This is a genomic window from Streptococcus sp. HMSC061D10 (genome assembly GCF_001808865.1).
Taxonomy (GTDB): Bacteria; Bacillota; Bacilli; order Lactobacillales; family Streptococcaceae; genus Streptococcus.
This window is the reverse complement of record NZ_KV794997.1, coordinates 1-57,671: the sequence shown is the minus strand read 5'-3', so window position 1 is coordinate 57,671 and position 57,671 is coordinate 1. Positions and strand designations below refer to the sequence as shown.

The following is a 57,671-nucleotide window of genomic DNA, read 5'->3' as shown; positions in this document are numbered from 1 at the left end:
GGAGTGGTTGTCTTAGATGATATTTTCCAAGGAGGAGATATTGCTAGGGATATCATGGAAGTCCGTCGAGGACAAAGAACCATCTATCGTGGCTTGCAACGACTCTTTGATGCGACTTTGGACAATCCAGGCTTAACTGCTACTTTGGTTCCTCTTGGAGACGGAATTCTCATGCTGAGAAAAAATCAAGCAGAAGTAGAACTGCCTGATATTGATTGATTTCAGATATTTTTAAGACAATTTGGTAAAATAGATAAGGTAAACCTTTATTTAGTGAACAAAAGGAGTAAACATGAAGAAAAAACTAATGGCAGGAGCCATCACATTGTTGTCAGTAGCCACTTTGGCTGCTTGTTCAAACAGTTCTGAAGGGACTGACTTGATTAGCATGAAGGGCGATGTTATTACTGAGCATCAATTCTTTGAAGAAGTTAAAAACAATGCGACTGCACAACAAGTCTTGCTAAATATGACCATTCAAAAAGTTTTTGAAAAACAATATGGTTCAGAAGTTAGCGATAAAGAAGTAGAGGATGCCGTTGCAGAAGAACAAAAGAAATACGGTGATAGCTATCAAACGATTCTCGCCCGTTCAGGTATGACTGCTGAAAGCCGTAAAGCACAAATTCGTACAAGTAAATTAGTTGAGTATGCTGTTAAGAAAGCCGCTGAAGCTGAACTAACAGATGAAAACTATAAAAAAGCATTTGAAGAGTATACTCCAGAAGTAACGGCTCAAATTATTAAACTTGACAGTGAAGATAAGGCTAAGGAAGTTCTTGCCAAAGCAAAAGAATCTGGAGCTGACTTTGCACAACTTGCAAAAGACAATTCTACAGACGAAAAGACTAAAGAAAATGGTGGAGAAATTACCTTTGACTCTGCATCAACAGAATTGCCAGACGTGGTTAAAAAAGCTGCTTTTGCGCTTGATGTTAACGGAATTTCAGATGTTATCACTGCTCCAGGAACTCAAGCTTATACAAGTAGTTTCTACATTGTGAAACTAACTAAGAAGTCAGAAAAATCTTCAAACTTGGATGACTACAAAGAAAAACTTAAAACAATCATTTTGACTCAAAAACAAAATGATGCAACCTTTGTTCAAGGTGTTATTAGTAAAGAATTGCAAGATGCCAATATTAAAGTTAAAGATCAGGCCTTCCAAAATATCTTTACACAATACATCAAAGGCGAAACAACTTCTGACAGCAGCAGTAGCGCCTCAAACTAAGATAGTAATGAACTACCTTCCTTTGTCTGGGAGGTAGTTTTTGATTTTCTGAAATAAGAACATTAAAGTTTAACGAATTCAAGTAACTTTCAACTATTTGTAGATTGAGTAAAGATGTTACTCAAGAATTTTTAATCATGAGCCTGTCTTGGGTAAAATTCGAATGTTTATACTGTAAGAGTTTTTTTCTAGGCTAAAAAATGGTATAATAGCTTATAAAACTAGAAATAATATGGGAAAATAAGATAATTTTTCCGATAGATAGGTGACATATGAAAATAAGTAAAAGACACCTGCTGAATTATTCCATTTTGATTCCTTATTTACTGTTATCCGTTCTAGGATTGATAGTAGTTTATTCGACAACTAGTGCAACTCTTATCCAAGAGGGAAAAAGTACCCTGCAACTGGTTCGAAATCAAGGAATTTTCTGGATAGCCAGTTTGTTTTTAATTGCCTTGATTTATAAATTGAAATTGGGATTTCTGCGAAATGAGCGATTAATTTTCATCGTCATGTTTGTTGAGCTGATACTCCTAGCTCTAGCGCGTTTAATTGGGATTCCTGTCAATGGGGCCTATGGCTGGATCAAGGTTGGTCCAATAACGATTCAACCAGCAGAGTATTTAAAAATTATCATTGTCTGGTATCTAGCACAGCGTTTTTCAAAACAACAGGATGAGATAGCTGTTTACGACTTCCAAGTTTTAACCCTTAATCAGTGGATTCCTCGAGCATTTAATGATTGGCGTTTTGTTCTACTGGTTATGATTGGTAGTTTGGCGATTTTCCCAGACCTAGGAAATGCTACTATCTTGATTTTAGTATCCTTGCTCATGTATACTATCAGTGGAATAGCTTATCGATGGTTCACAACTATTCTGGGCTTACTAGCTGGTGTCTCTATGATTTCCTTAACAGCCATTCGGATAATCGGTGTTGAGAAATTCTCTCAAATTCCTGTATTTGGTTATGTTGCCAAGCGGTTCAGTGCTTTTTTCAACCCCTTTAATGACCTTGCTGGAGCTGGACACCAGTTGGCCAATTCCTACTATGCCATGGTTAATGGAGGATGGTTTGGTCTGGGATTAGGAAATTCTATTGAAAAACGTGGTTATCTACCAGAAGCCCATACAGACTTTGTCTTTTCGATTGTCATCGAAGAGTTTGGATTTGTAGGAGCAAGTCTTATTCTCGCTCTCCTATTCTTCTTAATTCTCCGAATCATTTTGGTAGGAATTCGCGCAAGGGATTCTTTCAACTCAATGGTAGCAATAGGTATTGGGGGCATGATTCTGATACAGGTATTTGTTAACATTGGAGGTATATCAGGCTTGATTCCTTCAACAGGAGTAACCTTCCCTTTCCTTTCGCAAGGGGGGAATAGTCTCTTGGTTCTTTCTGTAGCCATAGCATTTGTATTAAATATTGATGCCAGTGAAAAGCGTGCGCGACTTTTTAGCGAATACGACGCACAGTTTTAAGACATAGATAACAAGGAGAAAAAAATGTCTCTTCAAAAGTTAGAAAATTATAGTAACAAAACGGTCGTACAAGAGGAAGTTCAAATCTTGACGGATATGCTGGAAGATATCACGAAAAATATGCTTCCTGCTGAAACCTTTGATAAGATCATGCACTTGAAGGAACTTTCTTCAAAACTTGACTATCAAGGGCTAGATAAAGTAGTAACAGGTCTTTCAAATGATGAAATGGTCTACATTTCTAGATACTTCTCTATCTTGCCACTTTTAATTAACATCTCAGAAGACGTAGACTTGGCTTTCGAGATTAATCACCTAAATAATGTCGATCAAGACTATCTCGGTAAATTGTCAACAACGATCAAAATGGTGGCTGAAAAAGAAAACGCTGCTGAGATTCTTGAACACTTGAACGTGGTACCAGTTTTGACAGCCCATCCAACTCAGGTTCAACGTAAGAGTATGTTGGATTTGACCACTCATATCCATAATCTTTTACGTAAATATCGTGATGTGAGAATGGGACTCATTAACAAGGAAAAATGGCATAATGATCTTCGTCGCTACATTGAGATTATCATGCAGACGGATATGATTCGTGAGAAGAAACTAAAAGTAACCAACGAAATCACCAATGTGATGGAGTACTACAATAGTTCCTTCCTACAGGCTGTCCCTAACTTGATGCTAGAGTACAAACGTCTAGCAAAAGAGCAAGGAATTGATCTTAGACAAGCCAAACCAATTACTATGGGAATGTGGATTGGTGGAGACCGTGATGGAAATCCATTTGTAACAGCTGAGACACTTATGCGTTCTGCCACCATTCAAAGTGAAGTGGTTTTGAACTATTATATCAGTAAGATTTCTAGTCTTTATCGTACCTTCTCTCTTTCAACGAATTTATCAAAAACAAGCAAAGCTGTTGAAGAAATGGCTGCTCAGTCTGGAGATACTTCCGTCTTTCGTGAAAAAGAACCCTATCGTCGTGCCTTTCATTTGATTCAGTCCAAATTGATTCAAACTCTCTTGAATATAAAAGAATGGTCTGTGGTTGGTTCGTCAGCTGATGAACGCCATCCTGTTGAACGTCTTCTTGGTACTCAAGGGCATCAACAAGGAGTGATTACTGACTATATTAGCAATCGACTTTCAGGAGCTATTCAAGAGCTGGCTGAAGATCGCCCACCATTTTACGAAACAGTTGAAGAGTTCAAAAAAGATCTATATACTATTAAGGATTCATTACTTGAAAACAAGGCAGAGTCCTTGCTTACAGGTGAATTTGCAGAACTTTTAGAAGCTGTAGAAGTCTTTGGTTTCTTCTTGGCTTCCATCGACATGCGTCAAGACTCAAGTGTTCACGAGGCCTGTGTGGCAGAATTGTTGGCATCTGCTGGAATCAATGACCACTATAGTGATTTGTCAGAAGATGAAAAGTGTGACTTGCTTTTACATGAATTGTTAGAAGATCCTCGAATCTTGTCTGCAACTCATGCTGAGAAGTCTGAACTGCTTGAAAAAGAATTGGCTATTTTCCAAACAGCACGCGAATTAAAAGATCGTTTAGGAGAAGATGTCATTCGTCAAACGATTATCTCTCATGCAACCAGCGTGTCTGATATGCTGGAATTAGCAATCATGCTAAAAGAAGTTGGTCTTGTGGATGCTGAAAAGGCGCGTGTTCAGATTGTACCACTCTTTGAAACGATCGAAGACTTGGATCATTCTGAAGAAACTATGAGAAAGTATTTCTCTCTACCACTTGCTAAGAAATGGATTGCATCTAAAAACAATTACCAAGAAATCATGCTCGGCTACTCTGATAGTAACAAGGATGGTGGTTATCTATCATCTTGTTGGACACTTTATAAGGCCCAACAACAATTGACAGCTATTGGTGATGAATTTGGAGTCAAAGTAACCTTCTTCCATGGTCGTGGTGGTACCGTTGGCCGTGGTGGTGGCCCTACTTATGATGCCATTGCTTCTCAACCACTCAAGTCAATCAAGGATCGTATCCGTTTGACTGAGCAAGGAGAAGTTATCGGAAACAAATACGGAAACAAGGATGCAGCCTACTATAACCTCGAAATGTTGGTTTCAGCAGCTATCAACCGTATGATTACCAAGAAGAAGAGTGATACCAATACGTCAAATCGCTATGAAGCCATCATGGATCAAGTAGTAGAACGTAGTTACGATATTTATCGTAAACTCGTATTTGGAAATGACCATTTCTATGATTATTTCTTTGAATCGAGTCCAATCAAGGCGATCTCAAGTTTCAATATTGGTTCTCGTCCAGCAGCTCGTAAAACGATTACTGAAATCGGTGGTTTACGTGCTATTCCTTGGGTATTCTCATGGTCACAAAGTCGTGTTATGTTCCCAGGTTGGTATGGAGTTGGTTCAAGCTTTAAGGAATTTATCGACCAAGATCCAAAAAATATTGAATATCTTCGTGATATGTATCAAAATTGGCCATTCTTCCAATCACTCCTATCCAACGTCGATATGGTCTTGTCAAAATCAAATATGAACATTGCCTTTGAATACGCTAAACTTTGTGAAAGTGAAGAAGTACAAGCAATTTACTATACCATTTTAGATGAATGGCAGTTGACTAAGGACGTTATCTTGGCTATTGAAGGCCATGAAGAGCTCTTGGCAGAAAATACCTATTTGAAAGACAGTCTCAACTACCGCATGCCTTATTTCAATATTCTTAACTATATTCAGTTAGAATTGATTAAGCGTCAACGTCGTGGTGAGCTATCTACAGATGAAGAAAGATTAATCCATACAACTATCAACGGAATTGCTACAGGATTACGTAATTCAGGTTGATACAAGCAAGATTTTCCAAAAACGTAGGGATTGGCTAAGTCTCAAGTTCAAGTTGGATAGCAAATAGCAATTTCCAAAGTAACTTGTAGCCCAAGTGTATTTTAGGATAGTTATTCATCCGATTATCAATGAAGGCGACTTCTTTAGGAGTCGTTTTCTTTTTTCTTTTAGGGAATCCTATACGAATCAGCCAGTTGTGATTATCATTAGTTCCCCTTTCCCAAGAGGCATAGGGATGATTTAATGTCTACTCTTTCGATCAGCCAAGAGAGGCAAACAGTTTTATTTCACCTTATAACTAGAACTTTATCTATCTCCTAATGACCATTCTCCTAGCTTAAATTATTGATGTTCGAAAAATTTTTCTTGGCTTTCTTTTAGTCAACTAAATATATATAAAACGAAATAGAGTATTAAATTCGTTTACAAGACCTAAATATAATGCTATTCTATATAGAGGAAAAGGCTTACAATTGTAAGTATGAAGATGAATCTAATTAGATTAGGAGAATAGTTATGATAGGTTGTTTAATAACTATTAGGCTGATGACTAGAGTTATGAATAGGAATAAATGAGTATGAATAGGAAACAAAAAGTTGGTCATGTTATTGTTGTAGCCATTATTATTTTATTGGGAGTGTTATTTTTCATCCAAAGATATTCTGCTTCGTCATCAAAACAATTTTCTATACAGTCAAATGTTGATTTTTATTTATTGGGATACCACAGTGTGGAGGGGTATAATTTTAAAGATAATTCATTTGAGAAAGTTTCTGATGAAAAAATAGAGATAGTAAAGGGCCAGATTAATCAAGTTGTTAAGCGTGCAGAAATTTCCAATCGTTATTTGCTATTTTCTGAAGAAGGTCCACCCTTAGGTGTAGTCGGTAGAATAATATCAGTTGATTTTGAAACTGGAAAAATTCACTATAATAAGACCACCGATTATGCTTTTTCAACAGCTGGCGTAAATCCAGATTACTATTTTACTTCTGAAGCAAATACATATGATAGTTTTATTGCAGTTTTTGATACAAATTTAAAGGAAGTAGATAAATATATTTTCAAAAATTCTGTTTTTGCTACAGATTTTTCAAACGATGGTGATAATATCTACTTTTTGGGAGTAGATGTTAACAGTAATGATAATTACCCAACCTACTTACATCATTTTTCACTAAAAAACAAAAAATTACAGTTTGAAAATAAAGAAATTCTCTATGATGATCCTAACTTGACTTATTTTTTTGACGATAGCATTGTGAAGGGTAAACAACTCTATTCAGTTTCCGGTGGATATCGAATTAACTCGACCAAGGAAAAAGTACTTTGGGGGAAAGTTTTTCACTATGATATGGAATCAGGACTTAAGGAATTTTTTGATTTAGATGAAATTGGTCCAGTTAACATTATTGAATTAGGAGAAAATTTGTTAGCAATTGAGCATGAGAGTAATGATTCAGGAAAAATTGCTTTCAGTCTATTTGATGTAACTAGTCATAAATCAAGCTTTGTCAATCTATCTCGATTTGGATTTTCAGCTGAAACAGACTACATAAAAGATATTAAGCTTCTCGATGATAATATTTTATTAGTTTTAGCTGGTAATAAATTAATTGCATATGATATAAATGAAAATACTATCATTCTTGAAAAAATTGTTGATGAAGATATGTTTCATATTTGGTTGAAATAATTTGCAAAATTATATAGATTTTTGTAATGTTACATTGTTAAGCCAATCCCCATAGGCATATGATTAACTTACTCTCTCTCTAATTTTACACTTTTTTAAAAATATTTTATGAAAACCCTTGACAAGTTTTAGTAAAATGATATAATTTAACCATTCAGAAAGTAATCATTGAAATTTTTTAGAGAGTCTGTGGTTGGTGAAAACAGATAGATGGAAGTGATGAAAATTGGGCTGGATGTTATTAAGAATTTGAAATCATAAGAATTCGGTGAGCACACCTTACAGTGCAACTCGTTTTTGCGAGTAAGAGCGATAGGACTAGTTCCTATAATTGAGGTGGCACCGCGCATCGACGTCCTCACACAAGTTTTTTGTGTGAGGACTTTTTCTATGGGGAGGAAAAAATGATGGAAATCAAACGATGGCGTCGCTTGAATAAGTGATTGAATAAAAAAATAATAAGTTAAGAAGAAATAAGGAGAAAATTATGAAAAACAAACGTCTACTCGGTATTATCGTAGCATTAGCACTTGTAGTTGGTGGAAGCTTGGTATATTCTAGCTTAACGAAGCAAGAAACTAAAACTGAGACAGCAAATAAAACTGCTAAGGTTGGTGTTCTACAGTTTGTCAGCCACCCATCACTCGATTTGATTTACCAAGGTATCCAAGATGGACTTGCTGAAGAAGGCTATAAAGGTGACCAAATTAAAATCGACTTTATGAACTCAGAAGGTGACCAAAGTAAGGTTGCGACAATGAGTAAACAATTGGTGGCAAATGGAAATGATGTCGTTGTCGGTATTGCAACACCAGCAGCTCAAGGTCTTGCAAGTGCAACAAAAGACCTTCCTGTTATCATGGCAGCTATTACAGACCCAGTTGGAGCTAACCTTGTACAAAACTTGGAGAAACCAGGTGGGAACATCACTGGGGTGTCTGACCACAACCCTGCTCAACAACAGGTTGAATTAATTAAAGCCTTAACTCCGGATGTTAAAACAATCGGAGCTCTCTACTCAAGTAGTGAAGATAACTCAAAATCACAAGTTGAAGAATTCAAAACTTATGCTGAAAAAGCTGGTTTGAAAGTAGAAACATTTGCAGTTCCTTCAACGAACGAAATTGCTTCAACAGTTAATGTTATGACTGGTAAAGTAGATGCAATCTGGGTTCCAATCGACAACACAATCGCATCTGCATTCTCAACTGTAGTATCAAGCAACCAAACAGCTAAAAAACCAATCTACCCAAGTGCAACTGCCATGGTAGAAGCAGGTGGTTTGGCATCAGTGGTTGTTGACCAACACGATCTTGGTGTTGCTACTGGTAAAATGATTGCCAAAGTCTTGAAGGGTGAAAAACCTGCAGATACACCAGTTAATGTCTTCTCAACTGGTAAATCAGTTATCAACAAAAAAGTCGCTCAAGAACTTGGAATCACAATTCCTGAATCAGTTCTCAAAGAAGCTGGTCAAGTAATTGAATAAGAATGTAGGAGGAGTTGGAGACATCTCCTCCAATTTTTAAAATAAAGGAAACGAAACAAACATGCTAATATCTATTATTTCACAGGGATTGGTCTGGGCTATCCTGGGTTTGGGAATCTTTATGACCTTTCGAATTCTGAACTTTCCAGATATGACAACTGAAGGTTCCTTCCCATTGGGAGGAGCAGTTGCAGTAACACTGATTACTCAAGGCGTTAATCCTTTTCTTGCTACCTTAGTAGCTGTTGGAGCAGGTTGTCTTGCAGGTTTAGCGACTGGTCTACTCTATACTAAAGGTAAAATTCCAACTCTTCTATCAGGAATTTTAGTCATGACTTCCTGTCATTCTATCATGCTCATGATTATGGGACGGGCTAACCTTGGACTTTTAAACACCAAGCAAATCCAGGACGTTCTTCCTTTCTCATCTGAGGTTAATCAATTATTTACAGGTTTGATTTTTGTGACTTTAGTTATCCTTCTCATGCTTTTCTTCCTAGATACGAAACTTGGACAGGCCTATATCGCTACAGGGGATAATCCAGATATGGCTCGTAGTTTTGGTATCAATACAGGCCGTATGGAGCTTATGGGCTTGGTTTTATCAAACGGTGTTATCGCTCTTGCAGGAGCTCTTATCGCTCAACAAGAAGGATATGCAGATGTTTCTCGTGGTATCGGGGTTATCGTAGTTGGTCTTGCAAGTTTGATTATCGGTGAAGTTCTGTTCAAGAGTCTTACCCTAGCAGAACGTTTGGTTACCATTGTTGTTGGTTCCATCAGTTATCAATTCTTGGTATGGGGCGTTATTGCTCTCGGCTTTAATACTAGCTACCTCCGTTTGTACAGTGCTCTTATCCTAGCAACATGTCTAGTCATTCCAACTCTTAAGGATAAATATTTGAAAGGAGTCAAGTTAAGCAAATGACAGCAATTGTAGAATTAAGAAATGCCACAAAAATTGTGACAAATGGCTTTGATGAGGAAAAGATTATTTTAAACGATGTTTCACTTGATATCTATGAACATGACTTCATCACAATTTTGGGTGGAAATGGTGCAGGCAAGTCAACCCTCTTTAATAGCATTGCAGGAACTCTGCCCTTGACTAGCGGGAGTATTCGCATCATGGGGGAGGATGTGACTCATTTCAGCCCTGAAAAGCGTGGTAAGTACCTCTCTCGTGTCTTCCAAGATCCCAAGATGGGAACTGCCCCTCGTATGACCGTTGCAGAAAACCTCTTGATTGCAAAATTCCGTGGAGAGAAACGTGGTCTCTTTCCAAGAAGACTCTCAGCTTACAAGGAAGAATTTCAAGCAACTATTGAGAAGGTTGGCAATGGTCTAGAGAAGCACTTAGATACACCGATTGAATTTTTGTCAGGTGGACAAAGGCAGGCCTTGAGCCTCTTGATGGCGACATTGAAGCGTCCAGAACTCCTTTTGTTGGATGAACATACAGCTGCTCTTGACCCTAAAACAAGTGTGGCCTTGATGGAATTGACAGATGACTTTGTCAGCAAGGACAAGCTGACTGCGCTTATGATTACCCATCATATGGAGGATGCTCTCAAGTATGGAAATCGCCTCATTGTCATGAAAGAAGGACGAATCATCCAAGATTTGAATAAGGATGAAAAAGCCAAGATGAAAATTTCAGATTACTATCAGTTGTTTGAGTAGATAATTTTTAAAACATCAATCATTAAAAACTTAGAAGTAGGAATCCTATTTCTAAGTCTTTTTGTTATAAAAAAGTTATTAGAAAAATATATATTTTCTTCATCTTTTCACTTGATGCTTTTTATAGTATAATCCATATAAGAATTAAATTTTAAATGGTACAGGAGGTAGAACAATGGCATACACACAAGAAGATTTTCAGGAATGGATTTTTCAGATTGGATTTAAGATGGACTATTTTACTAGGGAGTTTGCTGAGGAACAAGGCCTTCATTTAGACTATAGCATGCAGTCTTTAGATGATTTGGAGGCTTGGATCTTAGCTCACTACGAAGACCACCATGCTTTGATAGCAGACCGCAAGATGTTGGATTATTTGACCGTTTATATCGGCGAAACCTTTCGCAAACACCTAGGAGGTAAATGGTATATTGATCTTAAAAATAAAAAGAACGCCTACTATTCTATGCCTGTCTTGACCGATCCATCATATAGAGGAGAAGTTTATATAGCACCAATGACTTTTGCAACGGCTTGCATCAGTAGAAAAGATAGTCAGTATATTAGCAGAATATTGAAAAATAACCTCGAAGATCAAGTGAAATAGGATTTTATTTCTTCTATTTTTCTTTCAAATATTAGAATGATTTGCTCAAAAGATTCACTTTTTCATGACAGCTGGAAATTTATGAAATAGTCTCATGTAAAGTGTATGAAATGGTTTACTTTTTTTCAGAAATAAGCTATACTAGTTAGAGTAAACTGTGATAAAATGGAGGTATTGTCTATGGTTGACAAGAGACTCATCGAAGAGATCAAAAACAATACCAATATTGTCGAAATCATAGGAGAAGTGATTTCTTTACAAAAATCTGGACGGAACTTTTTAGGGCTCTGTCCTTTTCATGGTGAAAAGACCCCTTCCTTTAACGTGGTTGAAGATAAGCAATTTTACCACTGTTTTGGCTGTGGTCGTTCTGGAGACGTCTTTAAGTTCATCGAGGAGTATCAACAAGTAACCTTTGCGGATGCGGTGAGGATATTAGCTGAGAGACTTGGGATTCAGATGGCAGCGCCTGTTCATAGTTCTATACAGCCTAGGTCGCCCCATCAAAATCTCTACGATATGCATGACAAGGCTGCTCGGTTTTATCATGCCATCCTCATGACAACTAAGATGGGTGAGGAGGCTAGGAACTACCTCTATAAACGTGGCTTAACAGATGATGTTCTCAAGCATTTTATGATTGGTTTGGCTCCAGCAGAACGCTCTTATCTCTATCAACGTTTAGCTGATGATTATAGCGAAAATGACTTGCTGGATTCAGGTTTGTTTTACCTATCTGAGAGTAATCAATTTTTTGATACCTTTCATAATCGCATTATGTTCCCACTCTCAAATGATCAAGGAAAGGTGATTGCCTTTTCTGGTCGTGTATGGCAGGAGGCCGATTCTCAAACTGGAAAGTATAAAAATAGTCGAGCGACGGCAATTTTTAACAAGAGTTACGAATTATATCATTTGGAGAGGGTAAAAAAAGGATCGGGCAAGGCTCCTGAAATCTACTTGATGGAAGGATTTATGGATGTCATTGCGGCTTATCGCGCTGGTATTGAAAATGCAGTTGCTTCTATGGGTACCGCACTGACGAGTGAACATGTGGAGCATCTGAAACGCTTTACTAAAAAGGTTATCGTCACTTATGACGGAGATAAGGCTGGGCAAGCTGCCACAGCGAAAGCCTTAGATGAGCTTAAAGATTTACCTGTCCAAGTCGTCCAGATTCCTGACGCAATGGATCCAGATGAATATTTGCAGAAAAACTCTCCTCAAGACTTGGCTTATCTATTAACCAATACACGTATCAGTCCTGTTGAGTTTTACATTCATCATTTCAGACCTGAAAATAGTGAAAATCTACAAGCCCAGATTGAATTTATAGAGAAAATTGCCCCCTTAATCGCCAAGGAACCCTCTATCACAGCTCAGAATTCCTACATTCACATTTTGACGGATCACTTGCCATCTTTTGACTATCAGCAAGTCGAACATATTGTCAATGAAAGTCGTGTCAGACAGAGAAAGGAGAAGGTCAAGGAGACCTATAGTCCGAGTCCTGTCACTATGTCTGTTACCAAGCAGCTGACAGCAGTGATGAGAGCGGAAGCCCATATCCTCTACCGAATGATGGAACATCCCTTGGTGCTTAATGACTATCGCTTAAGAGAGGATTTTATCTTTGAAACTCCAGAGTTTCAGACCTTGTATGGACTCTTGATTGATAATGGAAGTATTTCATCTGAGGATTTGGCTCATCAGACCAGAGAAGTTGAGAGTGCGTGGTATCAAGTCCTAGCCTTAGATTTGCCACCTGAGATGTCCCCTCACGAGTTAGCCGAAGTGGAAGAGTCTAGAAAAAGAGCTCTTTTGAATCAGGAAAATCTGCAAATTAAAAAGAAAGTTCAGGAAGCTAGCCATGTCGGTGATACAGACACCGCATTAGAAGAGCTAGAACGCTTAATTGCCCAAAAAAGAAGAATGGAGTAAGAATGGCAACAAAACAAAAAGAAGTAACAACCTTTGACGTCCAAGTAGCGGAATTTATTCGCAATCATAAAAAAACTGGTACAGCAACTGATGATGAAATCAATAACGCCCTCGTAATTCCCTTCACTTTAGATGTGGAAGGTATTGAGAATCTTTTGCAACGCATTCAAGATGCTGGTATCTCAATTACGGACAACGAAGGAAATCCAAGTGCGCGTGTTTTGAGCACTGAGGAAGAACCAGAGTTGACTGATGAAGATTTGATTGGTTCAACCTCTGCTAAGGTCAATGACCCTGTCCGTATGTATTTGAAAGAAATCGGAGTTGTGCCTCTGCTTACAAATGAAGAGGAAAAAGAGTTGGCCCTTGCTGTTGAAGCAGGTGATATCGAAGCTAAACAACGCCTTGCAGAAGCTAACCTTCGTTTGGTAGTATCTATTGCTAAACGTTATGTTGGACGTGGAATGCAGTTCCTTGACTTGATCCAAGAAGGAAACATGGGCTTGATGAAGGCCGTTGATAAATTTGACTACTCTAAAGGGTTCAAATTCTCAACTTATGCGACTTGGTGGATTCGTCAGGCTATTACTCGTGCCATTGCTGACCAAGCTCGTACCATCCGTATCCCAGTTCACATGGTGGAAACCATTAACAAGCTTGTTCGTGAACAACGTAATCTTCTTCAAGAGTTGGGACAAGATCCAACTCCTGAACAAATCGCTGAACGCATGGATATGACACCTGACAAGGTTCGTGAAATCCTCAAGATTGCCCAAGAACCGGTTTCTCTTGAAACACCAATTGGTGAAGAGGATGACAGCCACCTTGGTGACTTTATCGAGGACGAAGTGATTGAAAATCCAGTTGACTATACAACTCGTATTGTTTTGCGTGAGCAGTTGGATGAAGTGTTAGACACATTGACTGACCGTGAAGAGAATGTCTTGCGTCTCCGTTTTGGTCTTGATGATGGGAAAATGCGTACCTTGGAGGATGTTGGTAAAGTCTTTAACGTAACGCGTGAACGTATCCGTCAGATTGAGGCCAAAGCTTTGAGAAAACTTCGCCAGCCTAGTCGAAGCAAACCACTTCGTGATTTCATTGAAGATTAAGTTAAGGGAGAGTGAAGATGGCTTACACAGAAGAACAGATTGAAAATATCAAAACACGTATTTTGACAGCACTAGAAGAAGTGATTGACCCAGAGTTGGGGATTGATATCGTCAATCTAGGCTTGATTTACGAGATTCGTTTTGATGGCGATACAGGTGAGACTGAAATTGATATGACCTTAACAACCATGGGTTGTCCCTTGGCGGATCTTTTAACCGACCAAATCTATGATGCTATGACGGACGTTCCAGAGGTTACTAACGTTGAAGTCAAATTAGTTTGGTATCCAGCTTGGACAGTTGAGAAAATGAGCCGTTACGCTCGCATCGCTTTAGGCATCAAATAAGTAAATTGTAAAAAGAGAAATAGTGTAGACGCCAGGAAATTCCCAGCTTTTATGCTATCTCTCTTTTTATTTGCTGATTTTATTTGAAGAAAATGGTATAATGGTTACTATGGAAAAAGAGAAATTACGCATCAATATGCTAAGTTCAAGTGAAAAAGTGGCGGGCCAAGGTGTGTCTGGTGCTTACCGTGAACTGGTACAGCTTTTAAAACGAGATGCGAAAGACCAACTGATCGTAACAGAAAATCTTCCAATTGAAGCGGATGTTACTCATTTTCATACGATTGATTTTCCTTATTATCTCTCGACCTTTCAGAAAAAACGTTCTGGACGTAAGATTGGCTATGTTCACTTCTTACCTGATACCTTGGAAGGTAGTTTGAAGATTCCATTCTTCTTAAAGGGGATTGTCAAACGATATGTATTTTCTTTTTATGACCGTATGGAACATCTGGTTGTGGTCAATCCTACTTTCATTGAGGATTTGGTGGCTGCTGGAATTCCACGTGAAAAAGTGACCTATATTCCTAACTTTGTCAATAAAGAAAAATGGCATTCACTTCCTATAGAGCAAGTTGAACAACTTCGTAAAGATATGGGAATTGATGAGAATCAGTTTGTAGTCGTTGGTGCAGGTCAGGTTCAGAAGCGTAAAGGAATAGATGACTTTATCACTCTAGCTGAGGAATTACCGGATATCACTTTTATTTGGGCTGGTGGCTTCTCTTTTGGGGGAATAACCGATGGTTATGAACGCTATAAAAAGATTATGGATAATCCTCCTGAAAATCTAATTTTCCCAGGGATTGTTGATCCAGAACGGATGAGAGAACTCTATGCCTTGGCTGATCTTTTCTTGCTTCCAAGTTATAACGAGCTCTTTCCAATGACTATTCTAGAAGCTGCGAGTTGTGAAGCACCCATTATGCTTCGTGATCTAGATCTTTATAAGGTCATTCTTGAAGGAAATTACAGACCAACAAGTGATGTAGAAGAGATGAAAGAGGCTATCTTGGAATATCGGGAGCATCCAGAAGAACTAAAAGAATTAAAAGAAAAGGCTAAGGCCATTTCAAGAGAATATTCAGAAGAGCATCTTCTTGAGATCTGGCTAAAATTCTATCGGGAGCAAGCAGCTTTAGGAAAAAAATGAGGTAGTATATGCGAATTGGATTATTTACAGATACTTATTTCCCGCAGGTCTCGGGTGTTGCGACCAGTATTCGAACCTTAAAAACAGAACTTGAAAAGCAAGGACATGCCGTCTTTATCTTTACAACAACAGACAAGGATGTTAATCGTTATGAAGACTGGCAGATTATTCGTATCCCTAGTGTTCCTTTCTTTGCCTTTAAGGATCGTCGTTTCGCTTACCGTGGATTTACAAAAGCTCTTGAGATAGCAAAACAATACAAGCTGGATATTATTCATACGCAGACTGAGTTTTCTCTTGGTTTGTTAGGGATTTGGATAGCGCGTGAATTGAAAATTCCAGTCATTCATACCTATCATACCCAGTACGAAGATTATGTCCACTACATTGCTAAGGGCTTGTTGATTCGTCCAGGTATGGTTAAGTACCTTGTGAGAGGCTTCCTTCATGATGTTGATGGAGTGATTTGTCCAAGTGAAATTGTGCGAGACCTTCTATCAGATTATAAGGTCAAAGTAGAAAAACGAGTTATTCCTACAGGGATTGAGCTAGCCAAGTTTGAACGACCTGAGATTGGACCAGAACATATCGCAGACTTACGTGATAAATTAGGCATTAAGAAAGATGAAAAGATGCTTCTTAGCCTTTCACGTGTTTCTTACGAGAAGAACATTCAAGCTGTTCTTGCAGCCCTTCCAGATGTTCTTAAAGAAGAACCCAAAGTTAAACTAGTTGTAGCTGGTGATGGTCCTTATCTGGAAAATCTCAAGGAGCAAGCAGAAGATATACAGATTCAAGATTCTGTTATCTTTACAGGGATGATTGCCCCAAGTGAGACTGCGCTCTATTATAAGGCAGCTGACTTCTTTATCTCAGCTTCAACTAGTGAGACGCAAGGCTTGACTTATCTTGAAAGTCTTGCAAGTAAGACTCCGGTAATAGCTCATGGTAATCCCTACCTTGATAACCTCATCAATCATAAAATGTTTGGAACTCTTTATTATGAGGAGAGAGATTTAGCAGGAGCTATTTTAGAAGCTTTAATTGCAACTCCAAAGATGGATGAGAAACTTTTGGCTGAAAAATTGTATGAAATTTCAGCTGAGAATTTTGCTAAGAGAGTGCATGAATTCTATCTAGATGTTATTATTTCAAATAATTTTGAAAAAGAATTGACTGCTGATGAGCCAGTTACGAAACGTATTCTAAAGACAGTATTTTATATACCACAACAAGCAGTGTTTATGCCGGTCAAGGGTTCAAGACGTATGTTGAAAGCTTCTAGAAAACAGTTGAGTCATTTAAGAAAATATTTAAACGATTAATCTAATCAAAGAAAGGAAATAAAAATATGAAAAAGAAATTTATGAGAAGTGGTAGAGATCAAAAAATCGGTGGTGTATGCGCTGGTTTAGCTAATTATTTTGATATTGACCCTACAATTGTACGTGTGATTTGGGGAGTTCTAGCTTTCTGTTATGGTGCTGGACTTATTGCTTACTTAATTTTGTGGGCAATCGCTCCTGTATCTGATGAATATTAAGATTAGAGTATTATAGTAAAGGAGAAAAAATGGCATTTGGTGATAATGGGAAACGTAAAAAAACTTTCTTTGAAAAACTAACGATGTTTGTCGTATTAATCATGTTATTTGTAACCTTAGCAGGTATCTTTGCTACAGCTATCGGTGTATTTAGCAGATTTTAAAATGCTAGATTTTCTAGCAAGTAGTAATAGTTGGTGACTGGGATTTCCCAGCCCTTTTTAGAGTGAGAAAAGAATATGAGTATGTTTTTAGATACAGCCAAGATCAAGGTCAAGGCTGGAAATGGTGGCGATGGGATGGTTGCCTTTCGCCGTGAAAAATACGTCCCTAATGGCGGTCCATGGGGAGGTGATGGAGGTCGTGGTGGTAACGTTGTCTTTGTTGTAGATGAAGGTTTACGTACCTTGATGGACTTCCGTTACAATCGTCATTTCAAAGCCCAATCGGGTGAAAAAGGGATGACCAAAGGAATGCACGGACGTGGTGCGGAAGACTTGATTGTTCGAGTACCTCAAGGTACAACTGTGCGTGATGCAGAAACTGGAAAAGTTATCACTGACTTGATTGAGCACGGCCAAGAGTTTATCGTTGCTCACGGTGGTCGAGGTGGTCGTGGGAATATCCGTTTTGCGACACCCAAAAATCCTGCTCCAGAGATCTCTGAGAATGGAGAACCTGGTCAGGAACGTGAGTTACAGTTAGAACTGAAAATCCTTGCGGATGTTGGTTTGGTTGGATTCCCTTCAGTTGGGAAATCAACTCTGCTCAGCGTAATTACCTCTGCAAAACCTAAAATTGGTGCCTACCACTTTACAACAATCGTTCCAAATCTTGGTATGGTCCGTACCCAATCAGGTGAGTCCTTTGCAGTGGCAGACCTCCCTGGTTTGATTGAAGGAGCAAGTCAAGGTGTGGGCTTGGGAACTCAGTTCCTTCGCCATATTGAGCGTACTCGCGTTATCCTTCACATCATCGATATGTCAGCTAGTGAAGGACGTGATCCTTACGAAGATTATCTAGCTATTAACAAAGAGTTGGAATCTTATAACCTTCGTCTGATGGAGCGTCCACAAATTATTGTTGCTAATAAGATGGATATGCCAGAAAGTAAAGAAAACCTTGAAGAATTCAAGAAAAAATTGGCGGCTAACTTTGATGAGTTCGAGGAATTACCAGCAATCTTTCCAATATCAGGTTTGACTAAACAAGGTTTGGCACCTTTATTGGACGCGACGGCTGAACTTCTTGATAAGACCCCAGAATTCCTTCTTTATGATGAGTCAGAAATGGAAGAAGAAGTTTATTATGGCTTTGATGAAGAAGAAAAACCATTTGAAATTAGTCGTGATGATGATGCAACTTGGGTACTTTCAGGTGAAAAACTCATCAAACTCTTTAACATGACTAACTTTGACCGCGATGAGTCTGTTATGAAATTTGCTCGTCAGTTGCGTGGTATGGGAGTTGATGAAGCTCTTCGTGCTCGTGGTGCCAAGGATGGAGATTTAGTTCGTATCGGTAAGTTTGAGTTTGAATTTGTAGACTAGGAGATAGCGATGGGAGATAAACCGATATCTTTCCGAGATGCTGATGGAAATTTTGTTTCTGCAGCAGATGTCTGGAATGAGAAGAAGTTAGAAGAACTGTTTAATCGCCTCAATCCAAATCGTGCTTTGAGACTAGCAAGAACTAAAAAGCAAGCTGAAAATAACAAATCATAAAATAAACCCGTGATGATTATCATCACGGGATTTTGTTAGCGATCAAAAAATAGAGGTGGTGCAAACTGTTTGAGGCGCTCAAAGCAAGATTGAGCTTGTTCCTTATCCTCGCAGATAACCAAACAGACATCATTTCCACAGATAGTAGCTACAATTTCAGGGAAGTTTAGGGCATCCAAGATGGATCCGAAGGACTGTGCTAATCCTGGATAGGTTTTGATGACAACCTGGTGTTGGACAGGTTGCATCATGTAGAGGGCTTCCTCCATATACACTTCTAGCCGTTTTTCCCACTTGGATGTAGAGCCAGTGTTGATTGAATAATAGGAGTGTTCACCTTCACGAATCTTAGAAAGATTCATCAGATTGATGTCTCTTGAAAGTGTTGCTTGTGTGACCTGTACTCCGTTTTCAATCAGTAGTTCTTGTAATTCAGTTTGGGTATGAATTTTTTGTTTAGTGATTAGGGCTCGGATGAGCTGGTGTCTTTGCTCGGCTTTGTTCATCTACAGTTACCTCCCTTTGAAAAGGTATCTCAAGATTGGACTGTGCAAGGTCGACAGTCAAGTGATAGTCTGTATTGTCACGTACAGTAATCTCAAAGTCTGTTGTGTAAAGAACGAGACGTACTGTATCGCCTTCTTTTAGTTTGTAAATAGTTGGTTGGAGTTCAAATTGGAACTCCATCCATTCATCTGGATTGATCTCTTCGATTTTCAGCAAATCATGACGGTTCTGAAGGTTGAGATAGCCTTTGGTTATGACGCGCTGAGCATTTGGACTAAATGGTAGCTCGCAAAGATTTTCCAGCATGTGGTAACGACCATTATCAATCGTACGAGCAGCCAAAACTCCTGGATATGGTTGTAGGTATTTCTTTTGACCAAGTTCGAGAAGTTGAGCAGAGAGAAGACCTTTATTGGTACTTGACTTGAGACGAAGGTTTAGTTTAACACGACCATTGATATGAAGATCTTCAGTCACTGGAAGATCAATGGTAATCTGATTCACCTTACCTTGATAAAGTTCATTGTTAAAGGTTTGGTAAGTCTTTCCAAATCGTTCGAAGTCAGAATCTTGGTAATGATTTTCAATGACAGCTTCTTCAGTACCTAAAGAGAAAGTTTTATGGTCAGTTTGATTTCCAAAATCTTCAAGTGACAGCCAAGTTTGAGGAGCAGTATTGTCTTGCCAAACGACTCGTGGAAGTTGGTAGTCAGTTTCTTGGTCCAATAATTTCTGCGTCAAAAGAACATTCATGGATTCACGGAAATCAATAGACTGCCAATTGTTCATATAAACATGGGCGCCGTTATGGTAAAAGAGATGTTTCTTAATATTGCTTGGAAGAGCATTAAATATTTGATAGACATGAAGTGGTTTTACATTCCAGTCTTGTGAACCGTGGGTAAAGACAACTTCAGCCTTAACTTTTTCAGCATTAAGAAGGTAGTTTCTATCATGCCAAAATTGGTTATAATCCCCAGTTTTACGGTCTAGATTTTTCTTCAGTTCTTCTATAGAATCTTTATGAGCCTCGTTTCCACGAATATAGTCACCAGCTAAGAGATTACGAGAATAAGTTAATTCATCTAATGAATCGAAGTCCTCCCCTGGATAGCCACCAGGGCTTGTTACCAGACCATTTTCTCGGTAATAGTTGTACCAAGAAGAAATACCGGCTTCAGCAATGATGACCTCTAAACCATCAACTCCTGTAGTAGCAAGACCATTTGACATTGTTCCTAGATAAGAAAGACCAGTAGTGGCGACTTTACCATTGGACCAGTCAGCCTTGACTTGACGTTTACGACTATGGTCTGTAAAGGCGCGACAACGGCCATTGAGCCAATCAATGACATTTTTATAGGCTTCAACTTGTCGATAGTCACCATTAGTCATCTGACCTTGAGAATCCTTTGTACCAAGACCAGATACGTAGATATTTGCAAATCCTCTTGGAAGGAAGTAGTCGTTAAGTGTGTAGCTGCTATTGATATGAGTCAGTTTTTCTTCAGCTTCTGAAACGAGGTCTGCTTGGCCAACTGGCTCAACCAAGTCTAATGTTGGATTTGCTAGAGAAATTGCATGTGGTTGCTTGACTTCTAGCTCAGCTTCCATTTTGTAAAGAGCTTTATCGCTTGCTTTATCATTGGTTCCTTGATGGTAAGGACTTGCCGTCATAACTGCTGGAATTTTGCCATTGTAAGTCGGACGGATGATGCTAACCTTGACTAAATCAGGTAGACCATCATTATCAGAATCAATACGACTTTCTACATAAACAACTTCACGAATAACATTGTTAGTTGAGAAAGTAGCCAAACTCTTTCCATTGAAGTAGTGGTAATCATTGTTCTCAGGGATTAAGCCATCACTAACTAGCTGATCAATCAAGGTATTTCCCTTTTTAGTGCGCGTGTTAAGGAGTTGATAGAGATTGTCAATTAAATCTCCGTATACAATAGGGAATGCCGTTTCTTTATGAAAAGCTAGACCATCTTCAAAGTCTATTAAGTAGTTGAAACCAAGCAACTGAAAAACTACGGTATAAAAGATTTCTGCAGTTAATTCACGATCAGAATTGAAGAAAGTGAGTAGGTCAGTTTCCTTATCAACCGCCAAAGTTGAGAGGGGATAGTCGGTATTTTTATAATTAAAAAAACAAGTTCTGACAAAGACTTCAAACTGTTCTTTAGTTGAAAGCGCAGGGTCGATCTTGAATCCAAGACTGGATAATTCCTGTAAAGCTTGTTGCTGAGTTACAGGATAGTAACTGAATTGATTAAAACGCATAGATGCCTCCTTTGAAGAATCATTCTGAATTTATTATATCAAAAAAGCAAGGAAAATGATAGAATCAGCTGGTCTGGAAAGGCTAAATTGCTATTATTCTAACAGAGTTTAAGAGAGTGTTTTAACAAGCCCTATCTTGATTTTTTGAGTATCCTAAAAGGTTATGCTATACTAGAAATATGTTAGATTTGGAGAAATATGGTGTGACCATGTGGGAAGAGGACAAGATTTTCTCTTTCCGTCAAAAATTATTAGCCTGGTATGACGAAAACAAGCGTGATTTACCCTGGAGACGAAGCAAGAATCCTTATCATATCTGGGTATCTGAAATTATGTTGCAGCAGACTCGAGTTGATACCGTCATTCCCTATTATGAACGTTTTTTGGACTGGTTTCCGACCGTAGAAAGCTTAGCAAATGCTCCTGAGGAACGCTTACTAAAAGCCTGGGAAGGGCTTGGCTATTATTCTCGTGTCCGCAATATGCAAACAGCCGCTCAACAGATTATGAGTGAATTTGAAGGCAAGTTTCCGTCAACTTATGAAGGTATTTCAAGCTTAAAAGGGATTGGTCCTTATACAGCTGGTGCAATTTCTAGTATTGCCTTTAACCTTCCGCAGCCTGCAGTAGATGGCAATGTCATGCGTGTTTTGGCACGTTTATTTGAAGTCAATCATGATATTGGAAATCCTAGCAATCGAAAAATATTTCAAGCAATGATGGAAGTTCTGATAGATCCTGATCGTCCAGGTGATTTCAATCAGGCTTTAATGGATTTAGGTTCAGATATTGAGGCTCCTGTCAATCCAAGACCGGAGGAGAGTCCTGTTAAGGACTTCAGTGCTGCTTATCAACATGGGACCATGGATCGCTATCCTATCAAGGCTCCTAAGAAAAAGCCAATCCCTATTTATCTAAAGGCTCTTGTAGTGCAAAATAGTCAGGGGAAGTTTCTATTAGAGAAGAATGAGAGTGAAAAACTCTTGGCTGGTTTTTGGCATTTTCCCTTGATTGAAGTTGATGAATTCTCAGACCAGACTCAGGACCTGGACCTTTTTAGTCAAGTAGCGGAGCCAATTCTAGAACTGGGACCATCTCCACAGGAGAGTTTTGAACAGGACTATGATCTTGAAGTTGATTGGCAAGATCTACGTTTTGAAGAGGTTAAGCATGTTTTTAGCCATCGTAAATGGCATATCCAGATAATTGCAGGACAAGTTATTAAGACACAGGAATATGTTGATAGAGAAGTTCTTTGGTTAAGTCCAGAAGAATTTATCAATTATCCTTTAGCCAAACCCCAGCAAAAAATCTGGCAAGCCTATTTGAAAAGAAGCCACTAGCGTCGGTCTTTCGTGTCTTCTTTACATTTTTTTGGTATAATGAGATAAGGAAAAAGGTGACTAAATGAAAAAAATACTTATTGTAGATGATGAAAAACCCATCTCAGATATTATTAAATTCAATATGACCAAGGAAGGTTATGAAGTTGTAACTGCTTTTAATGGTCGTGAAGCACTTGAACAATTTGAAGCCGAGCAACCAGATATTATTATCTTGGATTTGATGCTTCCTGAGATTGATGGACTTGAAGTTGCTAAAACCATTCGCAAGACAAGCAGTGTCCCTATTATCATGCTTTCAGCTAAAGATAGCGAGTTTGATAAGGTTATCGGTCTTGAACTTGGGGCGGATGACTATGTAACTAAGCCGTTTTCAAATCGTGAACTCCAAGCACGTGTTAAGGCCTTACTTCGCCGTACGGAGCTAGCTTCTGCCGATAACCAAGAGCCTGAAACAAAACTACAAAGTCTGCAAATCGGTGACTTGGAGATCCTCCCAGATGCTTATGTCGCTAAGAAATACGGAGAGGAGTTAGAGTTGACTCACCGTGAGTTTGAGCTCTTGTATCACCTAGCGTCACATATTGGTCAAGTGATCACCCGTGAGCACCTCCTTGAAACTGTTTGGGGTTATGACTACTTTGGGGATGTCCGTACAGTAGACGTAACCATTAGACGCTTGCGTGAGAAAATTGAAGATACACCAAGTAGACCTGAATACATCCTAACTCGTCGTGGAGTGGGATATTACATGAGAAATAATGATTGAAGTAATTAAACAAACAATTTTGACGAGTGACTTTATCTTTATCCTCATCCTAATAGGCTTTATTATGCTGGTGACTTTTCTCTTACTGGAAAGTCGTCGCGATAATATTCGCCTTAGACAGCTAAATCAAAAGGTCAAGGATTTGATTGCTGGTGATTATTCTCAGGTTTTGGATATGCAGGGAAGTTCAGAGATTACTAATATCACAAACAATCTTAATGATTTGTCAGAAGTAATCCGTCTGACTCAGGAAAATCTGGAACAAGAGAGTAAGAGGTTGCATAGTATCCTAGCCTATATGACAGACGGAGTACTTGCGACCAATCGTCGTGGCCAGATCACCATGATCAATGATATGGCCAAGAGACAACTAGGCATTGAAAGTGATGATGCTCTTAATCAAAATATCCTAGAGTTGCTCAAAATTGAAGAAGAGTATGAACTGAGAGACCTCATTACCCAAAGTCCTGAGTTGATGATTTATTCGCAGAATCTTAATGGCGAGTATATTAGTTTGCGCGTGCGTTTTGCCTTGATTCGTAGAGAGTCTGGTTTTATCTCTGGTCTAGTAGCAGTATTACATGATACGACTGAACAAGAGAAAGAAGAGCGTGAGAGAAGGCTTTTCGTTTCGAATGTTAGTCATGAATTGCGTACACCTTTGACAAGTGTAAAATCCTACCTTGAAGCCTTGGATGAAGGAGCCCTAACAGAACCAGTTGCTCCAGATTTTATCAAGGTGTCTCTTGATGAAACCAACCGTATGATGCGGATGGTGACAGACCTCTTGCACCTCTCACGGATTGACAATGAGTCCAGTCACTTAGATGTTGAGTTGATTAACTTTACTGCCTTTATCACTTTTATTCTCAATCGTTTTGATAAGATGAGAAATCAGGATGATGAGAAGAAATACGAGTTGGTGAGAGATTATCCGATTAACTCCGTGTGGATTGAGATTGATACGGATAAGATGACCCAGGTGATTGATAATATTCTAAATAACGCCATCAAATATTCACCAGATGGTGGAAAAATCACTGTAAGCATGAAAACTACAGATGATCAGATGATTTTGTCTATCTCCGACCAAGGTCTAGGGATTCCAAAGCAAGATTTGCCGAAGATTTTTGACCGTTTCTATCGAGTAGACAGAGCAAGAAGTCGTGCTCAGGGTGGAACAGGATTAGGATTGGCTATTGCTAAGGAAATCATCAAGCAACATAAGGGCTTTATCTGGGCCAAGAGTGAATATGGCAAGGGCTCTACTTTTACCATCGTACTTCCATACGATAAAGATGCTGTGAAAGAAGAGATTTGGGAGGATGAACTAGAAGACTAGAATGAGTGATATCGGTTTTAAATACAGTATTTTAGCATCGGGTTCCAGTGGAAATTCATTTTACTTGGAAACACCAAAAAAGAAAATTTTAGTAGATGCGGGACTATCTGGCAAAAAAATTACAAGCCTATTGAGTGAAATCAATCGTAAACCAGAGGATTTGGATGCTATCTTGATAACGCATGAGCATTCTGACCATATCCACGGTGTGGGCGTCCTGGCTCGTAAGTACGGCATGGATCTTTACGCCAATGAGAAAACTTGGCAGGCTATGGAAAATAGTAAGTATCTTGGTAAGGTTGACTCGTCGCAAAAGCATATTTTTGAGATGGGGAAAACCAAAACCTTTGGTGATATCGATATTGAGAGCTTTGGTGTGAGTCATGATGCAGTTGCGCCCCAGTTTTATCGTTTTATGAAGGACGACAAGAGCTTTGTCATGCTGACGGATACAGGCTATGTTAGTGATCGTATGGCTGGCATTGTCGAGAATGCCGATGGCTACTTGATTGAGTCTAATCATGATGTTGAAATCCTACGAGCAGGATCCTACGCATGGCGACTCAAACAACGTATCCTGTCTGACCTTGGCCACCTCTCAAATGAGGATGGAGCAGATGCTATGATTCGAACACTAGGTAATCGTACCAAGAAGATTTACCTAGGCCATTTGTCTAAGGAGAATAATATCAAGGAGCTAGCTCACATGACCATGGTCAATCAGCTAGCTCAAGCAGATCTAGGAGTAGGAGTAGACTTTCAAGTTTACGATACTTCACCAGACACCGCAACACCATTGACAGATATATAAAAAAGAAGGCCTATGCCTTCTTTTTTATATACTATTTTACAACCCAGCAAATTCTTTGATTTCTTGAGCTGACATTGAAGAGTCGCAACGGACATTGATTTGTCCATTTTCAACATGAACGAATCCTGGTACAGTTGGGATTTCGTAGCGTGAGCGGAAGTCTTGTAAAGCTTCAAGTTGGCTTGGTTCTTCACTATTGATGAAGTAGATATGTGCATTTGTTTCAGCTACGACACCTGCCAATGTACCTGCAAATTTACGGCAGTAAGGGCAAGTTTTGCGGCCGATAAAGAAAGTTGCTGTTTCTTGCTTGTCGAGCGCTTCTTGAGCACGCGCAACTGTTGTCACTTCAAGATCTTTGATGTTTTCTAAAAATTGTTCCATCAGAATACCTCGCTTTTTTTGATAAAACTAGTATGCCATAAAAATGCTAAAATTGCTCAGTTTTGATACGGAAATAGATGGTGGGGCAGAAATCAGTAAACTAAGTCTGATTTTCTAGTCCGATATCCCTGTGTCTTTAAAGACATAGAAACTGAAGTTTTGCTCAAAAGAACTAGAAGAAGACATGAATTACAGTCAGCTTTTACTTTATCATCAAAAATAAAGGTCAGGATTTTTCCCGACCTTTAGATAGTTGCTTTATTTTACAAAAGCATTGATTTCAGCTTCGATGTTAGCAATCTTAGTTTGTGAATCTTCGTTGCTTTCACCAACAACTGCAATGTAGAATTTGATTTTTGGTTCAGTACCTGAAGGACGAACTGCAATCCATGAACCATCTGCAAGAGTGTATTTCAATACATCACTTGGGGGAGTAGTCAAGGCTGTTACAGTGCCATCAGCGGCAGTAGAAGTTTGTGCTTTGAAGTCTTCTAAGAAAGTGATTTCTGTTGCGTTCCATTCTTTTGGACCGTTTTCACGGAATTTAGCCATAATTGCTTTGATTTGCTCAGCACCGTCAACACCAGAAAGAGTAACAGAGATTGTCTTTTCAGCATAGTAGCCGTACTCTTTGTAGATTTCTTCGATACCATCTGCAAGTGTTAAACCACGTGAACGGTAGTAGGCTGCAAGTTCAGCAACGACAAGAACGGCTTGGATAGCGTCTTTATCACGTACAAATGGTTTAATCAAGTAACCGAAGCTTTCTTCAAATCCCATCATGTAAGTGTGATTGTGTTTTTCTTCGAATTCTTGGATTTTTTCAGCGATAAATTTGAAACCAGTCAAGACGTTGAACATAGTTGCGCCGTAGCTTTCAGCAATCTTCGTTACCAAGTCAGTTGATACGATAGATTTGCAAAGAGCCGCGTTTTCTGGAAGAGTTCCAGCGTTTTTGTGGGCTTCCAAAATGTATTTGGCCATGATGGCACCGATTTGGTTACCTGAAAGGTTGAGGTAGCTACCATCTTTTTGAAGAACTTCAACACCAACACGGTCAGCGTCAGGGTCAGTTGCTACAAGAACATCTGCACCAACTTGACGACCAAGTTCTTCAGCAAGGGCAAAGGCTGCTTGACTTTCTGGGTTTGGAGATTTTACAGTTGAGAAGTCTGGGTCAGCAGTTGCTTGTGCTTCAACGACTTGAACAGAGTCAAATCCTGCTTGAGCAAGGGCACGACGAGCCAACATTTCACCAGTACCATGAAGTGGAGTGTAGACAATCTTCATGTCCTTACCAAATTCTTCAATCAAGGCTGGGTTGATGTTTACGTCCTTAACCTCTTTAAGGTATTCTACGTCAACAGTTTCGCCGATAACTTCAATCAAGCCAGAAGCTTTTTCAGCTTCCACATCAGCAACTTCAACTGCAAATGGATTTTCGATTGCACGGATATAAGTAGTCAAAGCGTCCGCGTCGTGTGGAGGCATTTGTCCACCGTCTTCACCGTAAACCTTGTAACCGTTAAATGGAGCAGGGTTATGGCTAGCTGTGATCATGATACCTGCGAAACAGTTGAGGTGACGAACGGCAAATGAAAGTTCTGGAGTTGGACGAAGGCTTTCAAATACGTAAGATTTGATGCCGTGTTTAGCAAGAACTGCTGCAGATTCAAAGGCAAATTCTGGAGAGAAGTGACGGCTATCATAAGCGATGGCTACACCACGTTCTTTTTCATTTCCACCTTTTGACTCAATCAAACGAGCCAAACCTTCAGTTGCTTGACGAACAACGTAGATATTAATGCGGTTAGTTCCAGCACCAATCAATCCACGCATACCTGCAGTACCAAACTCAAGATTTGTATAGAATGCGTCTTCCTTAGTTTTTTCGTCCATATTTTCCAAATCATGACGAAGATAGTCTGGAAGTTCTGCGAAATCAACCCATTTTTGGTAGTTTTCTTGGTAAGCCATAGAAAATCTCCTTTAATATATAATCTAATCGCCTTCATTATACCACGATTTGAAGTTTTAGTAAAACGTTAGCATAAGTTTCTGAAAAAGTTATGAAATATACCTAAACCACAAGTCTTGAACGGCTTACCGAAACATGCTATACTAACTGTATGATTATTTTACAAGCTAATAAAATTGAACGTTCTTTTGCTGGAGAGGTTCTTTTTGATAATATAAACCTACAAGTAGATGAAAGAGACCGCATTGCCCTCGTTGGGAAAAATGGTGCAGGAAAATCTACATTACTCAAGATATTGGTTGGAGAAGAGGAGCCAACCACTGGTGAAATCAATAAGAAAAAAGATATTTCCCTCTCTTATCTAGCACAGGATAGTCGCTTTGAGTCTGAAAATACAATTTACGATGAAATGCTACATGTATTTGATGACTTGCGTTGTATTGAAAGACAACTTCGACAGATGGAGTTGGAAATGGGGGAAAAAACTGGGGTAGAATTAGACAAACTTATGTCTGACTATGATCGCCTATCAGAAAATTTCCGTCAGGCTGGAGGATTTACCTATGAAGCCGATATTCGCTCTATTTTAAATGGATTCAAGTTTGACGAGTCCATGTGGCAGATGCGAATCGCTGAGCTTTCCGGTGGTCAAAATACCCGTTTAGCCCTTGCCAAAATGCTCCTTGAAAAGCCTAATCTCTTGGTCTTGGACGAGCCGACTAACCACCTAGATATTGAAACCATTGCCTGGTTAGAAAACTATTTGGTCAACTACAGTGGTGCCTTGATTATCGTCAGCCATGACCGTTATTTCCTCGATAAGGTTGCGACCATAACACTCGACTTAACCAAACATTCTTTAGATAGATATGTAGGAAACTACTCAAGTTTTGTGGAGCAAAAGGAGCAGAAGCTCGCAACTGAAGCTAAAAACTACGAAAAGCAACAGAAGGAAATTGCTGCCTTAGAAGACTTTGTTAACCGAAATCTTGTTCGAGCATCAACAACCAAACGAGCTCAATCTAGACGTAAACAACTGGAAAAGATGGAGCGTATAGATAAGCCTGAAGCTGGTAAAAAATCAGCTAATATGACCTTCCATTCTGATAAAGTATCTGGTAATGTCGTTTTAACGGTCAAGAATGCTGCTATTGGCTATGATGGTGAAATCTTATCAGAACCCATCAACCTTGATCTTCGTAAGATGAATGCTATTGCCATTGTTGGTCCTAACGGTATTGGTAAGTCAACCTTTATTAAATCCATTGTGGGCCAGATTCCCTTTATTAAGGGTGAAAAGCGATTTGGTGCTAATGTTGAGGTTGGTTACTATGACCAGACTCAGAGCAAACTAACACCGAGTAATACAGTCTTAGATGAACTCTGGAATGATTTCAAGCTGACTCCTGAACTAGAAATTCGTAATCGCCTAGGTGCCTTCCTTTTCTCAGGTGACGATGTTAAGAAATCAGTTGGCATGCTGTCAGGTGGAGAGAAAGCTCGATTGCTCCTAGCTAAACTTTCCATGGAAAACAATAACTTCTTGATCCTCGACGAGCCGACCAACCACTTGGACATTGATAGCAAGGAAGTTCTGGAAAATGCCCTGATTGACTTTGATGGGACTCTTCTATTTGTCAGCCATGACCGTTATTTCATCAACCGTGTAGCTACTCATGTACTGGAATTATCTGAGAGTGGATCAACGCTTTATCTAGGTGATTATGACTATTATGTTGATAAAAAAGCAGAGCTAATAGCTAGCCAAGCGGAAGAAGTGGCAGCATATAACCAAGAAAAAGAGGCTTCTCCAGTTAATGACTACCAAGCTCAAAAGGAGAGTCAAAAAGAACTGCGTAAATTGATGAGACAAATCGAAAACCTAGAGGCAGAAATCGAAGAACTGGAAACTCAAGCCCAAGCTATCTCTGAACAAATGCATACCACCAATGATGCAGATGAACTCATGCAATTACAAGCAGAACTGGATAAAATTAGCTATCGTCAGGAAGAAGCTATGCTTGAATGGGAAGAATTATCGGAGCAGGTGTAAGATGGAACATCTTGGAAAAGTCTTTCGTGAATTTCGAATCAGTAAAAATTACTCTCTAAAAGAAGCTGCAGGAGAGGCCTGTTCGACCTCCCAATTATCTCGCTTTGAATTAGGGGAGTCTGATCTGGCTGCTTCACGTTTCTTTGAAATATTAGATAATATTCACGTGACGATTGAAAATTTTATGGATAAGGCCAGAAATTTTCAACATCATGAGCATGTCAGCTTGATGGCTCAGATTATTCCACTTTACTACTCAAATGATATTGCAGGTTTTCAAAAGCTTCAAAGAGAACAACTTGAAAAAGCTAAGAGTTCAACTAATCCCCTCTATTTTGAGCTGAACTGGATTTTGTTACAAGGTCTGATTTGTCAAAGAGATGCTAGCTTCACTATGAAGCAAGGTGATCTGGATAAGGTGGCAGATTATCTTTTCCAAACAGATGAATGGACCATGTATGAGTTGATCCTCTTTGGCAATCTCTATAGCTTTTATGATGTGGACTATGTTGCTCGACTTGGTAGAGAAGTGATGGAGAGGGAGGATTTCTACAAAGAAATTGGACGCCATCGAAAACTGGTCTTGATTTTAGCCCTTAATTGTTACCAGCATTGTTTAGAGCATCTTTCTTTTGAAAATGCAAGCTATTTTGAGACTTATACAGAGAAGATTATTGGTAAAGGGATCAAACTGTATGAGCGTAATATTTTCCATTATCTAAAAGGCTTTTCCTTGTACCAAAAAGGACAGTGTAAAGAAGGCTATAAGCAGATGAAAGAGGCCATGCGTATTTTTGACCTACTAGGTCTTCCAGAGCAAGTAGCCTACTATCAGGAACACTACGAGAAATTTGTCAAAGATTAATTTTCCCAAATATGGGAAAAATGAGAAACTCCTTCAAGTTTTGATACAATAGTTTCAAAATTTGAGAGGAGTTTTTATGAATCGATACGCAGTACAGTTAATTAGTCGTGGAGCTATAAACAAGATAGGAAATATGCTCTATGATTATGGAAACAGTGTTTGGTTGGCATCAATGGGAACGATAGGACAGACCGTTCTAGGAATTTATCAGATCTCTGAACTCGTCACATCCATTCTAGTTAATCCTTTTGGTGGAGTTATATCAGACCGATTTTCTCGTCGCAAGATTTTGATGACGACCGACTTGGTTTGTGGAATTCTTTGTCTGGCTATTTCTTTTATAAGGAACGACAGCTGGATGATTGGCGCTTTGATTTTTGCTAATATTGTTCAGGCAGTTGCCTTTGCATTTTCTCGCACTGCCAATAAAGCTATTATCACAGAAGTAGTAGAAAAAGACGAGATAGTGACCTACAATTCACGCTTAGAGTTAGTTTTGCAGGTGGTAGCTGTTAGCTCTCCTGTGCTTTCTTTCCTTGTTTTACAATTTGCAAGTCTTCATATGACGCTCTTACTAGATGCTCTGACTTTTTTCATTGCTTTTGCACTAGTTGCTTTACTTCCAAAAGAAGAACCAAAGGTTCAAGAGCAGAAGAGTTTCACCGGGAAAGATATTTTTGCGGATATCAAAGATGGCTTGCACTATATCAGGCATCAAAAAGAAATTTTCTTTCTCTTGTTAGTGGCTTCCAGTGTGAATTTCTTTTTTGCAGCTTTTGAGTTTTTGCTCCCTTTTTCAAATAAACTTTATGGTGTAGACGGAGCCTATGCAACTATCTTAACCATGGGTGCAATTGGCTCAATCATCGGAGCATTGATTGCAAATAAATTTAAATCGAGCATGAATACACTTTTGTTCTTATTGATCCTCACAGGAGTAGGAGTTTTCATGATGGGCTTACCACTGCCTAATTTTCTTACTTTTTCAGGAAACCTAGTTTGTGAATTATTTATGACAATTTTTAATATTCACTTCTTTACTCAGGTACAGACCAAGGTTGATGGAGACTATCTGGGGAGGGTATTGAGTACCATTTTTACACTGGCGATTCTCTTTATGCCCATTGCGAAAGGGTTAATGACCTTTCTACCAAGCGTTCATTTGGGTTCCTTTTTAATCATCGGACTTGGTGTTATTATTCTTTCTTTGATGTCAATGTTCTATATTCAAAGACAAGGGTAACACAGAAAAAAAGCAACGGCGCCGTTGCTTTTTTTGTTTTCATCAATCCACCCTGAGGGAATCGAACCCCCATCTCAAGAACCGGAATCTTACGTGATATCCATTACACTAAGGGTGGAAACTTTAATTATTATATCAAAAAAGAGAGCTGAACTCAAGTTTTTTCTAAGCTCAGTAAAAGGAGAATAAAAAAGGATTCAGTATTGAACCGAATCCTCTATATGATTATTTTTTCTCAAGAAGAGCTTTGATTTCTTGAAGAACTTCCAACTCAGTTGGACCAGCAGGTGCTTCTTCAACAACCTCTTCTTTTTTAGTAAGGCTTTGAGCTTTTTCCATAGCTTTAATCACAAAGAATAGAACAGTACCAACTACAAGGAAGTTGATAACAGCACTCAAGAATTTACCATATGTAACACCATTCCATGCAAGCTCAGCGATGTTTTGTACTTTCGCAGCTTCCAAGGCTGGGTTCAATAGGAGTGGAGTGATGATATCATTAACAAATGAAGTAACGATAGCACCAAAAGCAGAAGCGATGATCACACCGACAGCAAGGTCTACAACGTTACCGCGGAGTAAAAATTCTTTAAGATCTTTTAACATTTTCTTTTTCCTTTCGAAATTTTTACAATCCAAATTATAACTTAATCATCTGTTGAATGCAAGAAATATGCTTAGTGTTTTTTAAAAACAAAAACTTTACTGAAGATGTAATTGAGGACTATGATAGTAACTTGTGCAAAAATAGTCTCAATTGTATTGATAGTATTGAGATTATCACCTACAAACTGACCGATAATATGGGGGAAACTCGTCACAAAAATAAAGGTTAGAAGCAGGTCTAAGAGGAAGGTAATGAATCTTGCGGTCGTAAATTTTATCAGACGCTTGAACCAATTTTTTCGTTTTTGTTTAAAAACAATGGTATCATTGGTGAAAAAAGCAAACAAAATTCCAGCTATATTTCCCAGAGCAGTCGCCCATAATTCTTGTTGGAAAAAGTAAAAAATAGTGATACGAACAATGATAGAAACAAGTGTAGTTGCAACTCCAAAAAATAAGTAGGAGAGGATTTCATTGTCGAAAAATTTTTTTATGTATCTTTTCATAAAAACAGTATAGCATAAAGGACATAAATGTGCTATACTTGAAAGGTTGACTTGCTCAACCCTTGGTGCTTAGCTTCTTTCACCAAGCATATTTTACGCGGGTTAATCGCTAAAGGAGAAAACATGAAAAAACTAACTGTCCGTGATTTGGCAGATATTGCCATTGTCGCAGCCATTTATGTGGTTTTGACAATCACACCACCCCTTAATGCTATCAGTTACGGTGCTTATCAGTTCCGTATTTCTGAAATGATGAATTTCCTTGCCTTTTACAATCCTAAGTACATTATCGGTGTTACTCTTGGATGTATGATTGCAAATTTCTTCAGTTTTGGAATCATCGACGTCGCAGTTGGTGGGGGCTCTACGCTTGTCTTCCTAAGTTTAGGCGTATGGTTGTTTAGCAAATATAGTAAAGACTATCTTTTTAATGGATTGATTCGTAAAGATCATTTCTTCTTTTCAATTCTTTTTTCGATTTCAATGATCACCATTGCTACTGAATTGAACATCGTAGCAGAAGCACCTTTCTTCTTAACTTGGTTTACAACTGCTATCGGAGAATTCGCTTCACTCATTGTTGGTGCTATTCTTATCGGAAAAATCGGTAAACGACTTGATTTGACTAGATAAAGATATCTTATCAACCATTCGTAAAAGGGGCTGAACTTTGTTCAGTCTTTTTCTTATTTTTCTATAGCCCCAGACTCTCAACAAAAGTGGTATAATAAAGAAAAAAGGGATTATTTTAATATGTATAGTTATCGTATTTCAGTTTTTGAAGTCCTTTGGAAAAATCAGGTCATTAGATTTTTGTTAATTTTTTTAGCACTATTTTATTTCTATCTTTTTTTCCAAAGAGTTAAGACATCCTTAAAAAGTGGTGGGAGTATGTTGGATCCTTTTCATATTGCAAAGGGAAGATTATACATTCACACGATTATTCTTTTTAGAAAAAGGATTGTTCCTCTAGCTGAAATTAGACAGATTGATATTGATTACGTTCGAGGGAGAAGAATGAATGGGGACAGGTATCATCTGTACTTTACAAGGAAAGATGGAAAATCTTTTACTTTTCATTTTGGAAAAAGCAAAAGAAACGAGGAGTTAGTGAAAAATCTTGCCAATGTGGCCAAGAAGTGCCATATTAAAATCTATTATTATTAAGAGTCGATTGCTAAAATTGAATTGTTGTCACTTGTGACAATTGTCAAAGCCAGGAGAGTAGCTAATATGCTTCAACTACAAGTAATAAGAGAAGATAATCAACTGAGAATTTTATTGATGCAAGAATGCGATATTCTCTTTTATGACCAGTTAAAAGAGGTTGAATTTTCTCAGAACAATGAAGTTTATTCTCTTTCGCCCATAGCCTTTGCTAAAGACGGTAGTGGGGGAGAATATGTAATTCTTGAGGATGAGAGTATCGGCTTTATAGGGAGTGAAGGCCAAGTTGGGAGAGTGGCAGAAAGCCTTGATGACCTGCTTACCTTCTTACTTCATGCTGGTTCTATCTCAGACTTTTCCTGTCGTTTGCTCTATCAAAACAAGCATTTGTTGGAAAAATTCAGTCAGGGATTTATCGACAAAGCACGAGAAAATTATCAGTCAAAAGGTGAAGATTGGGATAAAGTGAGAACTGGACTTGCACAAGAGTTGGGACTTGAATTTGATCCAGAAAAACTGCAAGAGTTAGCCTTAAAATTTTATCAATCAGCTATAAGAACTCCTCTATTCACTTGCAAATATAGTCATGGGGAGGATGAATATGTTTGTGATTCTATTTTGTCAGATATTGTGGGCTTGTGGGTTTCAGAGATAGTAGGGATGTCGACAGAAGAAATTGAAGCTTTTGCTAGCACTAAAAACATTCAAATCTAAAGGGCATAAATTTATTTCCTCTTAAAATATTTTATGTTATAATATTAACAATGATATTTTAAGGAGTTTATATGAGTTCGTCAGAATTTATTTCGAAGATAGATTATTATTGTCATAAGAAAGAAAGTCTTTTTGATCAGAGTAAGTTTAAATATGCTATACGTTCAATGTTTGCAGGTGCCTTTTTAACCTTTAGCACCGCTGCAGGTGCGATTGGTGCAGATCTACTCAATAGCATTGTTCCAAGTGCTGGTTATTTCCTATTTCCCTTTGTATTTGCATGGGGACTTGCCTATATCGTTTTCTTGAATGCCGAGTTGGTTACCTCAAATATGATGTACTTGACAGCTGGAACATTTTTGAAGAAGATTGATTGGAAAAAAGCCTTTATCATTTTACTCTATTGTGCCTTTTTCAACTTAGTTGGCGCTCTGTTAGCAGGTTGGTGCTTTGCTAATTCATCGGCTTTTTCACACCTGACACACGATAGTTATCTTCCAAAGATTGTAGCCAAGAAGTTGGCACGACCTAGTGAGTTGGTCTTGTTGGAAGGGATTTTGGCAAATATGTTCGTAAATATTGCCATTCTATCTTCAATTTTGGTTAAGGATAGCAATGCCAAACTCTGGATTATCTTGTCAGCTATTTCTATGTTTGTCTTCTTATCTAACGAGCATATTGCAGCCAATTTTTCGTCTTTTAGTATTATTAAATTTAGTATTGTAGCTGATCAAATTGCTAATTTTGATATTCCAAATATCCTCCGTCATTGGAGTGTTACCTTCATTGCTAACTTGATTGGTGGAGGATTCTTGATAGGTTTACCATACGCTTATCTTAATAAAAATGAAGAGACTTATGTTGATTAGCACTTAGCTTTTACTAAATAAAATGAAAATCAATAATAGAGGAGGTCGGGACTAAAAATCCAGACCTCGATTTTTTTGTCCAAAGAAGCTTTTGATAAAAACGTTATTTTCTCTGTCTATAAATTCAAACAAATTATTAGTGCATGGATTTTAGCTGAAAACTAAAGAGACTCTTTTGTACATTCATATAGAACAAAATAAAAACATATAGTAAATATATAGAGTAGAGAATTTGAAAATAAAGAGTTGAAAACATTAAATATGCTGATACAAAGCAAATGGAAACGATTGCTAAAAATGATAAAAATATTGTAAATAGAATTAAGAAAGCCTTCCCATAACTTCGATTTTATGTTATAATATTCACAAATAAAAGTTTTAGGAGTTTATATGGTTTCTTCAGAATTTATCTCAAAAATTGAGTTTGCTTGTAAGAAAAAGGAAAGTCTTTACAGTCAAAGTAAATTCAAGTATGCTATCCGTTCAATGTTTGCTGGTGCATTCTTAACATTTAGTACAGCAGCTGGTGCAGTTGGAGCTGACTTGATTAATAAGATTGCTCCTGGTAGTGGACGTTTCCTCTTCCCATTTGTTTTCGCTTGGGGATTGGCTTACATTGTCTTCTTGAATGCTGAATTGGTAACATCTAACATGATGTTCTTGACAGCTGGTAGCTTTTTGAAAAAGATTAGCTGGAGAAAAACAGCTGAAATTCTTCTATACTGTACTTTCTTCAACTTAGTCGGTGCTCTTATAGCAGGTTGGGGATTCGCCCATTCAGCAGCTTATGCAAACCTAACACATGATAGCTTTATTTCTGGAGTTGTGGAAATGAAGTTGGGCCGTTCAAATGAACTAGTCTTGCTTGAAGCTATCTTGGCTAATGTCTTTGTAAATATCGCAATTCTTTCATTTGTTTTAGTAAAAGATGGTGGTGCTAAACTTTGGTTGGTTCTTTCAGCTATTTACATGTTTGTATTCTTAACAAATGAACACATCGCCGCAAACTTTGCATCATTTGCTATCGTGAAATTCAGTGTTGCTGCTGATTCAATCGCAAACTTCGGTATTGGAAATATTCTTCGTCACTGGGGTGTAACCTTCATTGGTAACTTTATTGGTGGTGGTCTACTGATGGGATTACCTTACGCCTTCTTAAACAAAAACGAAGATACATACGTAGATTAAAAGTTGGATTCATTCCAACTTTTTCTTTTTGTTTATCCATGCTATAATGAATGTAGAATAGATAAATATAGAGGAATAACATGAACGAGATTAAATGTCCCAATTGTGGCGAAGTATTTACAGTTAATGAAAGCCAATATGCAGAACTACTTTCTCAAGTTCGAACTGTAGAGTTTGATAAGGAATTGCATGAGCGAATCAAGCAAGAATTGACATTGGTGGAACAAAAAGCCTTAAATGAACAACAGGCAAAACTGGCTCAAAAAGATCAAGAAATTGCCCAGCTTCAAAGTCAAATTAACAACTTTGATACAGAAAAAGAATTGGCTAAGAAAGAGGTAGAGCAAAGTGCTAGTCAAAGCTTGCTAGAGAAAGAAAAAGAAGTCCAAGCTCTCGAAAATCAATTGGCTACCCTGCGCTTGGAGCATGAAAATCAACTACAAAAAACTCTTTCTGATCTTGAAAAAGAACGCGATCAGGTCAAAAATCAGCTCCTTTTACAAGAAAAAGAAAACGAACTTTCTCTTGCTTCGGTGAAACAAAACTACGAAGCCCAGCTCAAGGCAGCTAGTGAGCAGGTTGAATTTTACAAGAATTTCAAGGCCCAACAATCAACCAAGGCAATCGGTGAAAGTTTGGAACACTATGCAGAAAGTGAGTTTAACAAGGTCCGTAGTTTTGCCTTTCCAAATGCCTACTTTGAGAAGGACAATAAGGTTTCAGCACGTGGTTCTAAGGGCGATTTTATCTTCCGTGATTTTGATGAAAATGGACTAGAATTCATTTCCATCATGTTTGAGATGAAAAATGAAGCTGATGGTACTGAGAAGAAGCATAAGAATGCGGATTTTTACAAGGAATTGGACAAGGATCGTCGTGAGAAGAACTGTGAGTATGCAGTTTTGGTAAGTATGCTTGAGGCTGATAACGACTACTTCAATACAGGGATTGTCGATGTTAGCCACGAGTATGAGAAGATGTATGTCATTCGTCCCCAGTTCTTTATTCAGTTGATTGGTCTCTTGCGCAATGCTGCACTGAATTCTCTCAAATACAAGCAGGAATTGGCTTTGGTTCGCGAGCAAAATATTGACATTACGCATTTTGAGGAAGACTTGGATGCCTTCAAGGTTGCCTTTGCAAAGAATTACAATTCAGCTTCTGTCAACTTCGGCAAGGCCATCGATGAGATTGATAAAGCCATTAAGCGTATGGAAGAGGTCAAGAAATTCCTAACAACATCAGAAAACCAACTCCGACTAGCTAATAACAAGCTGGATGATGTTTCGGTTAAAAAATTGACTCGCAAAAATCCAACCATGAAGGCTAAGTTTGAAGCGTTGAGGGGGGAATAGTTTTTGTACTCAGCAAAGAGCAAAACCTTGTCTATAAATGGAAAAACTATGGATTATGTGACCTTTGGTAAAGGAAAGAAGTCTCTCGTTATCATACCAGGATTGGGTGATGGATTACAGACGGTTAAAGGTATGGCTATGCCTTTTTCAATCACATACCGTATACTTGCCGAACGTTACAAAATTTATGTTTTTTCTCGAATCAATGAGTTGAGGCAGAACTATACGACACGGGATATGGCAGCAGATGTAGCAGAAGCAATGGAGACACTAAACCTAGATGCCGCTTATGTTATGGGGATTTCACAAGGTGGAATGATTGCTCAATGGCTAGCTGCAAACTTCCCAGAAAAGGTTGAAAAGCTAGTTTTGGCTGTTACAACTGCAAAACTAAATAATCTAGGTAGGGAGAGAATTAGTTGCTGGCTAAACCTGAGTCAGTCAGGTATTTATAAAGATCTGATGATTGATATTGCTCGCCACTCTTACACGACTAAATCCTTTGGAGAATTTAAATACCTTTATCGAATAATGGGAATCTTTGGTCATATTAAAGATAAACAACGTATTGATATTCAGGCTGTATCTTGTTTGAAACATGATAGTCTAGCTTTTTTGGAAAAAATCAACTGCCCTACGTTAATCATTGGAGCAGAAAAAGATGATGTTCTTGGCGTAGATGGTTCGCTTGGATTGCAACAGCATATTAAAGGGAGTCAACTGCTTATTTTGCCAGGGTGTGGGCATGCGCTCTATGAACAGAATAATGATTTCCAAAAGAGAGTTTTAGTATTTTTAGAAAGTTAATAAATGAACGGTATTATCAACTTAAAAAAAGAAGCGGGGATGACCTCGCATGATGCGGTTTTTAAACTGCGTAAGATTTTAGGAACTAAGAAAATCGGTCATGGAGGAACTCTAGACCCTGATGTTGTGGGCGTTTTACCCATTGCTGTAGGGAAGGCGACTCGTATGGTGGAGTTTATGCAGGACGAAGGTAAGATTTACGAGGGTGAAATTACTCTAGGATATTCTACAACAACCGAGGATGCTAGTGGTGAGGTGGTTGCTGAGACACCAGTATTGTCTCCCTTAGATGAAAAGCTTGTTGATCAAGCGATTTCTGGCCTTACAGGACCTATCAAACAAGTTCCTCCTATGTACTCCGCTGTCAAGGTCAATGGGCGCAAACTTTATGAATATGCGCGTGCTGGTCAGGAAGTCGAGCGTCCAGAACGTCAGGTGACGATTTATAGTTTCGAACGAACAAGTTCCATTTTCTATGAAAATAATCTGGCTCGATTTACCTTCCGTGTAAAATGTAGCAAAGGGACTTATATCCGGACCTTGTCAGTTGACTTGGGAGAAAAACTTGGCTATGCAGCTCATATGTCTCATTTAACACGAACAAGCGCTGCGGGCTTGCAGTTAGATAATGCTTTGACCTTGAATGAAATTGAGGAAAAGGTTCAAGCTGGTGAGTTAGACTTTCTTCATCCCTTAGAGATTGGGACAGGTGACTTGGTTAAGGTTTATTTGACCCCAGAACAGGCAGAAGAAGTGCGTTTTGGTCGCTTTATTGAATTGGAACAAACCGAGAAGGAATTGGCTGGTTTTGAAGGTGATAAGTTATTAGCCATTTTAGAGAAACGGGATACTCTTTATAAACCAAGAAAGGTTTTCAATTGATTAGAGCTGGTGGCAAAATTGTAAACTAATGTTTAGTTTAAAAAAGCTGAAAGACAATTTAGTTTAGAAGAGAAATTGTTTTGAAAAAGGGTTGAAAACACGGTGATATTTGACAGTTTTGCTTGCTTATGATAATATTTAAATAAAGAAAAGCTAGAAAACTTTCAGAGGATATTATGAGTATTGAGATGACTGTTAGTGAGATTGCTGAGGTCTTGGGCTTGTCCCGCCAAGCAATCAATAACCGTGTCAAGGAATTACCTGAAGAAGATACGACTAAAAATGATAAAGGAGTCACCGTGGTAACTCGCAGTGGCTTGATTAAGCTTGAAGAAATCTACAAAAAAACTATTTTTGAAGATGAACCTGTTAGTGATGATGTGAAGCAACGTGAGTTGATGGAGATTCTTGTTGATGAAAAGAACGCTGAAATCATCCGTCTTTATGAGCAATTAAAAGCCAAAGACAAACAGTTAGCTGAAAAAGATGAACAGATGCGTGTCAAAGACCGTCAAATCGCAGAAAAAGATAAGCAATTGGATCAACAACAACAGTTAACCCTACAAGCCATGAAGGACCAAGAAAACCTTCAGTTGGAGTTGGATCAGGCTAAGCAAGAAGTACAAGCAACGAAGAAAGGCTTCTTTGCTCGCTTATTTGGAGGATAAGAAAAAACTGCTTGGTTTCTAGGTATAACCAATTAGTTTCTTTTTACACATACAGTAAGGAATGGATAAGATGGAAAAATTAAGAGATTACATTTCATTTGATTTGGAATTTAATGAACACCAAGATAAAACTCACTTGATTCAGGTATCTGCTGTCCGTTTTAAAGATGGTGAAGAAATTGGAGCTTTTGACTCTTATGTTCATACAGATGTACCATTGAAAAGTTTTATCAATGGTTTAACGGGTATCACTTCTGAAACCTTGAAAGATGCTCCGATGGTGGAGGAAGTTCTTAAGAATTTTCAAGACTTTGTGGGTGAGTTACCCCTTGTTGGTTATAATGCAGCCAAGAGTGATTTACCGATTTTGTTGGAACATGGTTTGGATTATAGTAGCCAATATCTAGTCGATCTCTATGATGAAGCTTTTGAGCGACGTAGTTCTGATCTTCATGGTATTGCCAATCTCAAGTTACAGACTGTGGCTAAATTTCTAGGATTCAAGGGCCAATCTCATAACAGTTTAGAGGATGCGCGAATGACTGCGCGTGTTTATGAAGCTTTCCTAGAATCTGATGAAAGTAGAATCTTACTGGACTCCAAGAGTAGTCTAAACTCTAATCCTTTCGGTGGTTTAGATTTATCACAGCTGTTTGATTAGGAGGTTTTATGAAACCTGAAAAACCTAAAAAATTGGGATTTAAAAAGATTTACCTGAATCTGGATAAAATCCTCTTTCTATTTTTTCTAATCTTCATGCTGGTAGATTATATTTGGTTGCCCCTGAACTCATTGATAGCTGGTTTTTTACTAAATCAGACGGGCTATTTGTTTATTTCCTATAACAATATTTTTGAAATTTTAAAACATGCGCCTTTAGTAAGCTTTGGTTTTTTAATCTTAATAGCCATTAACCTTTTAGTGGCTTATTTTCAAATTAGTCTCCTCTTCATTGGGGCTCGACATCTTCTCTATCATGAAAAACGAACCTTGATTGAGTATAGTCGCAAGGTCTTTCGTGAAAGTATAGCCTTCATGAAACGTCTGACTCTTTCCAAGGCCTTGTTTATCTTCGTTTATATTGCTATGATTTTTCCGTTTATCAGGAAGATTTTTAAAATTTATTATTTTAATAAAATAGTGATACCTGAGTTTATTCAGACCTACATGGAAGACAAATACTGGATGTGGTGGATTGGTATTATCATTTTGTCAATCCTCTTCCTATGCGTTTCTGTTAAGTTGGTTTTTGTTTTGCCAAAAATTTTTTTTGAAAAGATGACGGTTAAGGAAGCAGTGGTTTACAGTTTAGAAAAAACCAGAAATCATTTTTGGTTTTACGCTTGGCATCTCTTTCTCATTGTTGTCAAAACAAATCTTTTCTTTTATTTACCTTTAATTCCTCTATTGATGATCCAGTCTTTAGCAGATGGTCTTACACATCGAGAATCTTTAATTCTTGCTATTTCGAACTATATATTGATTAAAAATATCCACTATATGGCTTTGACTTACTTCTTGGTTAAGTTTACCTCCTTTTTAACTGGTGAGGAGTTGGATATTATGCCAAGACGAAAGAAAGATCATATCATGAGATGGGGTGTAATGGGGTGCGCCAGTGTCTTCTTTGCGATTGAGGGTTATGTTTATTTAGAAGCACCTGTAGTCAATCCTCCACTTGTTATCTCTCACAGAGGAGTTTCTAATGGGAATGGTGTCCAAAATACAGTTGAATCCTTAGAAAAAACAGCTCAGTTAAAACCAGATTTAGTTGAGATGGATGTGCAGGAAACCAAGGATGGTCAGTTTGTCATGATGCATGATGCTAACCTAAAAAGTTTAGCAGGATTAAATGTAACACCGCAAGACTTAACTTTAGATGAGTTGAAGCAATTAGATATTTATGAAAATGGTTATCAGACCAAAATATCTAGCTTTGATGATTATATAAATCGTGCCAATGACCTTCATCAGAAATTGCTGATCGAAATAAAAACAAGTCGAAAAGATAGTGCTCAAATGATGGATCATTTTCTAGATCAATATGGGGCAAAGATCAAAGTCTATGGGCATCAGATGCAATCTTTGGATTATCATGTTATTGAAAAAGTAACTCAGTATGATAAGGAAATTCCGGTCTATTTCATTCTGCCCTACAATTCCGTTTTTCCAAGAACGAATGCAACAGGCTATACCATGGAATATTCTACCTTAGATGAATATTTTGTAACCAAGCTTTGGAATACAAAACAAAAACTCTATGTATGGACAATCAATAGTTCGGAATCCTTTGATAAGTCCCTACGCTTGGGAGTTGATGGTATGATAACAGATGATCTAGAAAGAATTAAAAAAGAGCTTGAGACCGCTCAGGAAGATCCTGAATATACGGACTTGCTTCTCAAGAAAGCAGCAGAAATATTTACTTTCTAGGTAAGACAAAAGAGGCTGAATTGAACATCAGCCTCTTTTTATGCTATTAGAATGGTAATTTACCAGCAAAAGCACCTAGTTTCTTTTTAGTTGCTTCATCAATTTGTTCAAGAGCAGCATTGACTGCTTGAACAGTCATATCTGATAGAGTTTCAATATCTTCTGGGTCAACAACTGCTGGATTGAAATCAATTTTTGTAACTTTCTTGTCTCCTGTTAGTGTGGCAGTTACAAGGTTTTGAGCAGAAGTTCCAACAAATTCTGTAGCAGCAAGTTCAGCCTGACTTTGCTCCATTTGTTTTTGAAGTTTTTGAGCTTGACGCATCATGTTTTGCATATTCATCATGGTGGTATATAGCTTCCTTTTCTATTATTTTCCCTATTATTTTAACAATTTTAACTAGAAAAGTCTATTCTAATTTTAAAGGAGCAAACATTAAATTTTCTGACAATTTATTGAATAATTAGAAAAACTATGATATAATAAATTTAAAAAATGGGATTCCCATGATTTAATAGGAGCGTTATATGAAAAAACTTGGTTTTATCCTTTTATCTTCGGCATTGTTGTTATCTGCTTGTGCAGTTCGTTTTGAACAATCGTCAACTACAAGTGATTCATCTCAGGTTGCAAAATTTTCAGAAGATAACCAAAAACTATTGGATCAGGCAACTAGTGACTACAAAACATTTGTAGAAGAACAGATTGATAAACTATTGACGGATACAGAAGGTTTTGTTCAACTATTGAAGGATGGTAAGCTAGAAGAAGCTAAAAAGGCCTACCCTTTAATCCGTATGTCTTATGAACGTTCAGAGCCGATTGCAGAGAGCTTTGGAGAATCTGATGTGAAGATTGATTTTCGATTAGCAGACTACTTAGATGAAAACAAGACCGAAGAAGGTTGGTCTGGTTTCCACCGTATCGAGCGCATTCTTTGGGAGGAAAACACAACCAAAGGAACTGAGTCTTATGGTGACCAACTGGTAAATGACATCAAGGAATTGAAGGCTAAGATTGCGACTGTAGATGTTGATTACAAGATTATGCTAACTGGGGCTGTCGATCTTCTAAATGAAGTAGCGACAAGTAAGATTACTGGCGAAGAGGAGATTTATTCTCATACAGATTTGTATGATTTCCGAGCAAATATCCAAGGTGCTGAAAAGATTTTCCAACTCTTTAAACCCTTGCTTGAAAAATCAGATGCAGCCTTGGTTAAGGAGTTAGAGGAAGATTTCAAATCAGTCAATAGTTTGTTAGACAAACACATGACGGACAAGGAACACTATAAGCTCTATACAGACTTAACGAAAGAAGATACCAAAGAATTGTCTGAAGCAGTAACAAAACTTGGTGAACCATTATCACAAATGGGTAAATTTCTTGGTGGAGAATAAGTAATATGACAAACAAAGGCGAAAAATTTTTTGAACAAAAAATGGACCGTCGAGAATTTCTAAAAAAAGCAGGTATCGGAGGGGCTGGTCTCGCACTTGGTCTCTCCGGTGCTTCTGCTTTTTTCACACCTAAGCTTGATGGTCAGGAGAAAATCTCGTACGGGGATGAAAAGATAGCCTTCTATGGCAAACACCAAGCTGGCATTACAACTGTTATGCAGAAAAACATTTATTTTGTGGTTTTAGATTTGCATACAACCGACAAAGAGAAAATCATCCAGCTATTTAAAGATTGGACGGATTATAGTGCCAAACTTGTAGAAGGAGAATTGGTTAAAAAAGATGGTAACAATAGCCTCTTACCTCCAAGTGATACTGGAGAAACAGTTGGGCTTAATCCTCATCGTTTAACCCTGACCTTCGGAGTTTCGGCTAGCTTCCTAGAAAAGATGAAACTAGAGAATAAACGTCCAACACTCTTTAGAGATTTACCTCCATTTCCAAAGGAACAATTACGAGAAAAGTACACGGGAGGAGATATAGTTATCCAAGCTTGTGCTGATGATGAGCAAGTTGCCTTTCATGCCATACGCAACCTTATCCGAAAAGGAAGAAATGCCGTTACTCTTCGTTGGAGTCAATCTGGTTTTGCGGCTATCGGTAATCGTATGGAAACACCTCGGAATCTATTTGGTTTTAAAGACGGGACTGCTAATGTTACCACTGAGAAAGAATTTGATCAGGTTGTTTGGGCTGACAGTAAGGATTGGATGGAAAATGGTTCCTACATGGCAGTTCGTCGCATCCAGATGTTCCTTGATACTTGGGACCGAACCAATCTGGAGGAGCAAGAAAATACCTTTGGGCGCTATAAGGAAAGTGGAGCTCCTTTTGGTAAGAAAAACGAATTTGATGAGGTAGACTTGAGTCTTCTTCCTGACGATTCTCATGTTCGCTTAGCAAAAGAAGTAGATAAACCTCTCCTGCGTCGCTCTTATTCTTATTCTGATGGCATAGATGAAAAGACTGGTCAGTTTGACACTGGTTTACTCTTTATCTCCTTCCAAAAGGATCCAGATAGCTTTGTTAAGGTGCAGACCAATCTAGGGGCTACGGATAAAATGAATGAGTACGTTACCCATATAGGCAGTGGTCTTTTTGCCTGCTTTGGTGGAGTGGAGAAGGGAGGTTACATTGGGCAGAAATTATTGGAATCTTAAAGGTATTATCCTCCTATTTGCTTGTTTCTTTCTGTTGATTTTTCCGGTAGGTGCTAAGGAAAATTTGAGTCCCTACTTTGTGAAAATAACTGATGCGACTAAAGCTGTTAAAGAAGGAAAACAAAATCAGGCAAGAAAACTAATCGATGAAATGACCAAAGATTTCGAGAAAGTCGAGAATTCTAACTCTGAAGCAGGACGTCAAGTTCAAGAAAAGTTAGCCTTAGCTGGTGATATTACTGAAGACCAGTTAACTCAGATTTCTTTAGCCCTTTTGACATTTGAGAAAGAGCAAAATCCAGTCGACCTAGATGCAGAAAAAGAGAAACTTGTTTCACGATTAGAACCTCGTTTTGAAGCCTTAGACAAGGCAATTGCTTCTCAAGATCTGGAAGCAGTAAGAGAAGCCTATAAAAAAATGAATTCAACCTGGACCATCAATGAAGCAGTGGTTCGCGACCATAGTACAGCTCATTATGGGCAAGTGGAAATAGCAATTTCCTTCCTGCGTAGTAGCATTGAGACTGAACCAACGAACTTTGATACTATTCAGGCATCCTTTGATGATTTGAAAAAAGCCATTTCTAACTTTGTTGAAGGTACAGAAGTTGCGACGACATCTTCGAATCTGACCCTGAAGGATGGGATAGAACTTTTAAAGAAGGCTTTGACCCAATTTCAAGCTGGTCAAGATAGTGATGCTGCTGCAACCATGAAGGAGTTTATTACTATTTGGCCCACCATCGAGGGTTCTGTAAGTACAACCAATCCTTCGCTTTATACCAAGGTTGAAAGTGAAAGTCCTGTCATCATGGTTAAGGGAAAGGATAGTGAATATCAAGAAAAGCTTTCTAGCTTGATTGCAGAGCTATCTCAAATTGATACTAGCGCTTCCTATAATGCATTTGACGCCATGCTCATCTTGCTCCGAGAAGGTGTAGAAGCCCTCTTGATTGTCATGGCGCTTGTGACAACTTTGAAAGCTGCTAAGATGAGAAAGGGCCTCAAGTGGGTCTATGGTGGTGCATTTGCGGGAATAGTGGCCAGTCTTTTAATTGCCTATATCCTACAGATTGCTTTTCCGGCAGTCACCTCAGGAACTAACCGTGAAATCATCGAAGGTGCAGTCGGGATTTTTGCGGTAGCAATGATGATTCTCATCGGTATTTGGCTTCATAGCAAATCTTCTGTTAAAAAATGGAATGCTTTTATGGAATCGCAGATGCAAACTGTCACGAAAACAGGATCTTTTCTTTCTATGTTTGCTCTCAGTTTTCTAGCCGTATTTCGTGAAGGTGCTGAGACGATTTTATTCTATGTGGGGATTCTGCCAAGGCTTTCTAGTTTTGATTTTGTCCTTGGAATTTCTCTGGCCCTCTTAGTTTTAATCGTGATTGCTTTTGTGATGAACAAGGCTAGTCAATTTTTCCTACCTCATAAGGTTTTCTTTATCCTGACTTGGATGATTTATGCCTTAGCCTTTAAGATGATGGGAGTCAGTATCCATGCCTTACAGTTGACAAATATGATTCCAAACCATCTGATCTCAGGAATACCAAGTATTGATATATTGGGAATTTATCCTAGCTGGGAAAGTTTGGCAGGACAGGCTCTCTTTATCTTCGTGGTGATTCTTGTTACCATTAGACAGGGTGAAAAATGATGGATCAAAAGGAATTGACAATTATTGAACATTTGGTAGAATTTAGAAAGAGATTGCTAGCAGTAGTTGTTTGCTTCTTTCTAGTATTCTGCGTTTCACTATTATTTGCTGATCAGGTTTATCAATTTATCACACAAGGCTTTAGTCAGAAGTTGATTGTCTTAGGGCCGAATGATATTTTATGGATTTATCTCCGTTTAGCAAGTTTAATGGCCTTTAGCCTTACCTTACCTTTTACGGTCTATCAAGTCTGGAGTTTTGTTCGACCAGCACTTAAAACTGAAGAAGCAGGAGCGATTTTTGCTTATATCCCTGCAACTTTCCTTTGTTTTATCTTGGGATTAGCCTTTGGCTTTTATTTTGTCACACCAGCTATACTTCAGGTTTTACTGGGACTAGGTGAAAACTTATTTGAAACGCAGCTGACAGCACAAAATTATCTAGCTTTTGTCTTTCAAACAACTCTACCACTAGCGTTTATCTTTGAATTGCCAGTTATCATTGCTTTTTTAACCTCAATTGGTTTGATTGGGCCTGGCCTACTCGTTGCTTATAGACGTCATGCCTACTTCATTTTATTGATATTGGCTGTTATATTGACACCTGCCGATTTTATTAGCGATTTAGCGATGACTGTTCCTTTAATCTTATTGTATGAGGTTAGTATCGCTATTAGTAAATGGATTTTTAAGAAAAAAAGGAAAGGAGAAAAAGATGGGAATCTTACGTGATATTGGTGCACCAGGCTTGATAGTCATTGTCCTTGGAGCATTGTTGATTTTTGGACCAAAACGCTTACCAGAGCTAGGTGAATCAGTAGGAAAAATGCTTGCTGAGTTTAAGAAAGCTGTTAAGGGAATCGGTGAGCAAGAAGAAAAATAAACCGAATCTTGTTGAATGGAGTTGAGAATTGTTGGATTGGAGTTATCTCTGGAAACAATTTCAACTCTTTTTATCTAGTTTAAGGTTTCTTTAAGTTTTCTATACTATTCTGAAGAACTCTATATTAATAAGATTGACTAGATCTTGGTAGGAGAAATGAGCCAATCATTTGTATTTTTTAAAAGAAAATTTACTAGGAAGAAATAATGTTCAGATTATGGTTTACAAAAGAGCGTTTTCTAGGCATAAAGTCTTTGTATTTCTTTCAAGATAGAGCCAGATTGTGATATAATAGTTAACAATAAGTTTTTTTAGAATGAACTAAAGGAGTATAAAAATGATCTACGCTGGAATTTTGGCGGGTGGCACTGGCACGCGCATGGGGATCAGTAATTTGCCAAAACAATTTCTAGAGTTGGGAGACCGCCCAATCTTAATTCACACTATTGAAAAATTTGTTTTGGAACCAAGTATTGAAAAGATTGTAGTTGGAGTCCATGGAGACTGGGTTACACACGCAGAAGATTTAGTTGAAAAATTCCTTCCGCTTCATAAGGATCGTATCATCATCACAAAAGGTGGTGCTGATCGTAATTCTAGTATTGAAAAGATTATTGAAGCTATTGATGCTTATCGTCCAATCACGGAAGATGATATCGTAGTCACACATGACTCAGTTCGTCCATTTATCACACTTCGAATGATTCAAGATAATATCGCTTTAGCACAAAATCATGATGCAGTGGATACAGTAGTAGAAGCAGTTGATACCATCGTTGAAAGTACAAACGGTCAGTTTATCACAGATATTCCAAATCGTGCTCATCTCTATCAAGGGCAAACTCCTCAAACCTTCCGTTGTAAAGACTTTATTGATTTGTATGGTTCTTTATCAGCAGAAGAAAAAGAAATTTTAACTGATGCATGTAAAATCTTTGTCATTAAGGGTAAAGATGTTGCCTTGGCAAAAGGTGAATACTCAAATCTAAAAATCACAACAGTTACAGACTTGAAGATTGCTAAAAGCATGATTGAGAAAGACTAAAAACATGATTAATCAAATTTATCAACTGACAAAACCAAAGTTTATCAATATCAAATATCAAGAAGAAGAGATTGATCAAGAGAATCATATCCTTATTCGACCAAACTTTATGGCGGTTTGTCATGCGGATCAACGTTACTATCAAGGAAAACGTGATCCCAAAATATTATCTAAAAAGCTTCCAATGGCTATGATTCACGAGTCTTGTGGGACTGTTATTTCTGATCCCACAGGTACCTACAAAGTTGGCCAGAAGGTTGTCATGATTCCCAATCAACCACCTATGCAGAGTGATGAGGAATTTTATGAAAACTATATGACAGGAACTTATTTCTTATCTAGTGGTTATGATGGCTTTATGCGAGAATTCGTTTCTCTACCTAAGGATCGTGTGGTAGCTTACGAGGACATCGAAGATACAGTAGCTGCCATTACTGAGTTTGTCAGTGTGGGTATGCACGCCATGAATCGTTTCTTGACAGTTTCTCACAGCAGACGTCAGCGTATTGCAGTTATTGGTGATGGAAGTTTAGCTTTTGTCATGGCAAATATTATCAACTATACCTTGCCTGAATCTGAGATTATTGTTATTGGTCGTCATTGGGAGAAATTAGAACTCTTCTCCTTTGCTAAGGAGCTTTACATTACGGATAGTATTCCAGAAGACCTTAGTTTTGACCATGGTTTCGAATGTTGTGGTGGTGATGGCTGCGGACCTGCAATTAATGATCTCATTCGTTACATCAAACCACAGGGAACCATTTTGATGATGGGTGTTAGTGAGTACAAGGTAAATATCAATACTCGAGATTCCCTCGAAAAAGGTTTATTGTTAGTAGGTTCTTCGCGTTCAGGACGTGTTGACTTCGAAAAAGCTATCCAAATGATGGAGATTAAGAGATTTGCCAATCGTTTGAAAAATATCATTTATTTAGAAGAACCAGTCAGAGAAATCAAAGATATTCACCGAGTTTTTGCAACTGACTTAAATACCGCATTTAAGACAGTCTTTAAGTGGGAAGTATAATGGAGGATGATTGTGGAAAAAAACATTAAGGAAAAACTTACCTCTTTACTATCAACTGATGAAGATATTCTGAGCGTTGAACAATTAGGTGGTATGACCAATCAAAACTACTTGGTCAAAACAAGCTCAAACCAATATATTGTTAAGTTTTTCGGAAAAGGTACAGATAAACTAATCGATCGCCAGAATGAGAAGTTCAATCTTGAATTGTTGAAAGATTTGAAATTAGATGTAGAAAATTATCTTTTCGATATTGAAGCAGGAATTAAGGTTAATCAATACATTGAAAATGCTGAGACACTTGATTCAACTATCATTAAAACCAAATTTGAAAAGATTGCACCAATTCTACAAACCATTCACGCTTCTGGTAAAGAATTAAAAGGAGAGTTTGCTCCTTTTGAGGAAATCAAAAAATATGAATCTTTGATTCAAGGGGAGATTTCCTATCCGAACTATGAAACTGTCAGAAAGTTAGTATTTTCTCTGAAAGACCAACTTGAAGAAATTGGTATCGATAAGAAATCATGTCACATTGATTTGGTTCCTGAAAATTTCATAGAAGGACCAGATGGTCACCTTTATCTCATTGATTGGGAATATTCATCTATGAATGATCCCATGTGGGATTTAGCCGCCCTTTTCCTAGAATCAGAGTTTTCTTTAGAAGAGGAAGAAAACTTCCTTAGTCATTATGAGAGCGACAAGACTCCAGTTTCAAGAGAGAAAATTCGTATTTACAAAATCTTGCAAGATATCATTTGGAGTCTTTGGACTATTTACAAAGAAGAAAATGGTGCAGATTTTGGAGATTACGGAATCTCTCGTTACAATAGAGCAGTAAAAGAATTAGAGTCTGAAGGAGATTTAAATGAAAACTAAAAATGGAGTTTCTTTTGGGCTACTATCAGGTGTGTTCTGGGGATTAGGATTAACTATTAGTGCTTATATCTTTTCAATATTCACGGATTTATCGCCTTTTGTAGTAGCAGCAGCACACGATTTTCTAAGTATTTTTATCTTGCTAGGATATCTTCTCGTTAAAGAAGGGAAGGTACGTTTTTCAATCTTCTTGAACATTCGAAATGTCAGTGTCATCATTGGAGCCTTACTTGCTGGACCTATTGGTATGCAGGCTAATCTCTATGCGGTCAAGTATATCGGTAGTTCTTTGGCATCGTCGGTTTCAGCTATTTATCCTGCAGTATCTGTCATTCTCGCTTTCTTTTTCTTAAAGCATAAGGTTTCTAAGAATACAGTATTTGGAATCTTATTAATCATTGCAGGCATTATTGCTCAGACTTACAAGGTTGAACAAGTGAATTCCTTCTATATAGGAATACTCTGTGCCTTGATTTGTGCGCTTGCTTGGGGGAGTGAAAGTGTTTTAAGCTCTTTTGCTATGGAGAGTGAACTCAGTGAGCTAGAAGCTCTTTTGATACGACAAGTCACATCTTTCTTGTCCTATCTTGTCATTGTTCTCTTCTCACATCATTCATTTGCGGAAGTGGCAAATGGTCAATTGCTGGGGCTTTTGATTATCTTTGCAGCATTTAATATGATTTCTTATCTTGCCTACTACATTGCTATCAATCGATTGCAACCAGCAAAAGCTACTGGTCTAAATGTCAGTTATGTAGTATGGACTGTTTTGTTTGCAGCGATTTTCTTGGGCTCGCCCCTAAATTTACTAACCATCATTACTTCCCTTATCGTAATGGCTGGTGTTTATATTATCATTAAAGAATAAAGGAGAAAACGCGTGAAAGCGATCATCTTAGCAGCTGGATTGGGGACTCGTTTGAGACCTATGACAGAAAATACTCCCAAAGCCTTGGTTAAAGTCAATCAAAAACCTTTGGTTGAATATCAAATTGAATTTTTAAAAGAACGTGGTATTGATGATATTATCATCGTTGTAGGTTATTTAAAAGAACAGTTCGACTACCTCAAAGAGAAATACGGTGTTCGTTTGGTCTTCAATGATAAGTATGCTGATTACAACAACTTTTACTCTCTTTACTTGGTAAAAGAAGAGTTGGCTAATAGCTACGTTATCGATGCGGATAACTATCTTTTCAAGAATATGTTCCGTAATGATATCGAACGTTCAACTTACTTTAGTGTTTATCGTGAAGATTGTGACAATGAGTGGTTCCTAGTTTACGGAGATGACTACAAAGTTCAAGATATCATCGTCGATAGCAAAAACGGACGTATCTTGAGTGGAGTATCGTTCTGGGATGCTCCAACAGCTGAGAAGATTGTTGGATTTATAGACCAGGCCTATGCAAGTGGCGAATTTGTTGACCTATATTGGGACAACATGGTCAAAGACAACATTAAAAAATTAGATGTTTACGTAGAGGAATTGGAAGAAAACTCTATCTATGAAATTGATAGTGTTAAAGATTATCAAAAATTGGAGAAGATTCTCTCTTCACAAAAATAAGTAAACTAAAATACGTCTGACACCTTACCTATTTTTACTTGACTTTTCGCATTTGTTACAGTATACTGGTAAAAATTTAACCTTTAAGGGTAGTCCAGAGAGGCTCACAAGGTGTCAGATAGAAAATAGATTACACAAACTTCGAATAAACACAGTTTATTTGATTCTTTTCTGTAAGTATCTTACTGAAACCTTGCGATTGCAAGGTTTTTCTTTTTCTGAACCCCTTAAAATTTAAGGAGGAAAAGTTATGAATCCAAATTGTAAAAAACGCATGGGTGCTATTCGCTTGGAAACCATGAAAGTAGTGTCCCAAAAGGAAATAGCACCAGCAATCTTTGAACTCGTATTTCAAGGAGAAATGGTTGAAGCTATGAAAGCAGGACAATTTCTTCATTTACGAGTTCCTGATGATGCTCATCTCTTGCGGCGTCCGATTTCAATCTCGTCTATAGATAAGGCTAATAAACAATGCCATCTTATATATCGTATCGAAGGTTCTGGTACGGCAATTTTTTCAACCTTAAAAACAGGTGATAGCTTAGATGTCATGGGACCTCAAGGAAATGGATTTGATTTGTCTGATCTAGACAAGCAGAGTCATGTTCTCCTAGTCGGTGGTGGAATCGGTGTTCCGCCATTACTAGAAGTAGCGAAGCAACTGCATAAACGTGGTGTAAAAGTAACTTCTGTTCTAGGATTTGCTAGTAAAGAAGCTGTTATTCTAGAAAAGGAATTAGCTCAGTATGGTCAGGTCTTTGTAACGACTGATGATGGATCTTATGGTATTAAAGGAAATGTTTCGGTTGTGATTAAAGAATTGGAGAGTGAATTTGATGCCATCTACTCATGCGGTGCGCTTGGTATGATGAAATACATTAATCAAACATTTTACGACCATCCAAGAGCTTACCTATCCCTAGAATCCCGTATGGCTTGTGGCATGGGGGCTTGCTACGCTTGCGTATTGAAAGTACCAGATAGTGAAACAGTTAGTCAACGTGTGTGTGAAGATGGGCCTGTATTTAAAACAGGAACTGTTGTTTTATAAGGAGAGTGTCATGACTACAAATCGATTACAAGTCTCTCTACCAGGTTTAGAGTTAAAGAATCCTATCATTCCTGCATCAGGTTGTTTTGGCTTTGGTCAAGAATATGCCAAATACTATGATTTAGACATTTTAGGCTCTATCATGATTAAGGCAACTACACTTGAGCCGCGTTTTGGTAATCCTACTCCTCGAGTAGCAGAAACCCCTGCAGGTATGCTTAATGCTATTGGTCTACAAAATCCTGGTTTAGATGTCGTTCTGTCTGAAAAGTTACCTTGGCTTCAAAGAGAATATCCAAATCTCCCTATCATCGCCAATGTCGCAGGATTTTCAAAACAAGAGTACGCAGCCGTTTCTCATGGTATTTCCAAGGCAACTAACGTGAAAGCTATTGAGCTCAATATCTCTTGTCCTAACGTCGATCATGGAAATCATGGACTTTTAATTGGACAGGACCCTGAGTTGGCCTATGATGTGGTGAAGGCTGCCGTAGAAGCATCAGATGTGCCCGTTTACGTCAAATTAACCCCTAGTGTGACGGATATCGTGACGATTGCAAAAGCAGTAGAAGATGCTGGAGCTAGTGGTCTCACAATGATCAATACCCTTGTTGGGATGCGTTTTGACCTTAAAACCAGAAAGCCGATTATCGCAAATGGGACAGGTGGCATGTCTGGACCTGCTGTATTTCCTGTAGCCCTAAAACTAATCCGTCAAGTAGCTCAAACAACTAAGCTTCCAATCATTGGTATGGGAGGAGTGGATTCAGCTGAAGCGGCCTTAGAAATGTATCTTGCAGGTGCCTCAGCAATCGGTGTCGGAACAGCCAACTTTACAAATCCCTATGCTTGTCCTGATATTATCGAAAAACTACCAAAAGTCATGGATAAGTACGGGATCGAAAGTCTAGAAATGTTGCGAAAAGAAGTCAGAGAAAGTTTGCACTAAGTTTTATGTCCTGAATTCAGTCTAAATTGTTTTGAAAGCGCCATTTTTTTGGTATAATAAATACTATGATTATTACAGTACCTATTAAAACAGAAAAAGACATTGCAACACCAGGACCAAACGTCCTTGTACTAGGTTATTTTGATGGAGTTCATCTTGGACATCAAAAATTATTTGAAATAGCTTCTAACATTGCTGCTGAAAAGCGCCAGGGAGTAGCTCTAGTAACTTTTAACGAATCACCAAAACTAACTCTGAATCAATACTCACCTGAACACTTATTGCATATTTTGTATGCTAGTGAACGTGAACGTAGATTGAAGAGAGCTGGGGTTGAGAGTTTGTATTTGATGGATTTCACTAGTCGAGTAGCAAATATGACTGCCCAAGAATTCATTGATACCTATGTCAAGGAAGCAAAGGCAGATACGATTGTAGTTGGTTTTGACTATACTCTTGGTTCAGATAGAAAAACAGCTGAGGATTTAAAAGAACTCTTCCAAGGTGAAGTGGTTATTGTTCCACCAGTTGAGGATGAAAAGGGGAAAATTAGTTCAACGCGTATCCGCCAAGCCATTCTAGAAGGTGATGTAAAAGAAGCAGGCAAACTTTTGGGATTTCCTTTACCAACGAGAGGTGTAGTGGTTCACGGAAATGCTCGAGGTCGAACTATTGGCTTCCCGACAGCTAATTTAGTCAATTTGGATCGGACATATATGCCAGCTGATGGTGTTTATGCCGTTGACGTTGAAATTCAAAGAAAAGTCTATCGTGGTATGGCGAGTCTAGGTAAAAATGAAACCTTTGATGGCGAGGAAGAGCGTTTTGAAGTTCATATCTTTGATTTTTCTGACGATATCTATGGGGAAACTGTCATTGTTTCCTGGTTGGACCGTATCCGTGATATGGTAAAATTTGATAGCGTTGATCAATTGGTTAAGCAACTAGAAGAAGATGAAAAGATAGCTAGAAAATAAAATTTGAAATAATAGGAGAGTTTGAGATTATCTCAAGCTCTTTTTTGAAATATCATATATTATTTTTGATAAGCGCTTTCTTCCTTTGTTTAATAGCATTTGTGTTAAAGATTATTATTGAAATTTATAGGAATTTTTGCTATAATTTAATCATCAAACTAAAGGAGATTATGATGTTTAAAGAGAAAAGAAATAAAGGATTTATTTCAGGGCTTATCCTCTCATTAGTTTTCTTTGCTTTTTCTGCAGGAACTGTCTTCATGTGGAATCATCATCAACATCCAATGGATCCATTTTCAGACGACACACGGTCAGGTAAAGAAGTTACTATGACTGTCTATGATATCTATCCAGAAGTGGTTGGAGAAGTTGAAGGTGGAAGTGTTTTATATCTTGTGCAATATAGCAATGATGGTGATGGTAAATTTGCAGTTGTAGAGGCTAAAGAAAATGATAAAGAGATTCAAAAACTTATGGATCAAGCTGCAACTGAAACACTTATAGATAATCCAGCTACTCTAGTAGGTACACAGTTACAACCTCTAAGTAAAAATGTTAACAACAAATCTCGAAATAATAGAATTGTAGATTTGTCTGGCTTTCTTGACTCTATACTTGAACCTGATTCAACTGTTGCATTGAACATGAACTCAAGTGTCTATCTAAGTTTGACTGAACACTCAAAAGATGGCTTGTGGCATATCATAAGTGCTGCAATTTTTGGAGGAATTGGCCTAGTCACATTAGTGAGTGCCTTTCTTCTTCGTAAAAAATCTATCGCAGCTTTTGAAGAGCTTTATCAAGCCTATCCTGAATTGCAAGGAAATGTTGAAAATATGGCTGGTTTAGCAGAATTTTATGATGAAAATCTAAAAGTAATTCTTTATAAAAACCACCTCATCACTTACTATAAAGGAACGCAAGCTTTAGACCTAAGAGATGTTGAGCAACTTTATTTAGTCGAAACCAGAATTAACCGTTCCCTAATCACAAATAAAGTCTACCAGTTCTGCTATATCCGTAAGAATGGCAAGAAAAAACAGGATATGGTTTTGAAATCAACAAAAACAGTTCAAGAAGAGCTTGAAGAACTTTGGGATTTAATCTCAAATAAATTTCCAGAAATTCATATAGGAACTTAATAGCAAAGCATCGATTTTCGATGCTTTTTTAATATTTATTTAAGTGAATTACTATAAATTATCAAATCATTTTACTTTTATTACTTTGTAAAAAGTGGTACAATAAAAGGTAGGGTAAAATCCTATTTTTCCAAAATCCGAACATAAGGAGGGGATAATATGTTTTTTAGACGTCAGGAAGGACGATACAGAGAAACAGACCGAGTAACGAGGTATAAA

57 protein-coding genes, 1 tRNA gene, 1 pseudogene and 1 riboswitch (1 of these 60 running past the window's edge) are annotated in these 57,671 nt (G+C 38.0%); of the genes and pseudogenes, 50 read left to right on the top strand and 9 right to left on the bottom strand.

The genetic code is table 11. The features are described from left to right. The 4 genes from HMPREF2728_RS01720 to ppc form a co-directional block, all read left to right on the top strand. Nucleotides 1–219, top strand: partial view of an O-methyltransferase gene (locus tag HMPREF2728_RS01720; protein WP_075226893.1) — the 3' end only. The gene continues 495 nt to the left of window position 1, outside the view; 219 of the gene's 714 nt are visible here — the last part of the coding sequence; the start codon falls outside the window, past its left edge; it ends in the stop codon at nt 217–219. 73 nt (nt 220–292) lie between these two features. Continuing rightward, complete coding sequence (prsA, locus tag HMPREF2728_RS01715) at nt 293–1,234, top strand: peptidylprolyl isomerase PrsA (RefSeq protein ID WP_075226892.1); 942 nt, start codon at nt 293–295, stop codon at nt 1,232–1,234. A 272-nt stretch (nt 1,235–1,506) separates the two neighbouring features. Further along, nucleotides 1,507–2,718, top strand: a complete 1,212-nt coding sequence (ftsW, locus tag HMPREF2728_RS01710; RefSeq protein WP_075226891.1) for a cell division peptidoglycan polymerase FtsW — start codon at nt 1,507–1,509, stop codon at nt 2,716–2,718. Nucleotides 2,719–2,742: 24 nt separating this feature from the next. After that, the gene (gene ppc, locus HMPREF2728_RS01705) at nt 2,743–5,568 is read left to right on the top strand and encodes a phosphoenolpyruvate carboxylase (protein WP_075226890.1); all 2,826 of its coding nucleotides are present in this window, start codon (nt 2,743–2,745) and stop codon (nt 5,566–5,568) included. Here ppc and HMPREF2728_RS10935 read toward each other — a convergent pair. Beyond that, a pseudogene (locus HMPREF2728_RS10935) lies at nt 5,560–5,806 on the bottom strand (hypothetical protein); the annotation flags it as partial. The gene ppc and the pseudogene HMPREF2728_RS10935 overlap by 9 nt on opposite strands. Before the next feature lie 340 nt (nt 5,807–6,146). On the opposite strand from HMPREF2728_RS10935, the gene HMPREF2728_RS10200 reads away from it, so the two are divergent. From HMPREF2728_RS10200 to HMPREF2728_RS10500, 14 genes are all read left to right on the top strand, one after another. Beyond that, nucleotides 6,147–7,265 (top strand): hypothetical protein, encoded by a 1,119-nt coding sequence (locus HMPREF2728_RS10200; RefSeq protein WP_083279592.1) that lies wholly within the window; start codon nt 6,147–6,149, stop codon nt 7,263–7,265. A 487-nt stretch (nt 7,266–7,752) separates the two neighbouring features. Further along, entirely contained in the window at nt 7,753–8,754 is a 1,002-nt protein-coding gene (gene trpX, locus HMPREF2728_RS01695; RefSeq protein WP_075226889.1) for a tryptophan ABC transporter substrate-binding protein, read from the top strand. Nucleotides 8,755–8,815: 61 nt separating this feature from the next. Further along, nucleotides 8,816–9,682 (top strand): ABC transporter permease, encoded by an 867-nt coding sequence (locus tag HMPREF2728_RS01690; protein ID WP_075226888.1) that lies wholly within the window; start codon nt 8,816–8,818, stop codon nt 9,680–9,682. Continuing rightward, nucleotides 9,679–10,437: an ABC transporter ATP-binding protein gene (locus HMPREF2728_RS01685; RefSeq protein WP_075226887.1), complete on the top strand. Its 759-nt coding sequence runs from the start codon at nt 9,679–9,681 to the stop codon at nt 10,435–10,437. Before HMPREF2728_RS01690 ends, HMPREF2728_RS01685 begins: the two co-directional genes overlap by 4 nt. A 175-nt stretch (nt 10,438–10,612) precedes the next feature. Next, nucleotides 10,613–11,044, top strand: a complete 432-nt coding sequence (locus tag HMPREF2728_RS01680) for a hypothetical protein (RefSeq protein WP_060955640.1) — start codon at nt 10,613–10,615, stop codon at nt 11,042–11,044. Between the two features lie 180 nt (nt 11,045–11,224). Next, nucleotides 11,225–12,985: a DNA primase gene (gene dnaG, locus HMPREF2728_RS01675; protein ID WP_075226886.1), complete on the top strand. Its 1,761-nt coding sequence runs from the start codon at nt 11,225–11,227 to the stop codon at nt 12,983–12,985. A gap of 2 nt (nt 12,986–12,987) precedes the next feature. Further along, nucleotides 12,988–14,097, top strand: a complete 1,110-nt coding sequence (gene rpoD / locus HMPREF2728_RS01670) for an RNA polymerase sigma factor RpoD (protein WP_000201894.1) — start codon at nt 12,988–12,990, stop codon at nt 14,095–14,097. A 17-nt stretch (nt 14,098–14,114) separates the two neighbouring features. Further along, entirely contained in the window at nt 14,115–14,444 is a 330-nt protein-coding gene (locus tag HMPREF2728_RS01665) for a metal-sulfur cluster assembly factor (RefSeq protein WP_000331926.1), read from the top strand. Between the two features lie 100 nt (nt 14,445–14,544). Further along, entirely contained in the window at nt 14,545–15,597 is a 1,053-nt protein-coding gene (locus tag HMPREF2728_RS01660) for a glycosyltransferase family 4 protein (protein ID WP_075226885.1), read from the top strand. An 8-nt stretch (nt 15,598–15,605) separates the two neighbouring features. Further along, nucleotides 15,606–16,922, top strand: a complete 1,317-nt coding sequence (locus HMPREF2728_RS01655; protein ID WP_075226884.1) for a glycosyltransferase family 4 protein — start codon at nt 15,606–15,608, stop codon at nt 16,920–16,922. A 26-nt stretch (nt 16,923–16,948) separates the two neighbouring features. After that, a complete protein-coding gene (locus tag HMPREF2728_RS01650; RefSeq protein ID WP_052689745.1) occupies nt 16,949–17,140 on the top strand; it encodes a PspC domain-containing protein in 192 nt (63 codons plus the stop codon). A gap of 29 nt (nt 17,141–17,169) precedes the next feature. Continuing rightward, entirely contained in the window at nt 17,170–17,304 is a 135-nt protein-coding gene (locus tag HMPREF2728_RS01645) for a DUF4044 domain-containing protein (protein WP_000863850.1), read from the top strand. Between the two features lie 75 nt (nt 17,305–17,379). Further along, nucleotides 17,380–18,690: a GTPase ObgE gene (gene obgE / locus HMPREF2728_RS01640; protein WP_049530437.1), complete on the top strand. Its 1,311-nt coding sequence runs from the start codon at nt 17,380–17,382 to the stop codon at nt 18,688–18,690. Between the two features lie 9 nt (nt 18,691–18,699). Beyond that, nucleotides 18,700–18,864, top strand: coding sequence for a hypothetical protein (locus HMPREF2728_RS10500; protein WP_049502767.1), 165 nt, complete (start codon nt 18,700–18,702; stop codon nt 18,862–18,864). A gap of 35 nt (nt 18,865–18,899) precedes the next feature. Here HMPREF2728_RS10500 and HMPREF2728_RS01635 read toward each other — a convergent pair whose 3' ends face one another. After that, nucleotides 18,900–19,370 carry an arginine repressor gene (locus HMPREF2728_RS01635; RefSeq protein WP_001030117.1) on the bottom strand — a complete coding sequence of 157 codons (471 nt, stop codon included), beginning with the start codon at nt 19,368–19,370 and terminating at the stop codon, nt 18,900–18,902. Beyond that, a complete protein-coding gene (locus tag HMPREF2728_RS01630) occupies nt 19,321–21,660 on the bottom strand; it encodes a Xaa-Pro dipeptidyl-peptidase (RefSeq protein ID WP_075226882.1) in 2,340 nt (779 codons plus the stop codon). Before HMPREF2728_RS01630 ends, HMPREF2728_RS01635 begins: the two co-directional genes overlap by 50 nt. A gap of 179 nt (nt 21,661–21,839) precedes the next feature. On the opposite strand from HMPREF2728_RS01630, the gene mutY reads away from it, so the two are divergent. From mutY to HMPREF2728_RS01610, 4 genes are all read left to right on the top strand, one after another. After that, nucleotides 21,840–23,003 (top strand): A/G-specific adenine glycosylase, encoded by a 1,164-nt coding sequence (gene mutY / locus HMPREF2728_RS01625; RefSeq protein ID WP_075226881.1) that lies wholly within the window; start codon nt 21,840–21,842, stop codon nt 23,001–23,003. Nucleotides 23,004–23,067: 64 nt separating this feature from the next. Next, nucleotides 23,068–23,772 (top strand): response regulator YycF, encoded by a 705-nt coding sequence (yycF, locus tag HMPREF2728_RS01620; protein WP_075226880.1) that lies wholly within the window; start codon nt 23,068–23,070, stop codon nt 23,770–23,772. Then, nucleotides 23,765–25,114 (top strand): cell wall metabolism sensor histidine kinase VicK, encoded by a 1,350-nt coding sequence (gene vicK / locus HMPREF2728_RS01615; protein WP_075226879.1) that lies wholly within the window; start codon nt 23,765–23,767, stop codon nt 25,112–25,114. Before yycF ends, vicK begins: the two co-directional genes overlap by 8 nt. 1 nt (nt 25,115) lies before the next feature. After that, nucleotides 25,116–25,925, top strand: coding sequence for an MBL fold metallo-hydrolase (locus HMPREF2728_RS01610; protein ID WP_001279898.1), 810 nt, complete (start codon nt 25,116–25,118; stop codon nt 25,923–25,925). A gap of 36 nt (nt 25,926–25,961) precedes the next feature. Here HMPREF2728_RS01610 and HMPREF2728_RS01605 read toward each other — a convergent pair whose 3' ends face one another. Then, complete coding sequence (locus HMPREF2728_RS01605; RefSeq protein WP_075226878.1) at nt 25,962–26,309, bottom strand: DUF6568 family protein; 348 nt, start codon at nt 26,307–26,309, stop codon at nt 25,962–25,964. Nucleotides 26,310–26,567: 258 nt separating this feature from the next. Next, nucleotides 26,568–28,286, bottom strand: coding sequence for a phospho-sugar mutase (locus HMPREF2728_RS01600; protein ID WP_075226877.1), 1,719 nt, complete (start codon nt 28,284–28,286; stop codon nt 26,568–26,570). Between the two features lie 152 nt (nt 28,287–28,438). Here HMPREF2728_RS01600 and HMPREF2728_RS01595 point away from each other — a divergent pair, with 152 nt between their 5' ends. The 3 genes from HMPREF2728_RS01595 (at nt 28,439) to HMPREF2728_RS01585 (ending at nt 32,448) form a co-directional block, all read left to right on the top strand. After that, nucleotides 28,439–30,340 (top strand): ABC-F family ATP-binding cassette domain-containing protein, encoded by a 1,902-nt coding sequence (locus HMPREF2728_RS01595; RefSeq protein ID WP_075226876.1) that lies wholly within the window; start codon nt 28,439–28,441, stop codon nt 30,338–30,340. Between the two features lies 1 nt (nt 30,341). Then, complete coding sequence (locus HMPREF2728_RS01590) at nt 30,342–31,205, top strand: XRE/MutR family transcriptional regulator (RefSeq protein WP_075226875.1); 864 nt, start codon at nt 30,342–30,344, stop codon at nt 31,203–31,205. Between the two features lie 76 nt (nt 31,206–31,281). Continuing rightward, nucleotides 31,282–32,448, top strand: coding sequence for an MFS transporter (locus HMPREF2728_RS01585; RefSeq protein ID WP_075226874.1), 1,167 nt, complete (start codon nt 31,282–31,284; stop codon nt 32,446–32,448). 46 nt (nt 32,449–32,494) lie between these two features. On the opposite strand, the gene HMPREF2728_RS01580 is transcribed toward HMPREF2728_RS01585, so the two are convergent. From HMPREF2728_RS01580 to HMPREF2728_RS01570, 3 genes are all read right to left on the bottom strand, one after another. Next, nucleotides 32,495–32,566: transfer RNA gene (locus HMPREF2728_RS01580), tRNA-Arg, on the bottom strand. A 107-nt stretch (nt 32,567–32,673) separates the two neighbouring features. After that, nucleotides 32,674–33,054: a large conductance mechanosensitive channel protein MscL gene (gene mscL / locus HMPREF2728_RS01575; protein ID WP_049526579.1), complete on the bottom strand. Its 381-nt coding sequence runs from the start codon at nt 33,052–33,054 to the stop codon at nt 32,674–32,676. A gap of 71 nt (nt 33,055–33,125) precedes the next feature. Next, complete coding sequence (locus tag HMPREF2728_RS01570) at nt 33,126–33,560, bottom strand: GtrA family protein (protein ID WP_049526581.1); 435 nt, start codon at nt 33,558–33,560, stop codon at nt 33,126–33,128. 28 nt (nt 33,561–33,588) lie between these two features. Continuing rightward, nucleotides 33,589–33,686, top strand: a riboswitch (PreQ1 riboswitch). On the opposite strand from HMPREF2728_RS01570, the gene HMPREF2728_RS01565 reads away from it, so the two are divergent. From HMPREF2728_RS01565 to HMPREF2728_RS01515, 11 genes are all read left to right on the top strand, one after another. After that, nucleotides 33,684–34,193 (top strand): QueT transporter family protein, encoded by a 510-nt coding sequence (locus HMPREF2728_RS01565; RefSeq protein WP_075226873.1) that lies wholly within the window; start codon nt 33,684–33,686, stop codon nt 34,191–34,193. It overlaps the preceding riboswitch by 3 nt. A 120-nt stretch (nt 34,194–34,313) precedes the next feature. After that, entirely contained in the window at nt 34,314–34,727 is a 414-nt protein-coding gene (locus tag HMPREF2728_RS01560) for a hypothetical protein (RefSeq protein WP_075226872.1), read from the top strand. A gap of 66 nt (nt 34,728–34,793) precedes the next feature. Continuing rightward, on the top strand, nt 34,794–35,441 hold the full coding sequence (locus HMPREF2728_RS01555; protein ID WP_075226871.1) for a hypothetical protein: 648 nt from the start codon (nt 34,794–34,796) through the stop codon (nt 35,439–35,441). Between the two features lie 71 nt (nt 35,442–35,512). Further along, nucleotides 35,513–36,310 (top strand): formate/nitrite transporter family protein, encoded by a 798-nt coding sequence (locus tag HMPREF2728_RS01550; RefSeq protein WP_075226870.1) that lies wholly within the window; start codon nt 35,513–35,515, stop codon nt 36,308–36,310. A 390-nt stretch (nt 36,311–36,700) separates the two neighbouring features. Next, complete coding sequence (locus tag HMPREF2728_RS01545) at nt 36,701–37,498, top strand: formate/nitrite transporter family protein (protein ID WP_075226869.1); 798 nt, start codon at nt 36,701–36,703, stop codon at nt 37,496–37,498. Nucleotides 37,499–37,578: 80 nt separating this feature from the next. Next, nucleotides 37,579–38,853: a DUF2130 domain-containing protein gene (locus HMPREF2728_RS01540; protein ID WP_075226868.1), complete on the top strand. Its 1,275-nt coding sequence runs from the start codon at nt 37,579–37,581 to the stop codon at nt 38,851–38,853. Nucleotides 38,854–38,856: 3 nt separating this feature from the next. After that, entirely contained in the window at nt 38,857–39,660 is an 804-nt protein-coding gene (locus HMPREF2728_RS01535) for an alpha/beta fold hydrolase (protein ID WP_075226867.1), read from the top strand. A 3-nt stretch (nt 39,661–39,663) separates the two neighbouring features. Beyond that, nucleotides 39,664–40,542: a tRNA pseudouridine(55) synthase TruB gene (gene truB / locus HMPREF2728_RS01530; protein ID WP_075226866.1), complete on the top strand. Its 879-nt coding sequence runs from the start codon at nt 39,664–39,666 to the stop codon at nt 40,540–40,542. 176 nt (nt 40,543–40,718) lie between these two features. Then, the gene (gene rocS / locus HMPREF2728_RS01525; RefSeq protein WP_000021254.1) at nt 40,719–41,210 is read left to right on the top strand and encodes a chromosome segregation protein RocS; all 492 of its coding nucleotides are present in this window, start codon (nt 40,719–40,721) and stop codon (nt 41,208–41,210) included. Nucleotides 41,211–41,280: 70 nt separating this feature from the next. Then, a complete protein-coding gene (locus HMPREF2728_RS01520; RefSeq protein WP_075226865.1) occupies nt 41,281–41,871 on the top strand; it encodes a 3'-5' exonuclease in 591 nt (196 codons plus the stop codon). Between the two features lie 8 nt (nt 41,872–41,879). Next, nucleotides 41,880–43,643: a glycerophosphoryl diester phosphodiesterase membrane domain-containing protein gene (locus tag HMPREF2728_RS01515; RefSeq protein ID WP_075226864.1), complete on the top strand. Its 1,764-nt coding sequence runs from the start codon at nt 41,880–41,882 to the stop codon at nt 43,641–43,643. Nucleotides 43,644–43,689: 46 nt separating this feature from the next. Here the strand turns inward: HMPREF2728_RS01515 and HMPREF2728_RS01510 are convergent, their stop codons facing one another. Beyond that, complete coding sequence (locus tag HMPREF2728_RS01510; RefSeq protein ID WP_000981533.1) at nt 43,690–43,989, bottom strand: YbaB/EbfC family nucleoid-associated protein; 300 nt, start codon at nt 43,987–43,989, stop codon at nt 43,690–43,692. A 182-nt stretch (nt 43,990–44,171) separates the two neighbouring features. On the opposite strand from HMPREF2728_RS01510, the gene efeO reads away from it, so the two are divergent. The 14 genes from efeO to HMPREF2728_RS01440 all read left to right on the top strand — a co-directional run bounded on the left by efeO (nt 44,172) and on the right by HMPREF2728_RS01440 (nt 57,452). Continuing rightward, entirely contained in the window at nt 44,172–45,044 is an 873-nt protein-coding gene (gene efeO, locus HMPREF2728_RS01505; RefSeq protein WP_075226863.1) for an iron uptake system protein EfeO, read from the top strand. A gap of 5 nt (nt 45,045–45,049) precedes the next feature. Beyond that, nucleotides 45,050–46,264 carry an iron uptake transporter deferrochelatase/peroxidase subunit gene (gene efeB / locus HMPREF2728_RS01500; protein WP_075226862.1) on the top strand — a complete coding sequence of 405 codons (1,215 nt, stop codon included), beginning with the start codon at nt 45,050–45,052 and terminating at the stop codon, nt 46,262–46,264. After that, nucleotides 46,239–47,927: an FTR1 family iron permease gene (locus HMPREF2728_RS01495; RefSeq protein WP_075226861.1), complete on the top strand. Its 1,689-nt coding sequence runs from the start codon at nt 46,239–46,241 to the stop codon at nt 47,925–47,927. The genes efeB and HMPREF2728_RS01495 overlap by 26 nt, the downstream gene beginning before the upstream one ends. Beyond that, entirely contained in the window at nt 47,927–48,658 is a 732-nt protein-coding gene (gene tatC, locus HMPREF2728_RS01490) for a twin-arginine translocase subunit TatC (RefSeq protein ID WP_075226860.1), read from the top strand. The genes HMPREF2728_RS01495 and tatC overlap by 1 nt, the downstream gene beginning before the upstream one ends. Next, nucleotides 48,642–48,809 (top strand): twin-arginine translocase TatA/TatE family subunit, encoded by a 168-nt coding sequence (locus tag HMPREF2728_RS01485; protein WP_000512114.1) that lies wholly within the window; start codon nt 48,642–48,644, stop codon nt 48,807–48,809. Before tatC ends, HMPREF2728_RS01485 begins: the two co-directional genes overlap by 17 nt. 337 nt (nt 48,810–49,146) lie before the next feature. Next, a complete protein-coding gene (locus HMPREF2728_RS01480; RefSeq protein ID WP_006151754.1) occupies nt 49,147–49,854 on the top strand; it encodes an IspD/TarI family cytidylyltransferase in 708 nt (235 codons plus the stop codon). 4 nt (nt 49,855–49,858) lie between these two features. Next, nucleotides 49,859–50,881, top strand: a complete 1,023-nt coding sequence (locus HMPREF2728_RS01475) for a ribitol-5-phosphate dehydrogenase (protein WP_045763477.1) — start codon at nt 49,859–49,861, stop codon at nt 50,879–50,881. Nucleotides 50,882–50,893: 12 nt separating this feature from the next. Further along, nucleotides 50,894–51,763: a choline/ethanolamine kinase family protein gene (locus tag HMPREF2728_RS01470; protein WP_075226934.1), complete on the top strand. Its 870-nt coding sequence runs from the start codon at nt 50,894–50,896 to the stop codon at nt 51,761–51,763. Continuing rightward, on the top strand, nt 51,753–52,631 hold the full coding sequence (locus HMPREF2728_RS01465; RefSeq protein ID WP_075226859.1) for a DMT family transporter: 879 nt from the start codon (nt 51,753–51,755) through the stop codon (nt 52,629–52,631). The genes HMPREF2728_RS01470 and HMPREF2728_RS01465 overlap by 11 nt, the downstream gene beginning before the upstream one ends. A gap of 12 nt (nt 52,632–52,643) precedes the next feature. Next, the gene (locus HMPREF2728_RS01460; RefSeq protein ID WP_045763476.1) at nt 52,644–53,333 is read left to right on the top strand and encodes a CTP--phosphocholine cytidylyltransferase; all 690 of its coding nucleotides are present in this window, start codon (nt 52,644–52,646) and stop codon (nt 53,331–53,333) included. A gap of 250 nt (nt 53,334–53,583) precedes the next feature. Then, nucleotides 53,584–54,384 carry a dihydroorotate dehydrogenase electron transfer subunit gene (locus HMPREF2728_RS01455; protein WP_075226858.1) on the top strand — a complete coding sequence of 267 codons (801 nt, stop codon included), beginning with the start codon at nt 53,584–53,586 and terminating at the stop codon, nt 54,382–54,384. Then, on the top strand, nt 54,347–55,333 hold the full coding sequence (locus HMPREF2728_RS01450) for a dihydroorotate dehydrogenase (protein ID WP_083280536.1): 987 nt from the start codon (nt 54,347–54,349) through the stop codon (nt 55,331–55,333). Before HMPREF2728_RS01455 ends, HMPREF2728_RS01450 begins: the two co-directional genes overlap by 38 nt. Before the next feature lie 65 nt (nt 55,334–55,398). Continuing rightward, entirely contained in the window at nt 55,399–56,310 is a 912-nt protein-coding gene (locus HMPREF2728_RS01445; RefSeq protein ID WP_075226856.1) for a bifunctional riboflavin kinase/FAD synthetase, read from the top strand. Nucleotides 56,311–56,483: 173 nt separating this feature from the next. Beyond that, nucleotides 56,484–57,452 carry a hypothetical protein gene (locus HMPREF2728_RS01440; protein WP_075226855.1) on the top strand — a complete coding sequence of 323 codons (969 nt, stop codon included), beginning with the start codon at nt 56,484–56,486 and terminating at the stop codon, nt 57,450–57,452. The last annotated feature ends 219 nt before the right edge of the window (nt 57,453–57,671 follow it).

Coding starts and splice junctions, on each gene's coding strand:
- prsA (WP_075226892.1), top strand. CDS start 293: ATGAAGAAAAAACTAATGGCAGGAGCCATCACATTGTTGTCAGTAGCC.
- ftsW (WP_075226891.1), top strand. CDS start 1,507: ATGAAAATAAGTAAAAGACACCTGCTGAATTATTCCATTTTGATTCCT.
- ppc (WP_075226890.1), top strand. CDS start 2,743: ATGTCTCTTCAAAAGTTAGAAAATTATAGTAACAAAACGGTCGTACAA.
- HMPREF2728_RS10200 (WP_083279592.1), top strand. CDS start 6,147: ATGAATAGGAAACAAAAAGTTGGTCATGTTATTGTTGTAGCCATTATT.
- trpX (WP_075226889.1), top strand. CDS start 7,753: ATGAAAAACAAACGTCTACTCGGTATTATCGTAGCATTAGCACTTGTA.
- HMPREF2728_RS01690 (WP_075226888.1), top strand. CDS start 8,816: ATGCTAATATCTATTATTTCACAGGGATTGGTCTGGGCTATCCTGGGT.
- HMPREF2728_RS01685 (WP_075226887.1), top strand. CDS start 9,679: ATGACAGCAATTGTAGAATTAAGAAATGCCACAAAAATTGTGACAAAT.
- HMPREF2728_RS01680 (WP_060955640.1), top strand. CDS start 10,613: ATGGCATACACACAAGAAGATTTTCAGGAATGGATTTTTCAGATTGGA.
- dnaG (WP_075226886.1), top strand. CDS start 11,225: ATGGTTGACAAGAGACTCATCGAAGAGATCAAAAACAATACCAATATT.
- rpoD (WP_000201894.1), top strand. CDS start 12,988: ATGGCAACAAAACAAAAAGAAGTAACAACCTTTGACGTCCAAGTAGCG.
- HMPREF2728_RS01665 (WP_000331926.1), top strand. CDS start 14,115: ATGGCTTACACAGAAGAACAGATTGAAAATATCAAAACACGTATTTTG.
- HMPREF2728_RS01660 (WP_075226885.1), top strand. CDS start 14,545: ATGGTTACTATGGAAAAAGAGAAATTACGCATCAATATGCTAAGTTCA.
- HMPREF2728_RS01655 (WP_075226884.1), top strand. CDS start 15,606: ATGCGAATTGGATTATTTACAGATACTTATTTCCCGCAGGTCTCGGGT.
- HMPREF2728_RS01650 (WP_052689745.1), top strand. CDS start 16,949: ATGAAAAAGAAATTTATGAGAAGTGGTAGAGATCAAAAAATCGGTGGT.
- HMPREF2728_RS01645 (WP_000863850.1), top strand. CDS start 17,170: ATGGCATTTGGTGATAATGGGAAACGTAAAAAAACTTTCTTTGAAAAA.
- obgE (WP_049530437.1), top strand. CDS start 17,380: ATGAGTATGTTTTTAGATACAGCCAAGATCAAGGTCAAGGCTGGAAAT.
- HMPREF2728_RS10500 (WP_049502767.1), top strand. CDS start 18,700: ATGGGAGATAAACCGATATCTTTCCGAGATGCTGATGGAAATTTTGTT.
- HMPREF2728_RS01635 (WP_001030117.1), bottom strand. CDS start 19,370: ATGAACAAAGCCGAGCAAAGACACCAGCTCATCCGAGCCCTAATCACT.
- HMPREF2728_RS01630 (WP_075226882.1), bottom strand. CDS start 21,660: ATGCGTTTTAATCAATTCAGTTACTATCCTGTAACTCAGCAACAAGCT.
- mutY (WP_075226881.1), top strand. CDS start 21,840: ATGTTAGATTTGGAGAAATATGGTGTGACCATGTGGGAAGAGGACAAG.
- yycF (WP_075226880.1), top strand. CDS start 23,068: ATGAAAAAAATACTTATTGTAGATGATGAAAAACCCATCTCAGATATT.
- vicK (WP_075226879.1), top strand. CDS start 23,765: ATGATTGAAGTAATTAAACAAACAATTTTGACGAGTGACTTTATCTTT.
- HMPREF2728_RS01610 (WP_001279898.1), top strand. CDS start 25,116: ATGAGTGATATCGGTTTTAAATACAGTATTTTAGCATCGGGTTCCAGT.
- HMPREF2728_RS01605 (WP_075226878.1), bottom strand. CDS start 26,309: ATGGAACAATTTTTAGAAAACATCAAAGATCTTGAAGTGACAACAGTT.
- HMPREF2728_RS01600 (WP_075226877.1), bottom strand. CDS start 28,286: ATGGCTTACCAAGAAAACTACCAAAAATGGGTTGATTTCGCAGAACTT.
- HMPREF2728_RS01595 (WP_075226876.1), top strand. CDS start 28,439: ATGATTATTTTACAAGCTAATAAAATTGAACGTTCTTTTGCTGGAGAG.
- HMPREF2728_RS01590 (WP_075226875.1), top strand. CDS start 30,342: ATGGAACATCTTGGAAAAGTCTTTCGTGAATTTCGAATCAGTAAAAAT.
- HMPREF2728_RS01585 (WP_075226874.1), top strand. CDS start 31,282: ATGAATCGATACGCAGTACAGTTAATTAGTCGTGGAGCTATAAACAAG.
- mscL (WP_049526579.1), bottom strand. CDS start 33,054: ATGTTAAAAGATCTTAAAGAATTTTTACTCCGCGGTAACGTTGTAGAC.
- HMPREF2728_RS01570 (WP_049526581.1), bottom strand. CDS start 33,560: ATGAAAAGATACATAAAAAAATTTTTCGACAATGAAATCCTCTCCTAC.
- HMPREF2728_RS01565 (WP_075226873.1), top strand. CDS start 33,684: ATGAAAAAACTAACTGTCCGTGATTTGGCAGATATTGCCATTGTCGCA.
- HMPREF2728_RS01560 (WP_075226872.1), top strand. CDS start 34,314: ATGTATAGTTATCGTATTTCAGTTTTTGAAGTCCTTTGGAAAAATCAG.
- HMPREF2728_RS01555 (WP_075226871.1), top strand. CDS start 34,794: ATGCTTCAACTACAAGTAATAAGAGAAGATAATCAACTGAGAATTTTA.
- HMPREF2728_RS01550 (WP_075226870.1), top strand. CDS start 35,513: ATGAGTTCGTCAGAATTTATTTCGAAGATAGATTATTATTGTCATAAG.
- HMPREF2728_RS01545 (WP_075226869.1), top strand. CDS start 36,701: ATGGTTTCTTCAGAATTTATCTCAAAAATTGAGTTTGCTTGTAAGAAA.
- HMPREF2728_RS01540 (WP_075226868.1), top strand. CDS start 37,579: ATGAACGAGATTAAATGTCCCAATTGTGGCGAAGTATTTACAGTTAAT.
- truB (WP_075226866.1), top strand. CDS start 39,664: ATGAACGGTATTATCAACTTAAAAAAAGAAGCGGGGATGACCTCGCAT.
- rocS (WP_000021254.1), top strand. CDS start 40,719: ATGAGTATTGAGATGACTGTTAGTGAGATTGCTGAGGTCTTGGGCTTG.
- HMPREF2728_RS01520 (WP_075226865.1), top strand. CDS start 41,281: ATGGAAAAATTAAGAGATTACATTTCATTTGATTTGGAATTTAATGAA.
- HMPREF2728_RS01515 (WP_075226864.1), top strand. CDS start 41,880: ATGAAACCTGAAAAACCTAAAAAATTGGGATTTAAAAAGATTTACCTG.
- HMPREF2728_RS01510 (WP_000981533.1), bottom strand. CDS start 43,989: ATGATGAATATGCAAAACATGATGCGTCAAGCTCAAAAACTTCAAAAA.
- efeO (WP_075226863.1), top strand. CDS start 44,172: ATGAAAAAACTTGGTTTTATCCTTTTATCTTCGGCATTGTTGTTATCT.
- efeB (WP_075226862.1), top strand. CDS start 45,050: ATGACAAACAAAGGCGAAAAATTTTTTGAACAAAAAATGGACCGTCGA.
- tatC (WP_075226860.1), top strand. CDS start 47,927: ATGGATCAAAAGGAATTGACAATTATTGAACATTTGGTAGAATTTAGA.
- HMPREF2728_RS01485 (WP_000512114.1), top strand. CDS start 48,642: ATGGGAATCTTACGTGATATTGGTGCACCAGGCTTGATAGTCATTGTC.
- HMPREF2728_RS01480 (WP_006151754.1), top strand. CDS start 49,147: ATGATCTACGCTGGAATTTTGGCGGGTGGCACTGGCACGCGCATGGGG.
- HMPREF2728_RS01475 (WP_045763477.1), top strand. CDS start 49,859: ATGATTAATCAAATTTATCAACTGACAAAACCAAAGTTTATCAATATC.
- HMPREF2728_RS01465 (WP_075226859.1), top strand. CDS start 51,753: ATGAAAACTAAAAATGGAGTTTCTTTTGGGCTACTATCAGGTGTGTTC.
- HMPREF2728_RS01455 (WP_075226858.1), top strand. CDS start 53,584: ATGAATCCAAATTGTAAAAAACGCATGGGTGCTATTCGCTTGGAAACC.
- HMPREF2728_RS01450 (WP_083280536.1), top strand. CDS start 54,347: ATGGGCCTGTATTTAAAACAGGAACTGTTGTTTTATAAGGAGAGTGTC.
- HMPREF2728_RS01445 (WP_075226856.1), top strand. CDS start 55,399: ATGATTATTACAGTACCTATTAAAACAGAAAAAGACATTGCAACACCA.
- HMPREF2728_RS01440 (WP_075226855.1), top strand. CDS start 56,484: ATGTTTAAAGAGAAAAGAAATAAAGGATTTATTTCAGGGCTTATCCTC.